The 57,671-nt window shown below is 69.9% G+C and carries 47 protein-coding genes and 1 pseudogene (2 of these 48 cut by a window edge); 34 read left to right on the top strand and 14 right to left on the bottom strand.

The window, feature by feature from the left end; translation table 11 throughout:
- Window positions 1-1,480: the 5' portion of a LuxR C-terminal-related transcriptional regulator gene (locus PYR72_RS04805; RefSeq protein WP_275454051.1), read on the bottom strand. It extends 905 nt beyond the left edge of the window; only the first 1,480 of its 2,385 coding nucleotides appear in the window; the start codon lies at window positions 1,478-1,480; its stop codon lies beyond the left edge, outside the window.
- A gap of 382 nt (window positions 1,481-1,862) precedes the next feature.
- On the opposite strand from PYR72_RS04805, the gene PYR72_RS04800 reads away from it, so the two are divergent.
- Window positions 1,863-5,081, top strand: coding sequence for a cytochrome P450 (locus PYR72_RS04800; protein WP_275454050.1), 3,219 nt, complete (start codon window positions 1,863-1,865; stop codon window positions 5,079-5,081).
- A gap of 199 nt (window positions 5,082-5,280) precedes the next feature.
- Complete coding sequence (locus PYR72_RS04795) at window positions 5,281-6,468, top strand: MFS transporter (protein ID WP_275454049.1); 1,188 nt, start codon at window positions 5,281-5,283, stop codon at window positions 6,466-6,468.
- A gap of 324 nt (window positions 6,469-6,792) precedes the next feature.
- Here PYR72_RS04795 and PYR72_RS04790 read toward each other — a convergent pair whose 3' ends face one another.
- Both PYR72_RS04790 and PYR72_RS04785 read right to left on the bottom strand, forming a co-directional pair.
- A complete protein-coding gene (locus PYR72_RS04790; protein WP_275454048.1) occupies window positions 6,793-7,419 on the bottom strand; it encodes a TetR/AcrR family transcriptional regulator in 627 nt (208 codons plus the stop codon).
- A gap of 847 nt (window positions 7,420-8,266) precedes the next feature.
- Window positions 8,267-9,100, bottom strand: a complete 834-nt coding sequence (locus PYR72_RS04785; RefSeq protein WP_343245512.1) for an alpha/beta hydrolase — start codon at window positions 9,098-9,100, stop codon at window positions 8,267-8,269.
- A gap of 491 nt (window positions 9,101-9,591) precedes the next feature.
- Here PYR72_RS04785 and PYR72_RS04780 point away from each other — a divergent pair.
- Both PYR72_RS04780 and PYR72_RS04775 read left to right on the top strand, forming a co-directional pair.
- Window positions 9,592-9,897: pseudogene (locus tag PYR72_RS04780) on the top strand (NAD(P)/FAD-dependent oxidoreductase); the annotation flags it as partial.
- A gap of 7 nt (window positions 9,898-9,904) precedes the next feature.
- On the top strand, window positions 9,905-10,114 hold the full coding sequence (locus PYR72_RS04775) for a hypothetical protein (protein ID WP_275460678.1): 210 nt from the start codon (window positions 9,905-9,907) through the stop codon (window positions 10,112-10,114).
- 47 nt (window positions 10,115-10,161) lie between these two features.
- Here PYR72_RS04775 and PYR72_RS04770 read toward each other — a convergent pair whose 3' ends face one another.
- The 4 genes from PYR72_RS04770 to PYR72_RS04755 all read right to left on the bottom strand — a co-directional run bounded on the left by PYR72_RS04770 (window position 10,162) and on the right by PYR72_RS04755 (window position 17,809).
- Complete coding sequence (locus tag PYR72_RS04770) at window positions 10,162-10,383, bottom strand: hypothetical protein (RefSeq protein ID WP_275460677.1); 222 nt, start codon at window positions 10,381-10,383, stop codon at window positions 10,162-10,164.
- Between the two features lie 412 nt (window positions 10,384-10,795).
- Window positions 10,796-12,691 (bottom strand): alpha-L-fucosidase, encoded by a 1,896-nt coding sequence (locus tag PYR72_RS04765; RefSeq protein WP_275460329.1) that lies wholly within the window; start codon window positions 12,689-12,691, stop codon window positions 10,796-10,798.
- Between the two features lie 256 nt (window positions 12,692-12,947).
- Window positions 12,948-15,827 carry an RICIN domain-containing protein gene (locus tag PYR72_RS04760; protein WP_275454047.1) on the bottom strand — a complete coding sequence of 960 codons (2,880 nt, stop codon included), beginning with the start codon at window positions 15,825-15,827 and terminating at the stop codon, window positions 12,948-12,950.
- Window positions 15,828-15,877: 50 nt separating this feature from the next.
- A complete protein-coding gene (locus tag PYR72_RS04755; protein WP_275454046.1) occupies window positions 15,878-17,809 on the bottom strand; it encodes an alpha-L-fucosidase in 1,932 nt (643 codons plus the stop codon).
- Window positions 17,810-18,238: 429 nt separating this feature from the next.
- Between PYR72_RS04755 and PYR72_RS04750 the strand changes: the two genes are divergently transcribed.
- Window positions 18,239-19,672, top strand: a complete 1,434-nt coding sequence (locus PYR72_RS04750; protein ID WP_275454045.1) for an RICIN domain-containing protein — start codon at window positions 18,239-18,241, stop codon at window positions 19,670-19,672.
- A 1,238-nt stretch (window positions 19,673-20,910) separates the two neighbouring features.
- Here the strand turns inward: PYR72_RS04750 and PYR72_RS04745 are convergent.
- The gene (locus PYR72_RS04745) at window positions 20,911-22,812 is read right to left on the bottom strand and encodes an RICIN domain-containing protein (RefSeq protein ID WP_275460328.1); all 1,902 of its coding nucleotides are present in this window, start codon (window positions 22,810-22,812) and stop codon (window positions 20,911-20,913) included.
- Between the two features lie 260 nt (window positions 22,813-23,072).
- Between PYR72_RS04745 and PYR72_RS04740 the strand changes: the two genes are divergently transcribed.
- From PYR72_RS04740 to PYR72_RS04670, 15 genes are all read left to right on the top strand, one after another.
- Window positions 23,073-23,300, top strand: coding sequence for a hypothetical protein (locus PYR72_RS04740; RefSeq protein ID WP_275454044.1), 228 nt, complete (start codon window positions 23,073-23,075; stop codon window positions 23,298-23,300).
- A 463-nt stretch (window positions 23,301-23,763) separates the two neighbouring features.
- On the top strand, window positions 23,764-24,084 hold the full coding sequence (locus PYR72_RS04735; RefSeq protein WP_275454043.1) for a hypothetical protein: 321 nt from the start codon (window positions 23,764-23,766) through the stop codon (window positions 24,082-24,084).
- Window positions 24,085-24,373: 289 nt separating this feature from the next.
- Window positions 24,374-25,447, top strand: a complete 1,074-nt coding sequence (locus tag PYR72_RS04730; RefSeq protein WP_275454042.1) for a sugar ABC transporter substrate-binding protein — start codon at window positions 24,374-24,376, stop codon at window positions 25,445-25,447.
- A 45-nt stretch (window positions 25,448-25,492) separates the two neighbouring features.
- Complete coding sequence (locus PYR72_RS04725) at window positions 25,493-27,055, top strand: sugar ABC transporter ATP-binding protein (protein WP_275454041.1); 1,563 nt, start codon at window positions 25,493-25,495, stop codon at window positions 27,053-27,055.
- Window positions 27,048-28,088 (top strand): ABC transporter permease, encoded by a 1,041-nt coding sequence (locus PYR72_RS04720; RefSeq protein ID WP_275454040.1) that lies wholly within the window; start codon window positions 27,048-27,050, stop codon window positions 28,086-28,088. The genes PYR72_RS04725 and PYR72_RS04720 overlap by 8 nt, the downstream gene beginning before the upstream one ends.
- A 95-nt stretch (window positions 28,089-28,183) precedes the next feature.
- Entirely contained in the window at window positions 28,184-29,509 is a 1,326-nt protein-coding gene (locus PYR72_RS04715) for an L-fuconate dehydratase (protein WP_275454039.1), read from the top strand.
- Window positions 29,502-30,392 (top strand): amidohydrolase family protein, encoded by an 891-nt coding sequence (locus PYR72_RS04710; protein WP_275454038.1) that lies wholly within the window; start codon window positions 29,502-29,504, stop codon window positions 30,390-30,392. The genes PYR72_RS04715 and PYR72_RS04710 overlap by 8 nt, the downstream gene beginning before the upstream one ends.
- Window positions 30,393-30,410: 18 nt before the next feature.
- Complete coding sequence (locus PYR72_RS04705; RefSeq protein ID WP_275454037.1) at window positions 30,411-30,848, top strand: RbsD/FucU domain-containing protein; 438 nt, start codon at window positions 30,411-30,413, stop codon at window positions 30,846-30,848.
- Entirely contained in the window at window positions 30,845-31,888 is a 1,044-nt protein-coding gene (locus PYR72_RS04700; RefSeq protein WP_275454036.1) for an alcohol dehydrogenase catalytic domain-containing protein, read from the top strand. The genes PYR72_RS04705 and PYR72_RS04700 overlap by 4 nt, the downstream gene beginning before the upstream one ends.
- On the top strand, window positions 31,885-32,646 hold the full coding sequence (locus tag PYR72_RS04695; RefSeq protein WP_275454035.1) for an SDR family oxidoreductase: 762 nt from the start codon (window positions 31,885-31,887) through the stop codon (window positions 32,644-32,646). The genes PYR72_RS04700 and PYR72_RS04695 overlap by 4 nt, the downstream gene beginning before the upstream one ends.
- Window positions 32,643-33,272, top strand: a complete 630-nt coding sequence (eda, locus tag PYR72_RS04690; protein WP_275454034.1) for a bifunctional 4-hydroxy-2-oxoglutarate aldolase/2-dehydro-3-deoxy-phosphogluconate aldolase — start codon at window positions 32,643-32,645, stop codon at window positions 33,270-33,272. Before PYR72_RS04695 ends, eda begins: the two co-directional genes overlap by 4 nt.
- Window positions 33,269-34,306, top strand: coding sequence for a sugar kinase (locus PYR72_RS04685; RefSeq protein ID WP_275454033.1), 1,038 nt, complete (start codon window positions 33,269-33,271; stop codon window positions 34,304-34,306). The genes eda and PYR72_RS04685 overlap by 4 nt, the downstream gene beginning before the upstream one ends.
- Window positions 34,307-34,343: 37 nt before the next feature.
- Window positions 34,344-35,324: an aldo/keto reductase gene (locus PYR72_RS04680; protein WP_275454032.1), complete on the top strand. Its 981-nt coding sequence runs from the start codon at window positions 34,344-34,346 to the stop codon at window positions 35,322-35,324.
- Window positions 35,325-35,348: 24 nt separating this feature from the next.
- On the top strand, window positions 35,349-36,095 hold the full coding sequence (locus PYR72_RS04675) for a FadR/GntR family transcriptional regulator (protein ID WP_275454031.1): 747 nt from the start codon (window positions 35,349-35,351) through the stop codon (window positions 36,093-36,095).
- A 1,398-nt stretch (window positions 36,096-37,493) separates the two neighbouring features.
- Entirely contained in the window at window positions 37,494-38,642 is a 1,149-nt protein-coding gene (locus PYR72_RS04670) for a hypothetical protein (protein ID WP_275454030.1), read from the top strand.
- Window positions 38,643-38,974: 332 nt separating this feature from the next.
- On the opposite strand, the gene PYR72_RS04665 is transcribed toward PYR72_RS04670, so the two are convergent.
- From PYR72_RS04665 to PYR72_RS04655, 4 genes are all read right to left on the bottom strand, one after another.
- Window positions 38,975-39,445, bottom strand: a complete 471-nt coding sequence (locus tag PYR72_RS04665) for a hypothetical protein (protein WP_275454029.1) — start codon at window positions 39,443-39,445, stop codon at window positions 38,975-38,977.
- Window positions 39,446-39,797: 352 nt separating this feature from the next.
- A complete protein-coding gene (locus PYR72_RS42920) occupies window positions 39,798-40,016 on the bottom strand; it encodes a hypothetical protein (RefSeq protein ID WP_343245511.1) in 219 nt (72 codons plus the stop codon).
- Window positions 40,013-40,186 carry a hypothetical protein gene (locus PYR72_RS42915; RefSeq protein ID WP_343245510.1) on the bottom strand — a complete coding sequence of 58 codons (174 nt, stop codon included), beginning with the start codon at window positions 40,184-40,186 and terminating at the stop codon, window positions 40,013-40,015. The genes PYR72_RS42920 and PYR72_RS42915 overlap by 4 nt, the downstream gene beginning before the upstream one ends.
- A 440-nt stretch (window positions 40,187-40,626) precedes the next feature.
- The gene (locus tag PYR72_RS04655) at window positions 40,627-41,091 is read right to left on the bottom strand and encodes a MarR family transcriptional regulator (RefSeq protein WP_275454028.1); all 465 of its coding nucleotides are present in this window, start codon (window positions 41,089-41,091) and stop codon (window positions 40,627-40,629) included.
- A gap of 299 nt (window positions 41,092-41,390) precedes the next feature.
- Between PYR72_RS04655 and PYR72_RS04650 the strand changes: the two genes are divergently transcribed.
- Complete coding sequence (locus PYR72_RS04650) at window positions 41,391-42,350, top strand: hypothetical protein (RefSeq protein WP_275454027.1); 960 nt, start codon at window positions 41,391-41,393, stop codon at window positions 42,348-42,350.
- Window positions 42,351-42,840: 490 nt separating this feature from the next.
- Window positions 42,841-43,674, top strand: coding sequence for a hypothetical protein (locus PYR72_RS04645; protein WP_275454026.1), 834 nt, complete (start codon window positions 42,841-42,843; stop codon window positions 43,672-43,674).
- Window positions 43,675-44,547: 873 nt separating this feature from the next.
- On the opposite strand, the gene PYR72_RS04640 is transcribed toward PYR72_RS04645, so the two are convergent.
- Window positions 44,548-45,039, bottom strand: coding sequence for a MarR family transcriptional regulator (locus PYR72_RS04640; protein WP_275454025.1), 492 nt, complete (start codon window positions 45,037-45,039; stop codon window positions 44,548-44,550).
- A gap of 544 nt (window positions 45,040-45,583) precedes the next feature.
- On the opposite strand from PYR72_RS04640, the gene PYR72_RS04635 reads away from it, so the two are divergent.
- The 12 genes from PYR72_RS04635 to PYR72_RS04580 all read left to right on the top strand — a co-directional run bounded on the left by PYR72_RS04635 (window position 45,584) and on the right by PYR72_RS04580 (window position 56,821).
- Window positions 45,584-46,480: an SMP-30/gluconolactonase/LRE family protein gene (locus PYR72_RS04635; RefSeq protein WP_275454024.1), complete on the top strand. Its 897-nt coding sequence runs from the start codon at window positions 45,584-45,586 to the stop codon at window positions 46,478-46,480.
- 231 nt (window positions 46,481-46,711) lie between these two features.
- Window positions 46,712-47,608 (top strand): SDR family NAD(P)-dependent oxidoreductase, encoded by an 897-nt coding sequence (locus tag PYR72_RS04630; RefSeq protein WP_275454023.1) that lies wholly within the window; start codon window positions 46,712-46,714, stop codon window positions 47,606-47,608.
- A 92-nt stretch (window positions 47,609-47,700) separates the two neighbouring features.
- On the top strand, window positions 47,701-47,919 hold the full coding sequence (locus PYR72_RS04625; protein ID WP_275454022.1) for a ferredoxin: 219 nt from the start codon (window positions 47,701-47,703) through the stop codon (window positions 47,917-47,919).
- 73 nt (window positions 47,920-47,992) lie between these two features.
- On the top strand, window positions 47,993-49,207 hold the full coding sequence (locus PYR72_RS04620) for a cytochrome P450 (protein ID WP_275454021.1): 1,215 nt from the start codon (window positions 47,993-47,995) through the stop codon (window positions 49,205-49,207).
- A complete protein-coding gene (locus PYR72_RS04615) occupies window positions 49,204-50,592 on the top strand; it encodes an FAD-dependent oxidoreductase (RefSeq protein WP_275454020.1) in 1,389 nt (462 codons plus the stop codon). The genes PYR72_RS04620 and PYR72_RS04615 overlap by 4 nt, the downstream gene beginning before the upstream one ends.
- A complete protein-coding gene (gene fdxA, locus PYR72_RS04610; RefSeq protein WP_275454019.1) occupies window positions 50,580-50,939 on the top strand; it encodes a ferredoxin in 360 nt (119 codons plus the stop codon). The genes PYR72_RS04615 and fdxA overlap by 13 nt, the downstream gene beginning before the upstream one ends.
- A 231-nt stretch (window positions 50,940-51,170) precedes the next feature.
- Window positions 51,171-51,998, top strand: coding sequence for a fumarylacetoacetate hydrolase family protein (locus PYR72_RS04605; protein ID WP_275454018.1), 828 nt, complete (start codon window positions 51,171-51,173; stop codon window positions 51,996-51,998).
- 7 nt (window positions 51,999-52,005) lie between these two features.
- Window positions 52,006-52,956: an acetaldehyde dehydrogenase (acetylating) gene (locus PYR72_RS04600; RefSeq protein WP_275454017.1), complete on the top strand. Its 951-nt coding sequence runs from the start codon at window positions 52,006-52,008 to the stop codon at window positions 52,954-52,956.
- Window positions 52,957-53,002: 46 nt separating this feature from the next.
- Window positions 53,003-54,034, top strand: coding sequence for a 4-hydroxy-2-oxovalerate aldolase (dmpG, locus tag PYR72_RS04595; protein ID WP_275454016.1), 1,032 nt, complete (start codon window positions 53,003-53,005; stop codon window positions 54,032-54,034).
- Window positions 54,035-54,216: 182 nt separating this feature from the next.
- A complete protein-coding gene (locus PYR72_RS04590; RefSeq protein WP_275454015.1) occupies window positions 54,217-55,101 on the top strand; it encodes an IclR family transcriptional regulator in 885 nt (294 codons plus the stop codon).
- Between the two features lie 113 nt (window positions 55,102-55,214).
- A complete protein-coding gene (locus PYR72_RS04585) occupies window positions 55,215-56,099 on the top strand; it encodes an alpha/beta fold hydrolase (protein ID WP_275454014.1) in 885 nt (294 codons plus the stop codon).
- Window positions 56,100-56,191: 92 nt separating this feature from the next.
- Window positions 56,192-56,821 carry a TetR family transcriptional regulator gene (locus PYR72_RS04580; protein WP_275454013.1) on the top strand — a complete coding sequence of 210 codons (630 nt, stop codon included), beginning with the start codon at window positions 56,192-56,194 and terminating at the stop codon, window positions 56,819-56,821.
- 28 nt (window positions 56,822-56,849) lie between these two features.
- Here PYR72_RS04580 and PYR72_RS04575 read toward each other — a convergent pair whose 3' ends face one another.
- Window positions 56,850-57,671, bottom strand: partial view of an FAD-binding protein gene (locus tag PYR72_RS04575; protein ID WP_275454012.1) — the end only. Its footprint extends 915 nt past the window's final position; 822 of the gene's 1,737 nt are visible here — the last part of the coding sequence; its start codon lies beyond the right edge, outside the window; its stop codon occupies window positions 56,850-56,852.

The raw sequence follows: 57,671 nt of genomic DNA, 5'->3' as shown, positions 1-57,671 counted from the left end.
GGTCGGCCGTCGCGAGAGCGCCTTGCAGCAGTGCCACCCAGGCGGCCGCCCACAGCGCCCTCGCCCGGACAGGAGTCGGCTCGGGTGTCGCCGCCAGCAGCCGCTCGAACTGACGGCGCCCCTCGCGGAGGAAGCCGTCGGCACACCAGTGGAAGCGGAGCGCCGTGGCCAGGCGGAGTGTGGTCTGACCGTCTGCCTGGTCCTGGTCCTGATCCTGATCCACCTCCTCCACCTCCTCCACCTCCTCCGCATCCTCCGGTCCCTCCGGTCCGGAAAGTTCCAGCCGGGCCCGGGGGTGCTCCTGAGCTTCCGCGACCGCCGTCCTGCGGAGGTCCAGTGCCACCAGGAGGTTGCAGTGCTCGGCGCGCAGCCGGGTCAGGGTCTCCTCCTGGCCCGGGCCGAACCACGCGGCTGCGGTCCGTTCGGCGAGGGCCAGGAAGAAGTCCCGGTGCCGCCGCAGCACTCGTTGCTCTCCTCCCGACTCGGTGAGCCGAGCTCTTCCGTACTCCCTGATGGTCTCCAGCAGGCGGTAGCGGTGCAGCCCTTCGGCTTCGGTCGCCAGTACGACGGACTGGGCCACCAGCCGGTCGAGCAGGTCCAGAACCTCGTGTTCCGCGATGCCCTCACCCGCGCAGACCTCCTCGGCGGCGTCCAAGCCGAAGCCGCCGACGAAGACCGACAGCCGGTTCCACAGCAGTCGTTCGGCCGGCGTGCACAGGTCGTAGCTCCACTCGATCATGCCGTGCAACGTGCGCTGGCGTGGGGACTTGGTCCGGCAGCCGCCGTTGAGCAGGGCGAACCTGTTTCGCAGACGGTCCGTCAGCTGGTCGACGGGGAGTGTGCGCAGGCGGGAGGCGGCCAGTTCGATGGCCAGGGGCAGCCCGTCCAGCTCAGTGCACAGCTGGATGGCCTGAGCGCGGTTCGAGTCGGTGATGCGGAAGTCCGGCCGGACGGCGATGGCCCGTTCCTGCAGCAGTTCGATCGCCTCGTCCGGTATCGAAAGGGGGGGAACGGGGAGGACGTGCTCGCCCGTGACCCCCAGCGTCTGACGGCTCGTGGTCAGGAGGCGCAGCCCCGGGCAGGCCAGGAGCAGTTTCTTCGCCAGCTCGGCGGACGCGTCGACCAGGTGCTCGCAGTTGTCCAGGACGATCAGTGCCCGGTTGTGCGTGAGGTGATCCGTGATCTGGTCGAGGGCGGGTCTGGTGCCGAGATCTGGTAGCCGGAGGGTGCTCGCGATGGTGGGCGCCACCATCGCGGGGTCCGGGACCGGGGCCAGGTCGATCAACCACAAGCCGTCGGGAAACGACTTGCTCATCCCCGTGGCTGCTTCCAGGGCCAGCCGGGTCTTGCCCACCCCGCCGGCTCCCGTGAGTGTCAGGAGGCGCACTTCGCCGAGCAGACGCTGGATCTCGGCGACCTCGCGGCGCCTGCCCGTGAAGCTGGTGAGGGGCGCGGGCAGATTGCCCGCGGTTGTGATCATGCTGGTCACGCTGCACCTCGCGATGTGTCGTGCAAAGAGGGTCAGATGCTAATAGATGTCAGTTGCTGACCTTGCAGGCGGTAAGGGGTGATTTCGGGATCTGTTCAAGGTCTGCGGTGGTCGCCGTCGGCCGGGCCCCGCTTGCTGTCTCTCGCGACGCCGGTCGAGGGCTCGGTGGGTGGTGGCGGTCCCGTGCCGCGAGGGCGCCCGTCCGGCGGCCGGGAGTGTGTGGGTGCGCGAGGCCGGTTCGCAAGGTGGTGTGCCGCGTCCCTGCGATTCCGGCATCGACTGTGTCGATCAATAAAATCGTACGACATTGTCAACTGACAATGTCGCCTGTATGGTCGGTCACGACAGCCTGCGCGGAACGAAAGGCCAGCTCATGACTCATGCGAACGTGCGCGGAACGGAACCGATCCCCCAGCGTCCCGCCCTGCCTCTGGTGGGCCACGCCTTCGACATTCCTGGTGGCGCCGACGGTCTCCTCTACGTGATGAAGGAGGCCAAGGAACTCGGCCCCCTGTTCAAACTCCGCGTCTTCGGCAATGAGATCAACTTCGCCTCCGGCCTCGACCTGGTCACCGAGCTGGCGGACGAGACGAGGTTCCGCAAGAACGTGCATCCGGACCTCGTGATCCTCCGGGAGATCGGTGGCGACGGGCTGTTCACGGCCTTCAACGACGAGCCCAACTGGCGCAAGGCGCACGACGTTCTCATGCCGGCGTTCTCCCTCGGCGCGATGCGCGGCTATCACGCGACGATGCTCAAGGTGGCCCGTGAGCTGATCGGGAAGTGGGACCGGGCGGCCGGGACGGAGCCCGTGGACGTCGCCGAGGACATGACGCGGTTGACCTTCGACACGATCGGGCTGTGCGGCTTCGGCTTCGACTTCGAGTCGTTCGGCCGGGAGGAGGCGCACCCCTTCGTCTCCGCGCTGACGCGCGCGCTCGGCTTCGCCCAGGCGAAGGGGGAGTCCATCCCCGGTATGGACCTGTTCAAGTGGCGGCAGGCCGAGCGGTTCCGCGCCGACGTCGCGGTGATGCGGGACCTCGTGGACGAGGTGATCCGGCAGCGCAGGGCCTCCGGTGACACCGCCACCGACGACCTGCTCGGCCGCATGCTGCACACCCGTGACGCGGTGACGGGCGAACCCCTGGACGACGTCAACATCCGCCACCAGGCGATCACGTTCCTCATCGCCGGCCACGAGACCACCAGCGGCGCCCTGTCGTTCGCCCTGTACTACCTGACCAAGCACCCCGAGGTCCTCGCCCGCGCCCAGGCGGAGGTCGACGCGCTGTGGGGTGACACCGACGATCCCGAGCCCGACTACGGCGACATCGGGAAGCTGACGTACATCCGTCAGGTGCTCAACGAGGGCCTGCGGCTGTGGCCGACGGCTCCCGCCTACGCGGTGGAGCCGTTGGAGGACACGGTCGTCGGCGGGAAGTACGCGATGAGCAAGGGCGAGTCGATCCAGGTGCTCATCCCCCGACTGCACCGGGATCCGGCCTGGGGCGAGAACGTCGAGTTGTTCGACCCCGACCGCTTCCTGCCCGAGCGGGAGGCGGAGCGGCCGGTGCACCTGTTCAAGCCGTTCGGCAGCGGTGAACGCGCCTGCATCGGCCGTCAGTTCGCGCTGCACGAGGCGACACTGGTCCTCGCGTTGGTGATCCACCGCTACCGGCTGATCGACCACACCGACTACCAGCTGAAGATCAAGCAGTCGCTGACCCTCAAGCCCGACGAGTTCACGCTGGCCCTTGCCCGGCGTACGAGCGGCGAGCGACGCCTGCCCACCGCCGCTGCCGCCGCCGGCGCTCCCGCGGCCGGCGACCGGACCACGACACGGCGTGCCACAGGAACCGCGCTGACCCTGCTGCACGGCTCCAACCTGGGCACCTGTGCGGGCATCGCGCACGACCTGGCGGCGGACAGCGGCGAACGAGGCTTCTCCCCGACCGTGACCTCGCTCAACGACGCCGCGGGCAAGCTGCCGGCCACCGGTGGACCCGTGGTGATCGTGGCGGCCTCCTACAACGGCAGGCCCACCGATGACGCCGCCGAGTTCATGGAGTGGCTGGAGGGGCTTGAGCCCGGCTCGCTCGACGGCCTCCACTACGCCCTTCTCGGTGTGGGCGACCGCAACTGGGCCGCCACCTACCAGCGCGTCCCGGCCCTCATCGACGAGCGGCTCGCCGCGGCCGGTGCGACGTCACTGCTGGAGCGTGGTGCCGCGGACGCCTCCGGAGACTTCGCCGGAACGGTGGACCGCTGGACCGACGATCTGTGGACCGCACTGCTGGAGCGGTACGGCGCCACCGGGGAGGCGGCCACGACGGAGCCGGACACCACCGGAGCGGAGACGGGGCTCTACGAGCTGGAGGACACGACGGACTCCGTCATCGGTGGACTGGCGGCACGGCACGGCGTCCAGCCGATGGAAGTACTCGAAGCCCGCGAACTGGCCGACATGGAGCACGAACTGGGGCGTTCGAAGCGCTTCCTGCGGTTGCGGCTGCCCGAGGGCGTCACCTATCGCACCGGTGACCACCTGGCGGTCCTCCCCAGCAACCCCGACTCCCTGGTCCGGCGGGTCGCGGACCGCTTCGGACTCGACCTGGACCGCACCGTCCGGCTGCGGGCCCGCCGGCGCAGCCGGGGCGCCCTGCCCGTGGACCGCCCGCTCACCCTGCGCCGCCTGCTCACCGACTTCGTCGAACTGCAGGACCCCGCCTCGCCGGAACAGGTCGCCGTCCTCGCCGAGCACACCGCCTGCCCGCCCGAGAAGCGTCCCCTGGCCGAACTCGCCGCGATGGACCCCGAGGGCTTCCGCGAGCAGGTGACGGCCACCGGGCGCAGCCTCCTGGACCTGCTGGAGCGTTACCGGGCCTGCGAGTTGCCGTTCGAGATCTTCCTTGAGCTGTTGCCGGTGCTGCGTCCGCGCCACTACTCGATCTCCTCGTCCGCCGTGGCGGCACCCGGCGAGATCGACCTGATGGTCTCGCTGCTCGCCGCACCCCACCGGGCCGGCGAGGGCACGTTCCACGGCATCGCCTCGCACCACGTGCAGACCGTCCGGGCCGGTGACACCGTCCAGGCCAGGGTCCTGCCCTGCAACGAGGACTTCCGCCTGCCGGGGGACCCGTCCGTACCCGTGATCCTGGTCAGCGCGGGGACCGGGCTCGCGCCGTTCCGCGGGGCCGTGCTCGACCGCCACCACACGCGGTCCACCGGAACCCTGCTGTGCTACTTCGGCTGCGACCACCCGGACGTCGACTACCTGCACCGCGAGGAGTTCGAGGCGGCGGAGGCGGCCGGGGCCGTCAGCATGCGGCCCACCTTCTCCCACGCCCCTGAGGACGGCGCCCGTTTCGTCCAGGACCGCATCGCGAGGGAGAGCGACGAGGTCTGGGCGGCCCTGGAGGCCGACGGGCGGGTGTACGTCTGCGGTGACGGCCGCCGCATGGCCCCCGCCGTGCGGGAGGCGTTCATGGCCACCTACCGCAAGCACACCGGCGCCGACGACCAGGAGGCCATCGCCTGGCTGAGCGCCATGATCGAGTCCGGCCGCTACGTCGAGGACGTCTGGGCCGGCTGACGCCCCGGGCGCGACGGCCACGGTCCTCGCGCCCGCCTCGCCGCCGCAGGGGCCACGGACGTGCGGCACGTCCGTGGCCCCCCTTTCCCGCCACATGTCCCGCTCCTTCTCGAACTCGTGAGGTTCCCATGCCTGTTGCACGTTCGGCACCACGCCGAGGATTCCCGGCCGTCGCCCGCTCCTCGCAGGCGAGCGCCCGGTGAGCGCCCGCGGCGGAACCGTCCTGACCTTCGGCGTCGCGGTGGCCCTCGTCACCGGAGTGACCCTGGGCAACGGCGGAGCGAACGTGATGCCCGTCTTCGTCGACGACTTCGCCTCGCGCTTCACACTGTCGGACTCCGGCGCCGGGCTTGTTGCGGCGACCCAGCTCATGGCCACCGCGGTCGTCACCCTGCTGCTGGCCCGGCGGGCCGCCCGCCCCGGGCGCGTACGAATGACCCGTCTGGGCCTGGCGCTGTCGGGAGCGGGCTTCCTGTGGGCGGCGTTGGCCACCGACCCGGTGACCCTGATCCTGGCCAACCTGGTCCTCGGCGCGGGGCTCGGCGCGGTCTACGCGGCGGCCACCGCGGCACTCGCCGCCACCGACGACGCCGACAAGGCGTCCGCGGTCACCGTCTGCGGCGTGGTCGCTGCGACCGCTCTGCTGATCATGGGTGTTCCGGTGGCCAACAACGACCTGGCGGAGGGTGCCGGGTTCCTGCTCATGGCACTGTGCTGCCTGCTCGCCTGGCCCCTGGTCCGCCGGCTCCCCGACGGCCCTCCGGCACCGGGCCCGGAGTCCTCCGGCACGGCCGAGGCGGCCTCGGGCAGGCCCTCGGTGGTACTGCTCGTCGGTACCGCGTTGCTGTGGGCGGTCACGCAGGGCGCGTGGTCGTACGCCTCGGTCCTGGGCCGCCAGCACACCGGGATGTCGCACTCCGCCGTCGCGGCCGTCCTCGCCGGCTCCAGCGTCGTGGGGCTGGCCGGCGCCGTCGTGGGGCCCATCGCCGCCCGGCACTTCGGGCGGATGCGGTCCATGGCCGGCTTCGTCACGGCCCAGGCTCTCGCGATGGCGCTCCTGACCTTCACCCACGATCCCGTGTTGTTCGTCGTCGCGGCTGTTCTCTGGCAGGCGTGTCAGCTGGCAGTCCTGGTGCAGATGCTCGCCGCCGCGGCGCTCATCGATCAGACCGGACGCCTGGTGGCCTCCCTGAGCGGGGCGGGTGCCCTGGGCACCGGCATCGGACCGCTGATGGTCGGAGGAATCCTCGACGGCGCCGGAGCCGGCGTACTGAGCCTCGTCCTGGCCTGCGGAACCATGGTGGCCTCCATCCCTCTGATGAGGATGACGGTGGCGAGCGCGAAGGCCGCGCAGGACCGACGGTCGGTGGCCTCGCCCGTGCGGTGACCGGCGCCGTCCATGTCGGCCGGTCCCGGAGAGGGGCCGTCCGCGGAGGGACCGAGGCCGGGGCGGTCGGGTCGCGTCACGCGCGGTCCGACCGCCCCGGCTTTCGGAGCGCGTACGCCAAAGTCTCGTATGCCAGGGCCACCCCGTACCGCCATGTGGGGTGCGGGGCGGCCCTGCTGTGTCGTGCGTGGGCCGTCAGGCGACGCGCCGCGCAGCCCTGCGAACCGTTCGATGCTGACTGCGTGCGCCTCGCCGTGCCGCTCGGGTGGTCTGGGGCGGATGGACAGCAGGCCGCAGGGTCCCGGTGGGCCGTGGTGAGATCCGTCAGGGGCCGTCCGGCAGTGCCACCAGCTCCAGGCGGCCTCCGGCCAGGGCCACGGCCGCCGACACCAGCGCTTGGAGGCAGTCGAGTTCGGCTTCCTCGTCGCGCAGCGAGAGATGCTGCACCGACAGACCGTCGAAGCCCGCCAGGAAGAGCCGTGCGATGGTCTCGGCGGACCGGGCGAGCTGGTGCCCGGTGCGTTCGGCGGCCTCGGCCACGAGCTTCGTCGTCACGCCCATGACCTCGCGGTAGTGGCCTTCCAGGGCCTCCCGCAGACGGGGCGTACGCAGTGCGAACATGGACAGCTCGGTGAGGAGTTGATGACTGGTCGGCTGCTCCCGCAGGGTCCGCCAGAGCGCCGAGGCCAGCGCGGCCACCGTCTCCTCGAAACCGGCGCCGTCCGGTACGGCGCCTTCCACCTGCTCGATCAGATCGTGGGTCAACTGCTCCATGACGGCCCGGTACAGATCCTCCTTGGTACCGAAGGTGTAGTGCACCGTCGCCTGGGCCACGCCCAGCTCGGCGGCGATGGCGCGGGTGCTTCCGGCGGCCACTCCCTCCCTGGTCATGAGGTCGATGGCCGCGTTGATCAGCTGGGGGCGGCGCTCCGCCGCAGACACATGAGCCATGCATCCACTATAGCGACTTGGTCTTCTGATTTAGTCGATCGATCAAGTTGAGGTGAAATGTGGGGTGTGAGGCGCCGGAGGGAGGGCGTCGGCCGAGCGGATCTGCCGTACACGCGCATCGAACGGCACACCGGCCCCGGCGGGCTCTGGGGCATCGACGATCCCGGCGGCCCGATGTGCGAGCCGGCCCGCTCCATCTCCGGCAGGGCGCTCTCCGGTTTCGGCGGTCACCCCATGCCGGACCACTTCGCGGACCACCCGCCACATCGGCAGGTCCTGTCCTACCTGCGTCGTTCGCGAGTCGGCGCCGGAGACACCGACCTTGGCGCGCAGAGACGTCTCGCGCAGATCGAGCCGCGCCGCCTCGGTGAGTTCGGCGGGCGTGTCGGTGAGGCCCTTGGGGGTCGTGTCCCAGGACGTGTCAGGGCATGCTGCAGGGGATCAAGCGCTCGGCGTTCCGGTTCCAGGCCCATGGCGATCTCTCTGGAGCCTGCATGCCGCGAAGCGTCCGGCTGAGGTGTGTCAAGGCCCGATCCGGCGGAGGCACCACCTCCGACATGCGGATTCCGGCCTTGATCCCCGACAGCACTTGGCGGGGCGCCGCCCCTTCGGGCGTGGAGCGCCCCCACTCGCTCCTCTCTCGCTCGAAGACCTCCCGGATCTCGCCCCGGTCGCGCCGGCCTCCATGGATCCCTTGCCGGCGGGGCTCGACGACTGCCCGGTCTCTCTCGGCGGTTGTGCGGTGGTACGCCCACCGCCTGCTGGGTACAGCCCGCACCTGCGCCCGGTCCGGCTCTCGGACCGGGCGCCGTGGGAAACGGTCGGCAGGGCGTGCGACGCGCCCCTGTCAGCCGTGCGCCCGCAGATGTTCGAGGAGGAGGCTGTTCAGCGTCTCGGGCGCCTCCTCGGGGATCCAGTGGCTGACGCCCTCAAGGGTCTCGAAGCGGTACGGCCCGCCGACCCACCGGCCGGTGTTCCGCGCCGCCACCGGGCCGAACACGGCGTCGTCCGTGCTCCAGACGTAGAGCGTGGGGACGCTGATGACGCCGACCTCGCCGTCGGAGCGGCCGGCCCGGTACCAGTTCAGTGCCGCGGTGAGGGCACCCGGCCGGGACAGGTGCCGGGCGTGGGCGTCGGCACTTGCCTGGGGGATCCTGCCCGCGTAGGCGGCGCGCAGCTCCGCGGCGTCGTCGGCGAGCATGCGGTTCTCGGTCGCCGGTGTCTCGCGCCAGTCGATCATGTACTGGGAACGCTTGCGCTGGTCCTCGTCGGTGCCCAGGGCCTCGGCCAGGGCGCCGGGGTGCGGTGTCGAGACGACGGTCAAAGTACGCACGCGGCCGGGGTGGGCACCGGCGACCCACCACGCGACCGCGCCTCCCCAGTCATGGCCGACGAGGTCGAACGCCGCCCAGCCCAGTTCCTCCGTGATCGCGACGACGTCGTCGGCCAGAATGTCGAGCCGGTAGTCCTCGGGCCGCTCGGGGCGCACACCGGGGGAGTAGCCGCGCTGGTCCGGTGCGACGACGCGGTGGCCCTGTGCGGCAAGGGCCTCGATCTGCCGCTCCCACGCACGTCCCGTCTGCGGGAAACCGTGCAGCAGCAGGACCGGGCGGCCCTCGGGCGGCCCGGCCACGAGGGCGTCGAACGTGCCCGCAGCGGTGGAGATGCTCAGCTCGGTCACGAGTGAATCCTTCCTGTGGATCAATCGGTCGTTCTTCGGTGACGGACCGGGGACGCGCGGCCGAGGACGCAGGTCCGCCGCACGCCGGCGCTCGCCCTTCGCGTGGGAATCCCCGGCGATCCGACCCGGCGTGGTGCGTCCATCGCCTCCATCGCGATGGTCGCGGCTGACTTGCTCGCCCTGCTTCGGCTGTCCCGTTCTCGCCGTCCCGGTGTCGATCGGAGCCTAGATCATCGATCCCCGTCCTCCGCGCCGGCCACCGGAACCTGACCCGGATCTCTCCTTCTTCACCGCAGTCGTCCGTCTCGACAGGGGTGCCGGACAGGGGAGTGCCGGACAGGAGCGGGCAGGGCACACCGCCGGTCGTTGGGGTCCCCTCCGTGGCCGCGTGGGTCGGTTCCCGTCGGTCCGGACCTGCGGAGGTTCCGTGCAACACCCGGGACATCGCTGCAAGGAGGCGGGCTGGTGAGCGAGATCCCGTACGAACGTGTGTGATAGGAGCGGGGCTCGCGGTAACCAGGGCGCTGGCCGAGCGGATCTGCCGTACACGCGCATCGAACGGCACACCGGCCCCGGCGGGCTCTGGGGCATACGATCCCGGCGGCCCGATGTGCGAGCCGGCCCGCTCCATCTCCGGCAGGGCGCTCACCGGTTTCGGCGGTCACCCCATGCCGGACCACTTCGCGGACCACCCGCCACATCGGCAGGTCCTGTCCTACCTGACGTCGTTCGCCGAGGCGTACGGACTGAGGGGCCGTATGGGGTTCGGCAGGGAAGTCCGCGACGTGACGAAGAACGTCGAGCGTGCCTACGCACCTGCTCGACGAAGGACGGCACAGCGGGGAGGCTCTGCGCGATCGAGACCTCCAGCACTTCCAGCAGTTCCTGCTCATCGTGGCGGGCCGTGGTCTCCTGCTCCAGGAGTTCCATCGCCGAGGCGTAGGCGACCCGGCCGCGGCCCGGCATCGGCCGGCGGATCCGCACCGCGGGGAGCACCAGACGGTTCTCCGCTGAGGCGAACCGCACCGGACAGCGGAAAGACGTCGGTGAACGGCCGCGTGTCACCCGGTGCGGGGCAGGCGAACCCGACGCTTCTCGGGGCGAAGTCGCCCCCCGCTGAGCCGGGTGAGTGTGACGACACTGACGAACGCCTCCTCGGCGAGGAAGACCGCGACCGGCGGATCGAGGGCCGGGTCGGGCAGCCCGGCCCGCAGCGCGAGACCGGCCTCCTCCGGCCGGGCCGTCCAGACCACCGTGGCCCCGGACAGGTTCTGGAAGCGCACGCCCGTGTCGACGGGAGGCGGGGTCCTGCAGGGTGTCGGCGCCGGCAGCGCGAGGCCGAGCTTCCCCAGGCGGTCAGATGGTGCGCCGCCCCACCCGCAGGCCCGGATGCGGATCGCCGGTGGGTGCGACCGCACGCCGGATGGCGGCGCTGCCCGGGCGGTAGGAGACGCGCAGCGCAGCGGAGCCCAACACGGTCCCGTCCAGTCCCCCGCCCGCCAGTGAGGGCCGCAGGTGGCGGTGGGAACTCGCACCATGGGCGCGGTCGGTCCGGGTGACCGATGGTGTACCTGTCCCGCTCGCGCCCGGCGTGCGCACCCGGCAGCCTCCGGCCTTGTCACTTCCATGGCCGCTCATCGTGTCGCGTACACGGTCCGGCGGAGGCTCCCACCACCGGACGGCGTACCGGTCCGCTCAGAGCTTGGTGATCTTCCATTGCTGCTGTGGAGCGGCCTGGTAGCCCCACTGGTTGACGGTGGCGTCGTCGTCGGTGGAAGCCGCGTCGACGTTGAGGGCGAGTCCGCTGAAGCGGTTGGTGAGCAGGTAATGGCCGTCGCCGGTGGGTGTGACGGCCCAGTGCTGCTGGGGCACGTCGGCGTCGGTCCATATGTCGGTGGGACCGCCGTCGGCGCGGGAGAGACCCGCAGTTTCGAGAAGTGTGCGGGTCGCGGCGTTGCGGATCTTGAAGTAGCCGTCACCTGTGGGGATCAGGGTCCACTTCTGGGTCCTCTCCTTGTCCCAGGTGGTCTGTGTGAGCGGGCTGCCGTTGGCGGCGCCGGCGATGGTGAGGGTCTTGCCGCTGTGGCGGGCGGTGATGCGATAGATGGTGTAGTCGGCGGGGAAGGCGGAGCGCTGGAGCTTGGGCATGGTGGTGCGTCCGCCGACGCGGAGGTTGCCGATGTTGGCGTAGTCGCCGGTGGCGGCGTTGACCTTGATGCGGAGGTATCCGACGTCACGGGCGGACCATTCGACGGTCTTGAGGTTGCGGTCGCCGGTCCAGGTGGGGGTGGCGACCTGGGTGAAGGTGGTGCCGTCGGTGCTGGTGGAGATGGTGCAGGAGGTGATGTCGCCGTCGGTGGAGTTGTTGCGGTTCCACTGCTTGGGCAGGTACTCGAGGGTGGTGATGTTGTTCCAGACGCCGCCGAGGTCGATGGTGATGGTCTGGGGCAGGGCCAGGCTCCAGGTCGACCAGCAGGTCTCGAAGCCCTTGTCGCTGAGTCCGTCGATGGCGTTGAGGGGACCTTCGCCGGTGTGGAAGCCGGTGGCGTAGGCGTTGACGGGGGTGACGGGATGTTCGGCGCGCAGGGGCTGCGCGGGCAGGGGGGCTCTGGAGGTGTCGGGGTTCCAGGCGGCGCCGACCTCGGCGAGGCGGTTGACGATGTTGGTGTCGAGGCGGCCGTCGCGGTTCGGCGGGCAGTTGAGGATGAAGGAGGTGTACTTGGGTTCCAGGTCGGCGAGGTGGGAGAGGATCGAGGCCTTGCTCATGGGGTCCTTGGTCGGCGTCGAGGGGTGCCAGAACCAGCCGTCGCTGATCGTCTGCCCCTGCATCCCGGCGAAGGTGTTCCCGGCAGGCGCGCTGATACCCAGCGGCTCCTCGAAGAAGATCGCGTCACTGAGGAAAGGCACCGACAGGCCGCCGATGTCGACCATGACGCAGTTCGGCTGGAGTGACTGCACCAGGGTGCGGATGCGTTGGTAGGAGACGGCCTGCTGGCCCATCTGCCACGCGTATCCGTCCGTCATGAATATGTCGATCTTGCCGTAGTCGGTGAGGAGTTCGGTGATCTGGCCGAGGATGAAGGTGAGGTCTGCGGGCTGGACGGCTTCCTTGCTGCCGACGCCGTGGCGGGTGTCGTAGGCCTCGACGGTGTGGGTGCGGTCCCAGACGGAGAAGTAGAGGCCGACCTTGAGTCCCTTGGCGCGGAAGGCCTTGACGTACTGGTCGACGATGTCGTGCCGGTACATGCTGCGGGCGACGCTCTGGTCGCTGTGGGCGGTGGGCCACAGGGAGAAGCCGTCGTGGTGCTTGGTGGTCAGGACGCCGTAGCTCATCTTCGCCGCGGCGGCGGCGGCGGCCCACTGGGCGCAGTCCACGGCGGTCGGGGCGAACAGGGCCGGGTCCTGGTGGGGGGCCGCCCACTCCTCGTCGGTGAAGGTGCCGAGGCTGAAGTGGTTGAACATGCCGAAGCGCAGGTCGACCAGCTTGCTCAGCTTCTCCTGCGGGGTGGCGGTGGCCGCCTGGGCCAGGGATCCCAGGCCGGGGACGACGGGCAGGGCGGAGGCGGCCAGTGCGGCGCCCGTGACACCCATGAGCCGGCGGCGGGACAGACTTCCGGACACGTTTCACTCCCGGTGTTTCGGAGGGGGGAGGGGCTGATGTGACCTATGAATCTCATCAGTGTGTCAGACAGGTCAACCCCAATGCAGGGATGAATGTCCTTGAGTTTAGGGGCTATTAGCGTCAAAGCATGGGAATCTGGGCTATCGCAGTGGGTATACATCGCATGTATGAAGGGCCGTGCTCCCGGGGAATCGCCCCGGGAGCACGGCCCTTCGGCTGCGGTCCCTACGAGACGGGCCGCAGCCGCCACTGCTGCCCGTTGCCGCCGGTGGAGGACCGGGCGACGACGGCGGCCCCCTGGCCGACGGCGTCCCCGACGTCGGTCAGATAGCCTGTGGCCCGGTTCGTCAGACTGAAGTAGCCGCCGGAGGCGTACACGAAGCGCCACTGCTGCGTGGTCGCACCGGTGTACGTGGCCTGGTCGAGCTGGGTGCCACTGTTGCTGTCCGGAGACTCCAGGACCTTTCCGCTGGTGACGTTCACGAGTTTCACGTAGCCCGAGCCGACCGACTCCACGCGCCACTGCTGGTTGGTCGCGGCCGTACAGACCCAGGTGCAGGTCCTGCCCTTGTACGGCCACTGGATGACCTTGGCCCCGTCTGCCGTCGAGCCGCCGCTGACGTCCATGGCCATGCCGCTGGTGCGGTTGGTCAGTGCGTAGGTGGCGCCGTCCACGGGCACCGGCACCAGGCTCCAGTCCTGGTTGTCCCCGCCGTTGGCGGTCCACTGGACGACGGGTGCCCCGTCGGCGGTGGAGCCGCCGGACACATCGGCGACCAGACCGGACTTGCGGCCGAGGATCTGGTACGTTCCGTCACCGTTGGCCCGCAGCTGCCACTGCTGGTGGGTGCCGCCGTTGGCGCTCCATTGCTCCAGCTGGACGCCCCGGCCGGTGGCGGCGTCGGGCACGTCGAGCACTTTGCCCGACCCGATGTTGGTGAGCGTGAGCCAGCCGGTCCGGCTCCCGGTCAGCTCCCACTGCTGCGCGCCGGAGGAGGCGTAGGCGGACTGGGTGGTGTACCCGGAGGAGTTCACCGTCAGCGCCTTCCCGCTCTTCCTGTTGAGTACGGCGTAGGCGCCTGCCGGAGTCGGGTCGCCGATCGGGGTGACCGACAGGTTGTCGAACGCCTGGGTCTGGTATCCGGCCGTGCCCAGCCCGGCCTCACCCGCGGTGAAGGATGTGTCGGTGACGCTGCCGACGGTGCTGCCGTCGATCTTCGCGGTGATGGTCGACCCCTCGAAGGAGACGGCCAGCCTGTGCCAACTGCCGGTGCCCAGTGCGCCGGTGGTGCCCGACCTGAGTGTGGTCAGGGCGCCGTCGGTGTCGTTCCTGACGAGGGACCAGGCGCCGCTGTCGTCCACCTGCAGGTAGTACTTGGCCATCTTCGCGGTCTCGCCGGAAGGTTCGGCGCCCGCCCGGCCGATCACCTGCACCGCGCCGGCCTGCGCCAGGTAGGCGTCGACGCTCACGGTGTAGTCGGTCCAGTTCGGGTTGCCCACGATGGTGTAGGGCGTGCCGGTGTGGTTCCACTTGATGGGGGCGGTAGGGGCCATCTGGCGTACGCACCGCCCGGACCGGCCGCCGGGGCAGGAGACGGTCTCGAAGGCGCCCTGCTGCTGGGCCGTGTACTGCGGTTCGTGGCCGGGGGTGTCGGACTCGAAGCCGTTGTCGTACGGCAGTGCCAGCGGCGCCCGGGGAGGGCTCGCGGCGGTGCCCTTACCCGTGGTGGACAGGGTGGTGAACGAGTACGCGTAGCCGGGCTTCAGGGTGGCTGTGAACGAGCCGCCGCCCGGGGAGATGTCGGACTGTTCGACCCAGTAGCCGGACAGATCACCGGAGTTGAAGTCGCTCGCCCACACGTGCACCTTCGCCGAGGCCGGCAGCCCGCCGGTCACGGTGAAGGTGACATCACGGGAGGCGGTCGCGTCCAGGGTCTCCGCCACGACGCTGTAGTCGCCGTGGTCGGCCGACTGGTAGCTGACGTACGAGCCGTTTGCGCGGTTGCCGCCGAAGTACCCGGAGGCCGAGTCGATGTACTTCCAGCCCGGCGAGGTGACCTGGGTGGTGTGCGCGATCCCCCACATCGCCTTGCCCGGGTCGTAGTACCCGGACCAGGGCTGGTTGGCATAGATCAGCCCGGCGGTGGGCCAGGGCACGTTGTCGTGGATCGACCCGATGATCGGCCAGTTGACGTAGCCGCTCATCCTGCCGTCGAGGTATCCGCGGTTGATCGCACGGACGGTCGGGGCACCCCCCACGTTGTAGTCCTGCGAGCCGTTCTCGCTGGCCCAGAGCGGCTTGCCGGTGGCCACCGCGTTCGACGAACTCGGGCAGTTGCTCATGGCGTTGAGGTAGCCGCAGGGGTAGTGGGCGCCGATGACGTCCACACTCGACGAGAAGGCCGAGTCCTTGAGCATGTCGTCGGCGATCGACCAGCCGACCTGGTCGTTGCCAACGATCTGCGTGGCGTAGCCCGCCTCGTGGATCGCGTCGTGCAGGTTCCCGTAGAAGGTCTTGTCGTAGGCCTTCTCGTTCTGGCTGCCGCCGAGGTAGTCGATGGTCAGATGGTGCCGGGACGCGCAACCCAGCCAGTCCGTCAGGTAGTCGACGGTGGCGGTGGAGGTGAAGCTGCCCAGGTGGCCCGGTGCGCCCCAGGCCAGCGCCGCCAGCTTGATCTTCGGGTTGCGGGCCTTGGCCTGCTCCATCAGCCACCACTCGTAACCGCGGTCGCAGTCGAGGTCGCCGACGGCGTGCGAGTGGCTGGACTCGGAGCCGGAGGTGGAGTTGGTGTCCCCGCCTATCTCGACCTTGAGGATCTGCAGCGAGGCGCCGTATCCGGGCTTGAACAGGTAGTCGAGGATCTGGCCGCGGAAGGGCTCCGGGTAGTCGATCAGCAGCCGGCTGTTGCCGCCGCCGCCGCTGATCGCGCCGACTCCGTCGAAGGTGCGGCCGGCTTCGGCGCCGTCGATCGTGACGGTGTCGGACGCGGCGTGCGCAGGGAGCTGACCGACGGTCACGGCGCCCAGCGTCGAGGCCGCGACCAGGGTCAGAACGCTGAACAGGGACCGCCAGGATCTGCGTGGGCGGGTTCTGCGAGGGGACATGTCTCTGTCCTTCTTGTCGTGCGGGGAGGGGGGTGAGCACGTCGGCCGCGTCAGGCGCCGGCCGTCTGTGACGTGGTGAACGGCCGGTCGTAGACCTCCAGACTCCGAACCGACGCCCAGACGCCCGAGGGCAGTCCGGTCGCCGTCACCCGTATGTACCGGGCCTGCGCGGTGAACGACGAGGTCTGTACCTGGCTGGTGGCGGTGGTCGCGGTGAGGTCGGCCAGGGTGGTCCAGTGTGAGCCGTCAGCGGAGCCCTCGACGCGGTAGCGGTAGTTCGTCGCGTCGAACTCCCAAGCGATGCGCGCTCCCGTCACGGGCCGGACGGAGCCCAGGTCGACCCGCAGCCAGTGACCCGTGCCGCCGTTGTTCGCGCACCAGCGGGTGGCGGTCGAACCGTCCACCGCCTTCGCCGCGGTGTTCCCCTTGGACGTCTCCTCGCTGCTCGCGGTGACCGTGCGGCCGGCCGCGATGTCGACCGGTTGTACGAGCCGGTCCAGCTCGACCCCGAAGACGCTGTCCTCCGGGCTGCCGACGCGGTCGATGCCGGTGACCGTCACCTTGCCGTCCGCGCCGGTGGTGTACGCCAGGTCGTTGCCGGTGGCGACGTCGAAGACCCGGCTGACCTGGGCGTCGCCGATCGAAGGAGTGGTGAACGAGGTGCCGCTGTAACCCGGCAGCAGATGGACGTAGAAGGTGTTGTCCTTGTACGTGAAGCCGTACTTGCCGTCGAGCGGGTTCCAGGGGCCGCCACGGGTGCCGTACACCGACTGGCCGTAGGCGCCGAGAAAGGTGCCGACGCGGCGCACAAGGCTCGCCTGGTCGGACGGGACCACGCCGGTGCGGTCCGGGCCGACGTTGACCAGGCAGGTCATGTTCCGCACCCAGGAGTTGACCAGGAGGTTCATCAGCGTGCCGTAGCTCATCACGCCGCTGCCTGCCTTGTATCCCCAGGCGCCGCCGACGGTGAAGCACTTCTCCGCGAGCCCTCCGGCGCGGATCGCGCCGGAGGGCACGGAGGGGCCCTCCTCGCTGGTGAAGTCGCCGATCCAGCCCGCGCGCAGGGTGGTCACGATGTCCGGCTGGTGCTTGCGCACCAGGCCGGTCAGACCGAGGGGGCGCCCGGTGGCGGAGTCGTTCTCGCTGTGGGCTGCGTCCACCGGCCACTGGTTGGACGGGTCACGGAACCTGCCCGGCTCCCAGAAGAACGCGGCGTCCGCGTCGCTTCCCTGCTGGCCCAGCCAGCCACCGTCCCACCACAGGTCGTCGATCTTCCCGTACTGCGTGACGAGTTCCCTGACCTGCTGGTACACCTCGTTCTTCATGATCCGCGCGTTCTCCTTGTGCGCCGGATCGGTTGTGTAACCCCATGTGTTGGACAGGCAGTTGGTGCCCGTGACGTCGTAGTAGCCGGGATAACGCCAGCTCAGCGGCGAGTAGTAGAGACCCACCCGGAGTCCGGCGTCACGGACGGCGCTGACGTACTGGGCGATGAAGTCCTTCTTCAGGGGCGCCTGTCCGGCGGTCCAGGCGTTGGCATGGCTGGACGGCCACAGCGCGAAGCCGTCGTGGTGACGGGCCGTCAGGACGGTGTACTTCGCGCCCATGTCCTTGGCCAACTCGGCCCAGGAGGCCGGGTCGTAGGCGCTCGCCGTGAACTGTTCGCCGGTGGCTTCGGTGACGTACTTGCGGTAGTTCTCCGGCGTGACGGCGGCGTTCTCCATGTACCACTCGCCCTTGGCGGGGCCGGAGTAGACGCCCCAGTGGATGAACATGCCCAGCTTGGCGTCCCGTAGCCACTGGATCCTGTCGTCAGGCTGCTGCTCGATGTCCTTGTCCACCTTGGGGATTCGCAGCGGGGGGATCGGGAGGGGCTGGGTCGCAGCGTACGACGGGGTCGCGAGAAGGGGAGCGGTGGCGCCTGCGACTGTCATGGCCGCCATGCCGGTGAGCACGCGTCGGCGGCTGATGGATTCTGTCAAGGTTCTCTCTCCTGACTGCCCGTAGGCAGTGGGGGGCGGAGGTCCGGGCCGAGTCTGCAAACGGGGAACAGGACGGGTCGTCACCGCGGAGCAACACGAGCGGGGCCGCACACGGCGCGTCGGACACGGTGACGACACGGGATGGATTAAGCGTCATAGATCGGGTCGTTGTCCAGAGGGAAGGCGAAGTTCTGTTGATAATGCCCCTGTTGGGCGCGGATCGATGTGGCCTTGCCATGATTGACATGGGATGTATGGCGGAGTGGAGCGGAGGGGGTGAAGCCGACGCGGGGCTGGTTCGGGCATCTCGGCTCGATGGCGCCTGTTACCCGTCGTAACCATTGACGCGGACACGGTAAGTGCTTAACGTCACGCACGGAGCCGCACATATTCAAACAATTAGCGAACCGCGTCATCGAAGGAACCCACATGCTTCGACGCACCCTCGCCTGCCTGCTCGCCGCCGTCCTGGCCGTGCTCGCACTGGCGCTCACCGGATCCCCCGCCCAGGCCGCCCCCGCCACCGTGACCAACGCGACCCAGTTCACGGACACCACCGGAGCCGTCGTCCACGCGCATGGCGGCGGAGTGATCAAAGTCGGTACCTACTACTACTGGTTCGGCGAGAACCGCAACGCCGACAACACCTTCAAGTCGGTCTCCGCCTACCGCTCCACCGACCTCAAGACCTGGGAGTTCCGGCACGACGTCCTCACCCAGGGCAGTGACCCCGAGCTGGCCCTCGCCAACATCGAGCGCCCGAAGGTGATCTACAACAGCACCACGGGCAAGTTCGTGATGTGGATGCACAAGGAGAACGGCAAGGACTACAACGAGGCCCGTGCCGCGGTCGCGGTCTCCGACACCGTCGACGGGGACTACACCTGGAAGGGCAGCTTCCGGCCGCTGGACCAGATGTCCCGTGACATCACCCTGTTCAAGGACGACGACGGCACCGGCTACATGATCTCGGCGTCGAACAACAACGCCGACCTGCATGTCTACCGTCTCACCGCCGACTACCTCGGCATCGACAGCATGGTCCGGAACCTCTGGCAGGGCTCCTACCGCGAGGCGCCGGCGATGTTCAAGCGCAACGGCGTGTACTTCCTGCTCACCTCCGGCGCGACCGGCTGGAGCCCGAACCAGCAGAAGTACGGCACCGCCACCAGCGTCACCGGAACCTGGAGCGCCCTGCACGACGTCGGAGACCCCACCACCTACGGCTCCCAGACCGCCTACGTCCTGCCGGTCCAGGGCACTTCGGCCACCTCGTACCTCTACATGGGCGACCGCTGGGGCAACTCCTTCGGACAGAACGTCAACGCCTCGCAGTACGTCTGGCTGCCGCTGCGCTTCCCCACCGACACCAGCATGACGATGGACTGGTACCCGCAGATCAGCGTCGACACCGAGGCCGGGAAGGTCGAGGGTGTCGGCGGCCCCTGGGGCCCACTGACCGCGCGCCACAGCGGCAAGTGCGTCGACGTGCCCGGGAAGTCGGTCACCGACGGTCTTCACATCGCCCAGTACACCTGCAACGGCGGCCTGAACCAGGCCTTCTGGTTCAAGGCCGCGGGTGGCGGATACGTACAGCTCGTCGCCCGGCACAGCGGGAAATGCCTGGACGTGGCCGACAACTCCACGGCCGACGGCAATCCCGTCGTCCAGTGGCCCTGCGGCGGTGGAGCCAACCAGCAGTGGCAGGTCAAGGACACGTCGGACGGCTACGTCCAGCTCGTCTCGCGACGCAGCGGCAAGTGTCTGGACGTGGTCGGCGCCTCCACCGCCGACGGTGCCGAACTGGTCCAGTGGCCCTGCGGCTCCGGCGCGAATCAGCAGTTCCGGCACGACGCTTCCTGACGGGCCCGTCTGCCGCCACTGGAGGGTCCGGGCGCCTCCGGAAGCCCAACAGCAGTGTCCGGCAGTCGAGTTCGCAGGCCGGCGCGACATCACGGCGATGCCTTCCCACGCCCGCCGAGCGCCCACTCGGCGTTCGCCATCCGTAAGGGGCCCTCAGCGGGACACCCTCGCATGGACCGCAGACGGTTCATCACGCCTGTCGCCCTGACCGCGGGAGCCGCGGCCCTGCCTCCGCCTGGACGGACGGTTTCCTCACCGGCCACGGCGAGTACGGTGCCGCGCTGTACGGCGCGTCCACGCAGGAGGAGGCGGTCTTCAAGCACCACCACCTGGTGCTGCCCAACGGCACAGGCGCCCTGACCCGCCCGTGGTCTCCGGCGGCCTGGTCGGTGTTCGCGGCAGGGCGCCGGCCGGCGAACTCACCGGTGCCGACAGCGACCGCGCCGCCGGCTGGAACCTGCGCAGTTCGCAGACCTACCACCTGTCTGCGAACTGCGTAACGCCACGGTGTCGACGAACAACCGGCCCTGCTCATGGTGGAGTTACGGTAACCGCAGTGTCACCACGGTCGGCGCGGGCCGACGGGGAACCGGGGGAGCAGCCGAGAGCGTATTCTTGCTGCCGCGTTGGAGGTCTTCCCGGAGAAAGGGCCCCTGAGACGACGGTCTCCGACGTCACCGAGCGTGCCGGAGTCTCACATGGTCTGCTGAACCACCACTTCCCGGACAAGCGGAATCCGGTCGACGAACTCCCCTACCGTTACCTGGACGGCGTGGCGGCTCTGGTCGACGGCTCAGACAGCACGGACGAGCGTCTCGCCGCGATCGGCGGCGGGGTCCTGCGCACCGAGGCGACCACCGCGGATGCCCAGCGCATGACCCTCTCCCTGGTGATCCGCCCCGCGACCCGCCCGCTGTTCGCCGCTCGGGGTGCCGGGGATCCGGCACCGGAGAACGTGCTGCTGCGCACTGTTCTGGAAGGCGTGGGGCTTCAGGGACGCCGTCTCCGTCCACACCGACCGGTATCCGGTCGACCGTGTCCGGCGTCGGCTGTGGGAGGTGTACGGCCTGCCCGCGCCCGTCACGCCTCGCTTCCGGGCCGATCCGCCTCCGGTGGTCCGCCTGCGTACCGGTTCCCCCGCAGGAGCGGTAGCGCGGCACGGCCGCGCCAACACTCGTGCGGGGTCCAAGACGGGGTCGGCGGCGCATGCGGCCGAAGGCCTGGATGTACGGGCCGGGTCAGAGGGCGGCGATCTGCCACTGCTGGCGTGTGGCGCCGGTGTAGGTGCGCTGGTCGAGCTTGGCTCCGTCGGTGGTGGAGCCGTCCGTGATGTCGAGGGTGAGTCCGCTGAAGCGGTTGGTGAGGAGGTAGTAGCCGTCACCGGTGGGGGTGATGGCCCAGTGTTGCTGGGGCGCGTCGGCGTCGGTCCAGATGTCGGCGGTGGCGGCCTCGGCGCGGGAGAGGCCGCCGATCTCCAGGAGCTTGCCGCTGCCGACGCCGCGGATCTTGTAGTAGCCGTCGCCCGTACTGATGAAGGTCCACTTCTGGTTGGCGGTGTTCTTCCAAGACCATTGCAGGACGGCGGTGTTGTTGGCGGTGCCGGCGCCGGAGACGTCGGCGACCTTCCCGCTGTGACGGGCGGTGAGGCGGTAGACGGTGCTGTCGCCGGGCAGCACGCGGGACCGCAGCGCGGGAGTGGTCGTACGACCGCCGATTCTCAGGCCTCCGATGTTGGCGTAGTCGCCGGTGGCGGCGTCGACCTTGATACGGAGGTATCCGACGTCGCGGGCGGACCACTCGGCGAACTTCAGGGTGCGGTCGCCGGTCCAGGTGGGGGTGGCGACCTGGGTGAAGGTGGTGCCGTCGGTGCTGGTGGAGATGGTGCAGGAGGTGATGTCGCCGTCGGTGGAGTTGTTGCGGTTCCACTGCTTGGGCAGGTACTCCAGACACGAGACACCGCTCCAGACCCCGCCGAGGTCGATGGTGATGGTCTGGGGCAGGGCCAGGCTCCAGGTCGACCAGCAGGTCTCGAAGCCCCTGTCGCTGAGTCCGTCGATGGCGTTGAAAGGGCCCTCGCCGGTGTGGAAGCCGGTGGCGTAGGCGTTGACGGCGTTGACAGGGTGTTCGACGCGCAGGGGTTGCGCGGGCAGCGGGGCTCTGGAGGTGTCGGGGTTCCAGGCGGCGCCGACCTCGGCGAGGCGGTTGACGATGTTGGTGTCGAGGCGGCCGTCGCGGTTCGGCGGGCAGTTGAGGATGAAGGAGGTGTACTTGGGTTCCAGGTCGGCGAGGTGAGAGAGGATCGAGGCCCTGCTCATGGGGTCGGTCGTGGGTGTGCTGGGGTGCCAGAACCAGCCGTTGCTGATCGTCTGCCCCTGCAGCGAGGCGTAGGTGTTCCCGGTCGGCGAGGTGATCCCCAGCGGCTCCTCGAAGTAGATCGCGTCGCCGAGGAAGGGGACCGACAGCGCTCCGTGGTCGACGATGACGGTGTCGGGTTGCAGGGACAGTACGTGTTCGCGGATGCGTTGGTAGGAGACGGCCTGCTGCCCCATCTGCCAGGCGTAGCCGTCGGTGACGAACATGTCGATGGTGCCGTAGTTGGTGAGGAGTTCGGTGATCTGGCCGAGCATGTGGGTGAGGTCGGAGGGCTGGACGGCTTCGGCGCTGCCGACGCCGTGGCGGGTGTCGTAGGCCTCGACACTGTGGGTGCGGTCCCAGATGGAGAAGTAGAAGCCGACCTTGAGTCCCTTGGCGCGGAAGGCCTTGACGTACTGGTCGACGATGTCGTGCTGGTAGCCGCTCTGGGTGACGTTCTGGTCGCCGTAGGCGGTGGGCCACAGGGCGAAGCCGTCGTGGTGCTTGGTGGTCAGGACGCCGTAGCTCATCTTCGCCGCGGCGGCGGCGGCGGCCCACTGGGCGCAGTCCACGGCGGTCGGGGCGAACAGGGCCGGGTCCTGGTGGGGGGCCGCCCACTCCTCGTCGGTGAAGGTACCGAGGCTGAAGTGGTTGAACATGCCGAAGCGCAGATCGGCCAGCTTGCTCAGCTTCTCCTGTGGGGTGGCAGCGGCAGCGCGGCTCAGTGAATCGAGACCCGGGACGACGGGCAGGGCGGAGGCGGCCAGTGCGGCGCCCGTGACACCCATGAGCCGGCGGCGGGACAGACTTCCAGACACGTTTCACTCCCGGAGCTTCGAAGGGGGAGGGGCTGATGTGACCTATGAATCTCATCCGTGTGTCAGACAGGTCAACCCTCGTGCAGGGATGAATCGGCTTGATTAAGTTGGGAGTTGAGATACTTTCTTCTGGTAAATGCCTTCATATTTAGCACCAGACATCACATGTATAGCGCCCGTTTCGCCCGTGTTGTGCTTGTCGCCGGGATCTCAGCGGTAACGCTGTCGACGTGGGGCCGGCGGAGCCGGCCGCCCAGCAGGTCATCGCGGCGCCGTGCGGCAACGACGGGGTCGCGCCCGGTGAGAGCGCCGCCACCGGATGCGTCCGCTCACGCCGACGCCACGCGTTCCCTGGGAAGGGGGCCGTGTCCAGCATCCGTCAACAGCTGGAACAGCGGCTGTGGGTCCTGTCCGGCTCCGCGTCCGGCTACGTCCTCCACCTCGAAAACCACGGCTGACTGCGCGGCCTGTACCGGGGCCGCCGACGGCTCGCCCTCGTGCGGGCGGCGTCCTCTGGGCCGCCCCGGCCGACGCTCCTTCGAGGACCCCGGGGACGGGGACCATGGACCTCGGCACCGTCGGCGCCATGTACCTGTACACAGTCATCGACCGGCTGCGCGTCAATCACCCGGGGCCGCGCATCGAATCCTGCGCCGGCAGGGGCCGAGTGCACCGCGGTATCCTCGCCCGCACCGACCAGGTGTGGACCTTCCGACACCATCGACGCGGCCGACGGCGTGGAGATCCAGCACTTCTCGCGGCCGTCATGGCTGCCGAGGCCGAGGACGGGCCCAACCCGTACACCGGGGCGGCGGCTGCCGGTGGACTTCCGTCCCCAGGCCGCCATGGCCGGCGTCCCGGGCGTCGGCGGCGACCTCGACCGCCGACGGGACGAGGCCCAACTGGCCCGAGTCGCGGAGCATGTGGCCGCCTACCGGGGCGAAGGGCAACCTGGTGCGGCTGGACGAGCAGTACCGGCTGTGGCCCGCAGGCGACGGCGAGCCGATCGCCGTGCGGTACCTCGCGCCGGACACTCGTGTGACCGTGGTGATCGTCCTCGGCCGGGCGCGGCGCTTCGGCCAACACGACCGCCCGCTGCGGCTGCGTTCGCTCGATCCGGCCGCCCGCTACCGGGATGTCGCAACGGGGCCGTCCAGCACGGGGCTGTCCTGCTCAGCCAGGGGCTACCGCGGGATCTGGCCGTGGACGACTATGCTCCGTACTCGTCCGTCTGGTGCGTGAGCAGGGCTGAATCCGCCCCTCCGTGTCGACTGTCGGCCATGGGCGGGGCTGTCGTGATCCGTGGCCCGGCCGCCTTGGGTTCTCGGGTCTCTGCCTCTGTGCCTCCGCCTCAGGTATTGATGGGATTGATTAGAGGGGCACGGGGGTTCGCGCCTCCCCGATTCCTCTTCGTTACCAGCAGATTTCAGGTTTTTCGGCCCGGGCTCTGGACAGCGTGGTCGCCTCCTGCCTATAAAGACATCCCATCTCTTGGGGTCACCCGTCGCCCACCGGATCAGTGCGAGGAACAATGACGAGACTCAGAACTGCTCTCTTCACCGCGGTCTCAGCCTGCTCGGCTCTGGCGCTGCTCGCCGCCTGCAGCTCCAGCTCCAGCTCCGACTCCGCGTCCACGGAGGGCGATGCGCCGCTGGTCGGCGTCGACTATCCGCGTTCCGACACCGACTTCTGGAACTCGTACATCAAGTACACGCCGGAGTACGCCAAGGAACTCGGTCTCTCGCTCAAGACCACGAACTCGCAGAACGACGTCGCCAAGCTCGCGGCGAACGCGCAGACGTTCATCAGCCAGGGTGTGAAGGGGCTGGCGATGGCCCCGCAGGACACGGCCGCCATCGCGCCGACGCTGGAACAGCTGGCGGCGAAGAAGATACCGGTCGTCACGGTCGACACCCGCCCCGACAGCGGCAAGGTCTACATGGTCGTGCGCGCCGACAACCGGGCCTACGGCGAGAAGGCGTGCCAGTACCTGGGCACCAAGCTCGGCGGCAAGGGCAAGGTCGTGATGCTCCAGGGCGGCCTGGACTCCATCAACGGCCGTGACCGCACCGAGGCGTTCAACGAGTGCATGAAGAAGAACTATCCGGACATCAAGGTGTTCGGTGAGGCCACCAACTGGGACGGTGCCGTCGCCGCGCAGAAGCTGCAGACGGACCTGACCGCCCACCCGGACATCAAGGGCATCTACATGCAGTCCAGTTTCGCCCTGTCCGGCACCCTCCAGGTCCTCAAGCAGAAGGGCTTGCTGGTCGGCCCCGAGGACAAGAAGCACGTGTTCGTCGTCTCGAACGACGGCATCCCCGAGGAGCTCAAGTCCATCGCGGAGGGGAAGATCGACGCCACCGTCTCCCAGCCGGCGGACCTGTACGCCAAGTACGCCTTGTACTACCTGAAGGCTGCGATCGACGGGAAGACGTTCAAGCCCGGCAAGACGGACCACGACAGCACCATCGTCAAGGTCCGTGAGGGACTGCTGGAGGACCAGCTCTCCGCCCCGCTCGTCACCGCTGACGGTGGCACCTACGGCGGCGTGCCCAGCGTGAAGAGCGACGACAAGTCGCTGTGGGGCAACAACCTCGACTGACGGTCGTCGGAAAAGTCAACGGTATACGAGTGCAAGGCGGTTGAGATGAGCGACGGGGAGCGAACAGTCACCCCCGCGCCCGCCCCGACGGACGACGGACGGGCTCCGGCGGGCCCGCCCGTCGTCGAGGCGACGGGCATAGTCAAACGATTCGGCCCGACGGTTGCTCTGCGTGACGCCCGGATCACCGTTCGGCCGGGTGAGACGCACGCCCTGGTCGGGCGGAACGGGGCCGGGAAATCGACCCTGGTGTCCGTCCTCACCGGTCTGCAGGCACCGGACGAGGGCGTGGTGGCCTTCGGTGGCGCCCCGGCGCCCCGGCTCGTCGACCGGGACGCCTGGCGGCAGCGCGTGGCCTGCGTCTACCAGAAGTCGACGATCATTCCCACGCTGACCGTCGCCGAGAACCTCTTCCTCAACCGCCACCATCGCGGCCGCAACCGTCTGATCAGCTGGCAGGGTATGCGCCGCCAGGCGACGGAGCTGCTGTCGACCTGGTCGGTGGATGTCTCACCGCAGACCATGGCCGGCGACCTGAACGTGGAGCAGCGGCAGTTCGTGGAGATCGCCCGTGCGCTGTCCTTCGGCGCCCGGTTCATCATCCTCGACGAGCCGACCGCCCAGCTCGACGGTGCCGCGATCAACCGGCTCTTCGAGCGGATCCGCGACCTGCAACGCCAGGGCGTGACCTTCCTGTTCATCAGTCACCATCTCCAGGAGGTCTACGAGATCTGCGACATGGTGACGGTGTTCCGGGACGCCGGGCACATCCTGACCGCACCGGTCACCGAACTGCCGCGCACCGAACTGGTCGCTGCCATGACCGGCGAGGCAGCGGCCGACCGGCACCAGGAGCGGACCGGTTCCCTGGACACGGACGCGGCTGCGGCGCTGAGCGTCAGCGACCTGTGCGGCGACGCCTACGGCGGCATCACGTTCCAGGTGGGCGCCGGCGAGATCGTCGGGCTCGCCGGGGCTGCCGGCAGCGGTCGCACCGAGGTCGCCGAGACGGTCGTAGGGCTGCGGGCGGCCAGGACCGGGGAGCTGGAAATAGCCGGCAACCGGCCCCGGCCGGGCAGTGTCCCCGCGGCGCTCGCCGCGGGCGCCGGCTTCGTGCCGCAGGACCGGCACCACCAGGGTTTCGTCCCCGACATGTCGATAGCGGACAACGCCACTCTGTCGGTGCCCGGCCGTATCGGGCAGCGCGGGCTGCTGAGCCGGGCCCGCCGGGACCGGCTCGCCGAGGAGATGATCGAGAACCTGGCGATCAAGACGCCGGGTCCCGAACTGCCCGTCTCGGCACTGTCCGGCGGCAACCAGCAGAAGGTCGTGATGGCCCGTGCCCTGGCCGACGACCCCCGGCTGCTGGTGCTGATCAACCCCACGGCGGGCGTGGACGTGCGCTCCAAGGAGTTCCTTCTCGGCAAGGTCGAGGAGACCGCGGACACCGGCACCGGAGTGCTCATCGCCTCCGACGAACTCGACGACCTGCGCATGTGCGACCGGGTCCTGGTGATGTTCCAGGGCCGGATGACGACAGAGATCGCCCGCGGCTGGCACGACCACGACCTCGTCGCCGCGATGGAAGGAGTGGACCTCGATGCCTGAAACCGTCCTCGCGGAGACCCTCGCGCCCGAGACGGGGAAGAAGCCTGAGCGGCGTGGACTGCTGGGCGGGCGGATACCCCTCGCCCGGCTGCGCGACCTCGCACTGGTCCCCGCGATCGTCGTCATCGCGATCGTCGGGCAGATCGTCAACCCGATCTTCCTGCAGACCGACAACCTGATCAATGTTCTGCAGACCATGTCTGAGATCGCCCTGTTGGTCCTCGCCCAGACGATGATCCTGATCGTGAAGAAGATGGACCTGTCGCTGGAGTCCACCATGGGCCTCGCGCCCGGCGTCGCGGCCTGGCTGGTCGTACCGACCGGCGCGGGACACGGCCTCGGACTCCTCCCCGGCGCCTGGGCGATCCCGGTCACCCTCGCCGTGGGCGCGCTCATCGGCGTGGTCAACGCCCTGCTGATCATCCGCTTCGGCCTCAACGGCTTCATCGTCACCCTCGGCATGCTGATCGTGCTGCGCGGTGTCCTGACCGGCATCTCCGGCGGCCAGACCTTCTTCCAGCTGCCGGAATCGATGCTCTACCTGGGCACGGCCCAATGGTTCGGGATGCCGGCCTCGATCTGGTTGTGCCTGGTGCTCTTCGCCATCGCGATCGTGGTCCTCGGCTGGACCAGCTTCGGCCGCTCGCTCTACGCCATCGGCGGCAACATCGACGCCGCGAAGGCGGCCGGCATCCGCACCGACCGGGTGCTCGCCATCGTCATCATCTCCGGAAGCCTGCTCGCCGCCCTCGCCGGGCTGCTGCTCTCCGGGCGGCTCGCCTCCGTCGCCTCGGCACAGGGCAACGGCTACATCTTCACCGTCTTCGCCGCCGCCGTGATCGGCGGGATCAGCCTCAACGGCGGCAAGGGCACCATGTTCGGCGCCTTCACCGGCATCCTGCTGCTCTTCATGATCCAGAACGTGCTCACCCTGGCCGGCGTCCCCGCCCAGTGGATCGGCGCCCTCAACGGCCTGATCATCCTCGTCGCGCTGATGATCTCGCGCATCACCGGAGGCAAGGTCCAGGACTGAACGGACCGGCGACGATGCCGGAACGCCGACCGCAGTCCCGAACAACCCGTCACAGAGGGCCGCGTGCCCGATCGACCCTCACAGGGAGTCCCGTCATGACGTCTGCCGTGCCCGCATCCGCCCGCATCACCGCCCTGGACGTCCTCGACGTACGGTTCCCGACGTCCGAGCACCTGGACGGGTCGGACGCGATGAACCCCGAACCCGACTACTCGGCCGCCTATGTCGTCCTGCGCACCGACGCCGGTGACGGCCTGGAGGGCCACGCCCTGGCCTTCACCACCGGCCGTGGCAACGACGCGCAGGCCGCCGCCATCTCCACCCTCGCCCCGCATGTCGTGGGCCGGTCGGTCGCCGAGGTCTGTGGCGACCTCGGCGGCTTCGCCCGCTCCCTGGTCCACGACCCCCAACTGCGCTGGCTGGGGCCGGAGAAGGGCGCCATCCACATGGCGACCGGCGCGGTCGTCAACGCCGCCTGGGACCTCGCGGCCAAGCGCGCGGGCAAGCCCGTCTGGCGTTTCCTGGCCGAGATGTCGCCGGAGGATCTGGTCGCCCAGGTGGACTTCCGCTGGCTGAGCGACGCCCTCACCCCCGAGGACGCGCTGGAGATCCTGCGGCGCGCCGAGCCCGGCCGCGAGGAGCGCATCAGCCGCCTGCTGGAACGCGGTTACCCCGCTTACACCACCACCCCCGGCTGGCTCGGCTACTCCGACGAGAAGCTGTCCCGTCTCGCCCGCGAGGCCGTCGCCGACGGCTTCACCCAGATCAAACTGAAGGTCGGCGCCGACCTCCAGGACGACATCCGCCGGATGCGTACTGCCCGCGAGACCGTCGGCCCGGACATCCGCATAGCCGTGGACGCCAACCAGCGGTGGGACGTCCGGCCCGCCATCGACTGGATGAGTGAACTGGCCTCCTACGACCCGTACTGGATCGAGGAGCCCACATCCCCGGACGACATCCTCGGCCACGCGGAGGTCCGCAAGGCCGTTGCTCCCATCAAGGTCGCCACCGGCGAGCACATCGCCAACCGGGTCGTCTTCAAGCAGCTCCTCCAGGCCGGCGCGGTGGACATCGTCCAGATCGACTCCGCACGGGTCGGCGGCGTCAACGAGAACATCGCCATCCTGCTGCTCGCCGCCAAGTTCGGCGTCCCGGTCTGCCCGCACGCCGGCGGAGTGGGCCTGTGCGAGATGGTCCAGCACCTTTCCATGTTCGACTACGTCGCCGTCACCGGCACGACCGAAGACCGTGTCATCGAGTACGTCGACCACCTGCACGAGCACTTCGTCGACCCGGTACGCATCGCCGACGGGAACTACCTCGCACCCGAACTCCCCGGCCTGAGCGCCCAGATGCACCCGGCCTCCCTCAAGGAGTACACCTACCCCGACGGACCGGTCTGGTCCGCCCGTGTCTGAGCCCCGCGCCCTGGTCGACGCCCACCACCACGTCTGGGACCTCGACCACCGTCCCCAGCCCTGGCTCGACGAGCCCGGTCACGAGCCGATCCGCCGCTCGTACGGACCCGCCGACCTGCGCTCGGCAGCCACCCGCCCGCTCGCCGGGCGTCGGCTGACGAGCACGGTGGTCGTCCAGTGCGTGACATCGTTGCCCGAGACCCGCGAACTCCTCGCCCTGGCAGACGAGGACCCCTTGGTCGGCGCGGTCGTCGGCTGGGCGGACCTGACCTCGCCCGAGGTCGGAGACGTGCTCGACGCGCTGCGGGAGGGCCCTGGCGGCGGGTACCTGCGAGCCCTACGACACATCGTGCAGGGCGAGCCGGATCCCGCGTGGCTGCAGCGGCCCTCCGTGGAGCGGGGGCTGCGCGCGGTCCAGGAACGCGGCCTCGGCTACGACGTGCTGATCCGCAGCCACCAGTTCCCGCAGGCGATCCGGCTGGCCGAGCGCTTCCCGGGGTTGCCGCTCGTCCTCGACCACGCGGGTAAACCGCCCGTCGCCTCGGGTGAACTGGGGCTCTGGGAGCAGGACCTGCGGCGGCTGGCCGCCCATCCCCAGGTGTGCTGCAAGGTCTCGGGTCTGGTGACGGAGGCCGACCACCGGAACTGGGCGGTCGAGGACATGCGCCCGGTGTGGGACGTCCTGCTCTCCGCCTTCGGATCCGACCGGCTGATGTTCGGCTCGGACTGGCCTGTCTGTGTCCTCGCAGGCGGTTGGAACCAGTGGGCCGCCACCGTCGAGGAGTTGCAGGGCGACTGCTCCGCCGCCGAGACCGAGGCGATCCTCGCCGGCACCGCCACCCACTTCTACGGACTGAACTCCCTTGAACCGACCGCCTCTTGAGAGGAAGGAGGGAACACCATGCTCCTGACCGACCTGCTGCACCCCGGGATCCTGGAAGCGCTGGCCGGGGCCGGTCACGGCGCCCGTGTGCTGCTCGCCGACGGCCACTACCCGGCGAGCACCTCCATCGGTGAACGCGCCCGAACCGTCCACCTCAACCTGACCCCCGGGGTATTGGACGTCACCACCGTGCTCGACGTCCTGCTGACCGCCGTCCCCGTCGAGTCGGCCCAGGTGATGGTGCCGCCCGAGGGCGAACCGGAACCGCCGGCCATCGCCGAGTACCGCGCCCGACTGGCACCCGCCCCGGTCGGCACGCTCGACCGCTTCGAGTTCTACGACGCCGCGTGCTCCCCCGACCTGGCGCTGGCCATCGTCACCGCCGACACCCGTACCTACGCCAACCTGCTGCTGACCATCGGCGTCCGCGCTGAAGGGACCCTGAACACACGATGACGCTCGCCGTCCGCTACACGGCCGCCCGCACCCTGGACACCGCCCCCGCCGAAACGCGTTCCCCCGGCCCCGGCGAGGTCGAACTGGCACCCGCCTACGTCGGCATCTGCGGCACCGACCTGCACATCTTCCACGGCGACATGGACGCCCGGGTCCACACACCCGCCGTCCTCGGCCACGAGATGTCCGGCCGTGTCGTACGCGTCGGCCCGGACGTGGCGGGCTGGGCACCCGGCGACGCCGTGACCGTCATGCCGCTGCGCTGGGACGACAGCTGCCCCGCATGCCGCTCCGGGCACCGGCACGTCTGCCAGAACCTCGACTTCATCGGTATCGACTCCCCGGGCGCGATGCAGCAGCGCTGGACCGTGCCCGCCGGCACCCTGGTCCGGCTGCCCGACACGCTCGCCCTGGACCGGGCGGCACTCGTCGAACCCACGGCCGTCGCCGTGCACGACGTGGGCCGGGCCGCGGTGCAGGGGGGCGAGCGGGTCGTCGTGGTCGGCGGAGGGCCCGTGGGCGTCCTGATCGCGCTGGTCGCGCGGGCCGCCGGAGCCGACGTACGGATCGCCGAACTCAGCGCCCACCGGCGCGCGCTCGCCGAGGAATCAGGGCTGACCACCTGGGACCCGGCCGCGGACAACGTGCCCGAGCTGGTGGGGGAGTGGACGGGCGACGCGGGTGCGGACGTGGCGTTCGAGGTGTCGGGTGCGGCGGCCGGGGTGGACACGGCGGTGGACGTGCTCGGGGTGCGGGGCCGGTTGTGCCTGGTCGCCATCCATCCACGGCCGCGTGAGGTGAATCTGCATCGGTTCTTCTGGCGTGAGCTGACGCTGGTCGGGGCCCGGCTGTACGACCGGTCCGACTTCGAGCGGGCGGTGGAGCTGGTGGCGGACGGGACGATCCCGGCGGACCGGCTGATCAGCAAGGTGGTTCCGCTCACCGAGGCGCCGGCCGCCTTCGAGGCGCTGGAGGCGGGCGGGGACGTGATGAAGATCCTGGTGGACTGCGGCAACGAGTCGGCGGGAGCGGACGCATGAGCCTGTTCGATCTGACCGGGAAGCTGGCCGTCGTCACCGGTGCCCGGCGGGGTATCGGCCGGGCGATGGCCCGCGCGCTCGCCGAGGCCGGCGCGGATGTCATCGGTGTGAGCGCGCAGTTGGAGGAGTCGGGCAGCGCGGTGGAGAAGGACGTGCTGGCCGCGGGTCGCACCTTCGAGGCGGTGCGGACCGACTTCGCCGACCCCGACGCGGTCCGGGCGCTCGGCGCGGACCTCGCCGCACGCGAACGCCCGGTCGACATCCTGGTCAACAACGCGGGCACCATCCGCCGCGCCCCGGCCTCCGAACACACCGACGCAGACTGGGAGTTGGTACTCCAGGTCAACCTCAACGCGCAGTTCGCGCTGACCCGCGCGGTCGGCGCGTCGATGGTGGCCCGCGGCCAAGGGAAGATCATCTTCACCGCGTCGCTGCTCAGCTACCAGGGCGGCATCACCGTCCCCGGCTACACCGCCGCCAAGCACGGCGTCACGGGGCTGACGAAGGCACTGGCCAACGAGTGGGCGCCGCACGGGGTGAACGTCAACGCGATCGCGCCGGGCTACATCGCCACCGACAACACCCAGGCCCTGCGCGAGGACCCGGCCCGCAGCAAGGCGATCCTCGACCGCATCCCCGCCGGCCGTTGGGGCGACGCGGGCGACCTCGCCGGCGCCACCGTCTTCCTCGCCTCCGACGCAGCCGCCTACGTCCACGGCACCACCCTCCCCGTCGACGGCGGATGGCTCGGCCGATGACCACCGATCTCACGTCCGCGTTGGCCGGCGCCAGGATCCTGCCGGTGCTGACCGTGCCCTCCGAGGAGATGGCCGCTCCGCTGGCCGCCGCGCTCGTGGCGGGCGGGGCCCGGTGTGCCGAGGTCACCTTCCGCACCGCTGCCGCCGAGCAGGTGGTGAAGGCGATGGCAGCGCACGGCGGCCTCGTCGTCGGCGCCGGCACCGTCCTTACCGCCGAGCAGGCGAAACGCGCTGTCGCCGCCGGTGCCCGGTTCGTCGTATCGCCCGGCTTCGACGACGAAGTCGTGGCGAAGTGCCTTGAGTTGGGAGTGCCCGTCGTGCCGGGCGTCGCGACGGCCACCGAGCTGATGCGGGCCCTGCGGGCCGGGCTGGACACGGTGAAGCTGTTCCCCGCGGAGTCGTTGGGCGGCGTGGACACCCTCCGAGCCCTCGCCGCGCCGTTTCCGCAGGCACGTTTCGTGCCGACCGGCGGCATCGGTCCCGATCGTCTGAGCGGGTATCTTGCCGAGCCCTCGGTGCTTGCCGTGGGCGGCAGTTGGATGGCTCCCGGCGCCCTCCTGGAGCGCGGCGACCACGCGGAGATCCGGCGACTGACCGCGCAGGCGGTGGAGAGGAGCACGCGATGACCGACGTGGTGGCCCTCGGCGAGGTGATGCTCCGCTTCGATCCGGGGGAGGGCCGGATCCGCACCGCGCGCTCCTTCCAGGTCTGGGAGGGAGGCGGCGAGTACAACGTGGTCCGCAGTCTGCGCCGCTGCTTCGGCTGGCGGACGGCCGTCGTGACCGCCCTGGCCGACAACGCGGTGGGCAGGCTCGCCGAGGATCTGATCCTCCAGGGCGGCGTCGACACCTCGCTGATCCGCTGGGTTCCCTCGGACGGTATCGGCCGCACCGCCCGCAACGGCCTCAACTTCGTCGAACGCGGCTACGGCATCCGCGGCGCGCTCGGCGTGAGCGACCGCGCGCACACGGCTGTCTCCCAGCTCCGGAAGGGCCACGTCGACTGGGACGCCGTCTTCTCCTCCGGCGTGCGCTGGTTCCACACCGGGGGTATCTTCGCCGGGCTGTCGGACACCACCGTGGACGTCTCGGACGAGGCGATGGCAGCGGCTCGACGCCACGGCGCGACGGTCTCCTACGACCCCAACTACCGACCCAGCCTCTGGGAAGGCCGCGGTGGCGCCGCCGCGGCCCGCGAGGTGGACCTGCGACTGGCCCGGCACGCCGATGTGGTGGTGGGCGCCCTGGGGCTGGCCGGAAGCCACCCGGGTGCGGTACGTGTCGGTGCCGACGAACTTCCGGACGCCCTCGCCGAGGTCGCCGCACTCCTGCCAGGGGCAAGTGTGTTGGCGACGACTCTGCGTGAAGTGCCCTCGGCGGGGGTCAACGACTGGTCCTCGGCGGCGTGGTCGTCCGAGACCGGTTTCCTCACCGGTCCCTGGATGCCCGGCCTGCACGTGCTGGACCGCATCGGCTCCGGCGACGGCTTCGCCGCGGGCCTGATCCACGGCCTGCTGTCTGGCGAGAGCCTTGGGCGGGCCCTCGCCTACGGCACGGCCCACGGAGCCCTCACCATGACCACGCCCGGCGACGTCTCGATGGCCTCACTCGCCGAGGTGGAGGCACTGCTGGCCGGAGGCTCCGCCGCCGTCCGTCGCTGAAGCCCGGCACCGAACCGTCCGCTCCTGGAGGACCCCCTTGCAGCGCAGGAAGATCACGAACACCACGGTCAAGCTCAGCGAGCTCGGCTTCGGCGCCTCCGTCATCGGCAACCTGTTCCGGGTGACCCCCGCCGAGGACGCGGCCGGCGCGGTGGACGCGGCCTGGGAGGCCGGCATCCGCTACTTCGACACCGCGCCCCACTACGGCCTGGGGCTGTCGGAGCGACGACTGGGCGCGGCCCTGCGGGACCGGCCGCGAGCAGAATACGTCGTCTCCTCGAAGGTCGGCCGTCTGCTGGTGCCCAACGAGGCCCCGCGAGGCGTCGACAGCGAGGGGTTCGTCGTCCGCGACGACCTGCGCCGGCAGTGGGACTTCAGCCGGGACGGCGTCCTCCGGTCCGTCGAGGCCACGCTGGAGCGCACCGGCCTCGACCGCCTGGACGTCGTGTATCTCCACGACCCCGACGACCACTGGCCCCAGGCAGCCGATGAGGCCATGCCCGCCCTCGCCGACCTGCGTGGCCAGGGCGTGATCGGCGCGATCGGAGCCGGCATGAACCAGTCGGCCATGCTTGCCCGCTTCCTGCGGGAGACGGCGGCCGACCTGGTGATGCTCGCCGGCCGCTACACCCTCCTTGACCAGTCCGGCCTCGACGACGTCCTGCCCGCCGCGCAGGAGCACGGCAAGAGCGTCGTGGCGGTAGGCGTCTTCAACTCAGGACTCCTCGCCCGTGACCGTCCCACCGAGGGCATGAAATACGACTACCAGGACGCCCCCGCCCACCTTGTCACCCGTGCGCAACGCATCGCGGAGATCTGCGAGCAGCACGGGACGAGCCTCCCCGCAGCCGCGCTGGCCTTCCCGTTCACCCATCCCACTGTCATCAATGTCACCCTCGGCATGCGGAATCCTGATCAGGTCGTGCGAAACGTCGAGCTTCGCGGACGACACGTCTCCACCGGTCTCTGGGATGATCTTCGGGACCAGGAACTGATCAGCCCGGATGTCCCCGCTTGAGCAGGCTCAGGGAAGGAGTTCGCGTTGTCTCTCACGGACAAGGCAATCGAGCAGATCCGGGAACTGATCCGGAGCGGAGCGCTACCGCCGGGCTCCAAGCTGCCACCCGAGCAGGAGCTGTCGGCCCAACTCGGACTGTCCCGCAACCTCGCCAGGGAAGCGGTGAAGGCGCTCGCGGTCGCGAGAGTGCTGGAGGTCAAACGGGGCGACGGCACTTATGTCACCAGCCTTCAGCCGAGCCTGCTGCTGGAAGGGCTCGGGGGAGCGGTCGAGCTGATGCAGAGCGACAAGGGGGCCCTGCTCGACCTGATGGAGGTACGGCGACTGCTGGAGCCCCTCGCCACGGCCCTCGCCGCCCCCCGGATCACCGATGACGGCCTGGCCGAGGTCAAACGCCACCTGGACGCCATGCGGGAGGCCCGTGAGGATGTCGAGCTGCTGAACTTGCACGACGCGGCGTTCCACCGCGCCGTCGTCACCGCGACGGGCAACGAGTCACTGCTCACGCTCTTGGAAGGGATCTCCGGACGTACGCTGCGGGCCCGTATCTGGCGCGGGCTCGTCGACGACCAGGCCGCGGGGCGAACCCTCGCGGAGCACGAGGCGATCTACGCGGCGCTCTCGGCGCGGGACTTCGCCCTCAGCCAGGCCGCGGCGCTCCTGCATGTCAGCAACACCGAGGAGTGGTTGCGCGAGCACCTCCGTTCGTCGGCGTCGTTCGGGGAGGTCTCCCGGGAGACGTCCTTCGGATCCGACCGCAAGGCATCCTGACGGTACGGACCCCGCGGCTCGGCCGACAGCATGTGCGCTTTGTGGCCGCAGGGCGTAGAGCCGTCGGGGAGTACGTGATCCGATGTGCCCCGGGACGCCATGAAAACCAAGTGTAATTTGGTTTTGGAAGGAGCGCCACCGAGGGCGCTCCTTCCCTACGCGTCCCTCCGGTTCGCGGCTGCACCGACGGAACGACCTGGTTCGGCCCTGAGTCGAGGAAAGACGTGAACACACCTCCCCCACGCCCCGAGGTCGCCCACGAAGCTACGCATCGCTTGACCGTGTGAGGGCGGTCGACGAGCGCCATGCGCTGGCCCTGCGGGCGGATCCACCGTCGGAGGCGACGATTCGGCCATCCGGTCTGCGCCCCGGGACGAGTCGTTGACAGACAGTGTTCAAGACCTGTGGATCGGGCTCGGATTGTGTGCGAAGGGAGTACCTTCCCGGGTGATCGATTGGTGGTCACCGAGTGCACCGAGGTTCCACCCGTCGGCTGGGAAGGCGCCCATGCCCAGCGCGGCCAACGGGGACGGCACAACGGAGTCCGGTTCCATGATCCACGGCATCGTCCGTGCGCGCGAGGATCGTGACCGCGGCGGCCGGACCCGGCGAGGTCATCGCGCCGTGGGCGATGACCTCGACCGTGGCGGCCTGCGGGTACCGGGGTCGCGGCTCCGCGACCTTCTACGGCAGCTCGTGGTACCTTGCCGCCCGGTTCACGCCGTGTGTCTCGCATGTTGTTTCCTGCGCGTATCCACCCGGCGCCCGGCCTCCGCGATGTTGACGAGGGACTCCCTGGAATCCAGTGCGACCCCTGCCCGGCGGACCTGGTCCTCGGCCATCCTGTGGGGCCGGCCCGGCCTGCGTCCGGTCCTTGCGGCCACCGAGCGGACAGGGGGCGTCGCGCTCTCGGACGAAGACGCGTTCCGTCCGGGCGAAGGGCGCGACCATGAGGACGGCGATCGCGCCGCGCCGCTGGTGTCGCGGGTGTCGATCCGGATCAGGGCGACCAGAGTGCGTGCGCCGATCCCCTGTACACGCAGGTCGTGACTGAGGTTGAGCCTGGGGTGTCGCCGGGGCGGGCACGGTCGAGCAGTCAGTCCAGGGTGTCGCGGTGGACGATGGCGCCGCGCCTGCCTCGTCGTATGTCCGCTGATGCTGCTGTGCAAGCGGTCATGCGCCGAAAACCTTGTGCCGCTAGGTTTTTTCCTCTAGGTTTCGCCATGTTTCTGAACCGTTTCAATCGCTGATGCGGCCATGAGCTGGGCGTCGGGTGCGATGATCGCCAGCAGTCTTCGACGACGTTCCGCGTGCGGGACGGTCCTGGGCGGGGCCGACATCGGACCGCCAGGATTTTATGCCGGGCCGACAGCGGCGCTTCCTCAAGGAGGACTGTCCATGACCTACTACCTGGATGCTGACGGGCGCAGACCCGCGAGGGTCGGGGCGCTTCGACACTGGCGCAGGCTTGCGTCGGGCGCGGTCGCCCTCGCGGTGTTGACGGTGCCGGTGGTCGCCGGCGCGGCCTCTGCGGCGCCCACGGGCAGGCCGGGGACCCCGGCGTGCAAGAAGGCCTGTTTCGCGCACATCACCGGAGATGAAACGTTCCGTCAGCTCGCCGAGCATCCCGCTTTCGCCGGCTTCGGCCGGTACATCGGTCCGTGGGAAGCCGGACCGACGTGGGAGGCTGTCAAGGACCTGCCCATCACCCAGGTGGCGCCGTACTTGTCGGCGTACGGCTGGGACGTGCCGACGATGGTGGACGGCGTCAACTTCCTCATCGACCAGCGGAACAAGGGCAACCGGCTGTTCCACCAGATATACTCCGACGCCGCTGTCGCGGCCGACCCCGCGAAGGGAACGGCCGGAGTGTTCTTCATTCCCGGGAAGCCCAACGCACCGCTCGCGGTCGTCCTCGCGGGCGGAGGGTTCACCTCGGTGGCCTCGATCCAGGAGGCGTTCCCCCACGCCAAGCGGCTCCACGAGGCCGGGTACAACGTCGCCGTCTTGAAGTACCGTGTCAGTCCCGACGGCCGCCTGCCGGGTCGCGAAGGGGAGTTGAAGGCGATGGCGGACGGAACGGACGACCTGGCGCAGGCGTTGAGATTCACCCGGTCGAAGCTGCTCCACAAGAACTACCGCATGGACGACTATGCGCTCTGGGGCAGTTCGGCCGGTGCCTCCATCGTCGGCGCCTGGGGCGTCGACAACCAGTACGGTGCGCAGGCTCATGGCTTCCGCGACCCGGCGGCCATCATCAGCGCCTACATGACCCCGCGGTACAGCGACTTCGTCGGGCCGTCCTTTCCCGACTCCTTCGTCATCCACGCCGCCGACGACGACATTGCGCCGATCGCGGGGGTGGACGCGCTGGTCGACAAGCTCCGGGGCCTCGGCGTGACCGTGGACTACCGGCGATACGACACCGGTGGCCACGGCTTCGGGCTCGGCATCGGCACACCGGCCAACGGCTGGTTCGACCAGGCACTCGCCTTCTGGGCCGCCCGTACCGGACCGGGCAACCATCCTCCGAAGAACCCCCGCTGACACCGCTATGACGTACATGCCGCGCCCCAATGCCTCTCTGCCAAACTTACCCGGAGCCGTCCCCATCCCCAACCTCGCACCGGGAAGCAACCCACGAACAGTCGAGATCCCTGAAGGTAACGAAGCGCTGCCAGGGCTTGGTGTCCTGGCCGTCCGGAACTGATCGGTGTCCCGGGCGCCGGATGCAGGCGCTGTGAGTACCTGGATGAGGCCCACGTCCCCGTGGCCGACAACTGCCGTCGGCCACGGGGCATCCGTCGAAGAGGCGGCCGAGGTGCGGGATCTGACGGACGCCGTGCCGGAGCCGCACATTTCGAGTGTCCGGAGTACGGTCAGTTCGTCGCGCGCTCACCGGAGTCGACGGAGTTCGTCCCGTCGGTGCCGTACGCGGGGGACCTGGTCACGGGTTTGGTGTCGTGGTCGCGCCAGGCCACGAGGAGCAGGACGAGGCCGACGGTGAGGCTGACGCCGGAGTTGACCAACAGGTCCGAGGTGGCCATGCCGATGGCGCGGCCCCAGTAGGCGAGCTGCGATCCGGCGTCCCAGATGATGTACATCAGCGCGTTGACGACGATGAGCTTGCGGCGGTCGGAGGCGCGCCCGAGGCTCATCGCGACGATGGTGACGGCGATGATCAGCATGTGGTAGCCGGCGACGGCGTACCACTGGAAATGCCGGGTGGGTGTCATCTCGCCGCCGAGATAGGCGCGGTCGATCACACCGGGTGTGAAGATGAGCACGAGGGTCTGGACCAGGTTGAAGACGATGTAGATCCAGAGGATCACGCGCAGCGGGAGTCTCATGTCGTCATGATGTCAGGCAGGCCGGCGAACGACCGGGAGGGGTATTGGGCCGGACCCGGCCGACGCGCACCGCCGCTCCACGGGTGCATGTGCCGCGACGCACCGCCGTGACGGCTCGCGTCCACATCGGCAGCCATGCCCCGAGAACCGTAATCGGGTCCTGCGGGCAGGGCCACATGCTGTCCTCGGGCCGGCCGGACCGTCTCGTCGCCCGCGAGATGCCCGGCGCCCAACCCGTCCGGTTCAGGATCGCGGCTGCGGTTTCGGCCGATCCACCCGTGGCGCCGTGGCCGGGTCCCAGCGGCCCGGCATCGCGGAGGCCAGAGACGTCGACGAGGTCCCCGGGTGCTGTTCAGATGGTGGTGCCGGCGAACAGGTAACGGTGGTGAACGTTGACCGTGGACCGGGTGGTGGACTTCAGGATGCCGGTGTCGCTGGTCCTGACAGTCTTGAGGGCGGTGAAGGTGCTGCCGCCCTTTTTGCGGAACTGCAGCTTCGCGGCCTGGGACGCGTAGCCGACGTACTTGCCGGTCGATGGGTCCGTGCGGGCGAGCTTGCCCGTACCCGTCATCGTCTTGCCGTTCTTGACCGGCGCGGGGTCGCATCTGTCGTCAGCATGGAGAGCTTCCTGACCGCGACGGTGGCGACGTCGTCGTAGTCGGCATTCGTGTACAGGTCCCACGCGCTCAGGTACAGCCTCCAGGTCCCGGCCATGCCGTTCTGGTTCGTGGCGGTGTACATGACGGTGACGGCCCCGGTACCTGTGGTGCCGAAGACGGTGTCCTTGCCGCCGTTGACAACTGCGCTCGAGAACCTGGTGTTGCCCAGCGAAGTCGTTCGGCTGGATGGTCCTCCAGGCGAAGGAACCGGGCTCAGGTGGCACACTCGCGTGCTCCGAAGCCCGCGCGGCAACCGGAAGAGTGAGCGTGGACAGGAAGGTGGTCCCCGGAATCACGGTGCCGCGACGCCTATCGCATGAACCCCCCACGGGAACTTGAATGGCCCGCCCAAGTCCCCCTCTGGTCGGGCTTGTCGAGATGGGAAGCATATGAACTCAGGCCCTGCGGCAAGGGAGATCCGTCGAACAAGAGGTGTGTCGGATCAGTGGAGACACCTGACGGTCCTTTGGGGTGCAGTATCCGCGACGACAGCGGCCCCGGTGGCCGAACGCTGGGTGCCGCCTACATCCTGGTGTCGACGATCCGGCGCAGGATCTCCGCGAAGCCTGCGGCCAAGGTGTCCAGTTGCTCCGCAGTGAGGGCGTCGATGACCAGCTCGCGGACCAGCCTGATGTGACCGGGCGCCGCCCGGTCCATCAACTCCCTGCCGCGCGGAGTGAGGGTGGCGACCACTCCGCGGTCGTCCGTGCGGCAGGCCCCGCGAACGACCAAGCCGCCCTTCTCCAGTTGCGCGATCTGATAGGTCAGACCGCTCTTGGTGACCTTCAACGCTTCGGTGAGCGCCACCATGCGCATCGACCCGCCGGGGGAGTGGCCGAGGTGGGCCAGGATGGCGTACTGCACATGGGACAACCCGGCATCGGTGCGCAACTGCTGATCGAGCACCCGGTCGAGCAGTGTGGTGGCGGTGACCAGTGTGTGCCAGGCCCGCTCTTCGCGTTGATTCAGCGGCCGCGAGTGGTTCATGTGTGCTTACCTTACCAGAACTTGTTCAAATTAGAACTTCGGGCTAACGTCTGAGTCGTTCAAGTTGGAATATCTTGCCCTGTCCGGCGTGTCTTCCGCCCGCCAGGAGCGGACGCCGGTCGAGTCGCCGGACCGGGAGCGGACCCGCGACGCGTCCTGGTGTCATCTGGTGCGACCCATGCCCGATTTTCCGCGCAGCCTCAGCTGCGCCGTTTCAGAAAAGCGCGATGAACCGTATGGAAATCTCCACAGCAGTACCCGTGGCAACCCTCCTGAAAAGGCGGTCCGGACCCGCGGCGGTGATCGCTGCGGCAACCCTCCTGGTCTCGGCGCCGTACGCGTCGGCGGCGCCGCGGAAGGAGTCCCCGCGGCCGGTCGTCACCGGCGTGAGGACCCTCGCCGCACTCGACTTCGCCGCCGGCGAATCCCCCGAGAACATCACCCTCAACCCCGACAACTCGCTGACCGTCTCCACGCTGGGCGGGAGCAGCGCGGCGGGCGAGCGTCCGGCACTGCTGCGGATCGACCCGTCCGGGCGGACCAGGGTGATCGTGGAGGGGCAGCCGGGCGACGGGTTCACCGGTCTCGCGCGAGGGCGCGACGGCACCGTCTACTACAACGTGTACTCCTCCGACACCTCCCGGGCCGGCGTCTGGAAGCTGTCCCCGGGCGGCACCCCCGGCCGTATCGCCGCCCTGCCCGCCGACGGACTCCCCAACGGCCTGGCCCTCGACCCCACCGGGCGCACCCTGTACGTGGCCGACAGCAGCAAGGGCGCCGTCTGGGCCGTCCCGGCCTCCGGCGGAAGGGCGACCGCCTGGCTGACCGACCCCGCCCTCGCGGCCGACCCCTCCAACCCGTTCGGCGTCAACGGGCTCCGCTTCCACCGGGGGGCGGTCTGGGTCTCCAACGCCGCGCGGGGCACCCTGCTGCGGATCCCGGTCACCGTCGCAGGTACTCCCGGCCGTATCGGCACCGTGGCCGGCGGCCTCACCGGCGTCGACGACTTCACCTTCCTCAACGACCGCTCCGACGTGGTGTTCGCCGCGCTGAACCGCCTCGGCCAGGTCGTGGTCGTCCGCCCCGGCGGGGCCACCGAGACCGTCCTGACCGCCTCGGACGGCCTCGCTTCTCCCACCTCCGTCGCGGTACGCGGAAACCGGATCTACGTCACCAACGCCGGCTTCCCCGTGCCCCACGACGCGAAGGTGCAGCGGGGGACGGTCGACCCGGCCGCACTGAACTGCGGTCCGCGCTGAGGAGCCCTCGCGTACCCGGCGCGAACGGATCCCTTCGCCGCCGACCGCGCGGGGGCGGGGTGGGACGGCTGACCTGCCGTCAGCGTCATGCACGGCCCCGGACCGCGCCGGCACCGCCATGACCCGCAGGCCGGACGGGCGGGTCGGACATCCCCGGCGCGCGGCCGACTCCTCTGCCGCCAACCGCCTCTGGACAGTGGAAGCGCTGTTCAGGGGCGGTTCTCTGGTGGGTCGGAGGCCTGGCCGGGCCTGAGGCGTCTGTGCCGGCTCCTCGCTGAGCGGGGAACGTCCGTGTCCGCCGGGGGCGGGCGACCCGGTGATCGTCCGTACGCGAGAGGCCCCTGGTGAACGAGTGATGAAGTGTCAGCACAGCGCCGCTGATGTATCGCCATGACATCGAACCCTGTGATTCGCCCTTGGATGTCACTCTTTTCCCGGTCCGGCAGTGACCACGTCGGACAAGAATTTCAGGAACCGGAGTGCATTCACCATGCGTCAACCGCTTTCCCGGACAGCCCTCAAGCGTGCGGTCATAGCCGGCGCCGTCAGCCTCACCGCGACCCTGGGGCTCGTCGCCCCGGCACACGCCGACAACGGGGTCGTCAACATCCGCGGCAAGGAGTCCTTCAACACGGACACACTGCTGAACTCCCTGTGCAACGGTGACACCGGCACCACGTACTGGTTCATCAACGTGCAGACCGGTCAGCTCACCGCCGACTCGGGCCACGGCCTGCCGCCGAAGGACCTGCCGCCTCCGATCGAGATGTTCCAGGGCCACTGCTCCTACCCCAAGTCGTCCAGCTGGACCTGGACGGGCTCGGAGTCGCGGGTGAGCAACACCCTTGTCAACTGCAGCTCCGGCAGCCAGCTCAGCCAGCAACTGCAGATGAACGGTTCCACCACCAGCACCACGACCAGCAGTGTGAAGGTCGGCGGCGGCATCAAGTGGTCCGCTCTGGAGAAGGTCCTCGAGTTCAACGCGGGGGCCGAGTACACGAAGAGCTGGTCGTACGCGAAGGCCTCGGGCTGGTCCACCACCACCGGCATCACGGTGCCCCCGAAGCGGGTCGGCTGGCTGGCCCTGCGGCCCGAGATGCGGACGGTCCGCAGCAACCCGTTCTTCCACATCGACAGCTACAGCTGGGGCGACGGTCACGGGCACGTGACCCGGTCCAACTCGTGGCGCGGCCGTGGTTACTCCAACATCAACTCGCAGGGTGCCTACTACGACGCCGTCGGCAACGTGCTCGACGGCCAGGGCAAGCCTGCGGGCCAGTACGTGGCGCGTGACCGCGCGGTCACCTCGTCCGACCGCTGCTGAGACGGCCACAGGCTGACATGTCCCCACACCCGCCCGGCGACGAATGCCGCCGGGCGGGCACGTGTGCAGGCATGGGGGAGTCCGGTTCCGTCCCGGGAAGGAGCGCAATCGCCCCGGGCCCGGACGGCTGCCGGACCATTCGTGAGCGTCGGCCCCGCCGTAGCGGGCCCTCCCGCCCCCTTGTCATCCCAGCTCGGTGATCGGAGACTCCGGGTGAGTCGGAACGGAGGCTGTCCGGGCCTCCGCCGACGAGCGCCCCAGGCGGCGCGGAGGGAGTGTCCGTCGGGGGCGCTCGGGCCCGGTCACCGGGTGCCCGGGGGAGAGCGGACGTCTGTGACCCAGGTGGGCGAGGACCATGATCCCGCCTCGGGAGTCGGTTGTGTCCCCTGCTGCCGAGGGCAATCACTCTGTGACCCGGGTGCGATGGTTCGGTGGGGGACGGGACACCGGTGCGACGCCGAGCTGCGCCGTCGCGTCACTTCCCAGGGCGTCGCCCGTCGCGGGCGCGCACGTACGGCACGTCCTGAACCCGGGAGCGCCACTCGGCGGGGTGAGGATCGCTCCGTGGGCGCGGGCTGCGCAACTCACGCAGATCGCCGAGTCGCCGGACCGGACCGGAGGCCGGGTCCACGGGTCTCTCGGGTCGACCTGTGAGGGGAATACCTGCTTACACCAGCGGATGCGAGCGTCAAAGCCCTGAACAGGGGCAAAGCCATGCCGGAGAACGGCACTCTCGGTCCGTGCGGGCGTAGGGGACGGGATGGAGACGGTCCTCTCCGTGACGGTTCCCGACGTGACGGTCGGGTGGCGGGAACACCGCTCGCCGCTCGTGGGCGGCGCATCGAGATCGTCCGCTGTGGCGGCGTCCTGTCCTCAGCCGAAGACGGTGTTCTGGAGAGCTGTGGCGTAGCGGTCGAGCAGTGCGCCGAACAGGGTGATGTCGTCCTGCGACCAGTCGTGCAGCAACTCGCCGAGCATGGCGATCGACGTGTCCACGACGGCCTGGTGGGTGCGACGGCCGGCCACGGTCACGGTGATGCTCACGGCACGCTGGTCGTTCTCGTCGGTCGCTCGTTCGACGAGCCCTCGGGTCTCCATGCGGGCAAGCACCTTGCTCACGTTGGAGGCGCCGGTTCCGGTCTGCTGCGCCACGTGCGAGGGCCGGGCCGAACCGCCCGCGCGCATCAGGACGTTGAGCACCGTCATCGATGCCGGATCGATGCCCGCCCCCGCGCGCTCGATGATGATCTCCTGCATTCCGGCCGCGGCCCAGCGGCTCAGGATGTTGGCGAAGGAGTCGTGAAGCACGGTCAGTCCGGCCACCTCCGATGTGGTCGCGGCGTCGCTCGGTGTCGCTCGCGCCATGTGTACTTGTCCTTTCTGCCGATCCGGGTGCCCTTCCGTGCATCCGGACAGCCGTCGCCGTCATGATCTCATCGCGGCGTGCGGTGGTACAGCGGCCCTGCCCCCGCCGTGCTCCGTGCGGACCGATCCGGAACGAACCCTTGCCCTCGGTGCGGGGCGGGTTTACTGTCCACGGGACAGTAAATGGCGGCATGTCCCGGGCCGCGATCGGGGCGAGCCGTGACCGCCCGCACATCGCCGAACCGTTCCTTCGTCGCGCCGTCGGGCCAGCACCGGCACGCACCTGGTATGCGGATTGTGCTCGATCCCCCCGGACGAGGGAGCGTTCGTGGGGCATGACCCCAGACCCGGGCCAGTGGCCGCCGAGGCGGAAGCCCGGTATCCGCTCCTGGAGCGCTACACCGAGAGAGCCGTACGTCCTTCCCGGCGGCCGCCCGACTTCCGTCGCTCAGGCGCCCCGCCGTCCATCCGCTGCAGTCCCCCGCACCCTCGACGGCGACGCAACTGTCCGGGAGCGAGCCCAACGAACCTCACGGAGGTACGTATGACCGAGATCTACGAAGCCCGGCAGCTGACCACCGGCTACAGCTGGACAGAGTGTCCGCGCTGGCACGACGGGCGCCTCTACTTCTCCGACATGTACAACCACCGCGTCGTCACCGTGACCGAGGACGGTGAGGCCGACGTCTACCTCGACCTGAGCGACCGCAAGAGCCTCGTCGACGAGGAAGTCGTGTGCGTCGGTACCGGATTCCTCCCGGACGGCCGCCTCCTCGTCAACTCCATGTGGGAGCAGGTCGTCCTGGTGTACGACGGCAGCACCACGGAGGTCTACGCGGACCTGCGCGGCCTGGCGGCCAGCCCGATCAACGACATGGTGGTGGACGCCCACGGCCGGGCCTACATCAGCCAGCTCGGCTACAACCTCTTCGTCGGCGAGAGCCCGGCCAAGGCCCCCCTGCTGGTCGTGGAGCCGGACGGTACCCCGCGCGTCGCCGAGGAGGGCGGCCTCTTCGACGGCGCCAACGGAATGGGCATCACCGCGGACGGCCGCACGCTGATCACCGCCGAGATCGACGGACTGCGGCTGACCGCCGTGGAGATCGAGGACGACGGCTCGTTCGGAGCCCGCCGCACGTTCTTCGACGGCGGGCTCATGATCGACGGGTTGTGCGTCGACGAGAAGGGCGCGGTCTGGGGGGCCTCTCCGATCAGCGGTGTGCAGCGGATCCCGGAAGGCGGTCCGGCCGTGGCCTCCGTCGGCCTTCCGACCGAGCAGGCGGGCATGAGTGTGTCGTGCACACTCGGGGGCGCCGACCGCAGAACCCTGTTCATCACCTGCGGCAAGGAGGTCTTCGACCGACAGAAGTCCCGTAAGGAGGGCCAGGGTTCGATCTGGGCCGCCCGGGTCCACGTGCCGGGCGGGACCACCCGCCCCTGACGCGCGAACGGATCGGCTCCGGGGCCACCGGCCCTCCGGTGCCTTCGATCCGCCCGTCCCACGGCGGTCGGTGAAGCCGCCCCGGGGCACCGACCACTTCCCGGATCCTCAGGACCACGCCCTCGCGCCACCTGTGCGGGTCCCCTCCGCAGCCACGCTGCTCACGTCTCCCCTCTCCGGCCAACGCCGTCGACCACACCGGCTCAATGACGAGAACGACGAGGTACTGACATGGCATCACTCGACTTCACCGGACGCGCGGTCGTCGTCACCGGCGCCGGCCGCGGTATCGGCCGCGCCCACGCCAGGCTGCTCGCCGCCCGCGGCGCGTCCGTGGTCGTCTGCGACCCCGGTGGCGACACGGACGGCGCGAACCCCTCCGCCGCACCCGCCGAGGAGGTCGTCAAGGAGATCGTCGCGGCCGGCGGTACCGCTGTGGCCTCGACGGCGTCCGTCGCCACCGAGGAGGGTGCCGCGGCGATCGTGCAGGCCGCGCTCGACTCCTTCGGCCGCCTCGACGCCGTGATCAACAACGCCGGCATCTTCCGGCCGGAACCCTTCGCCGAGGTCGCCCCGGAGACGTACCAGAAGTACCTGGACGTGCACTACCTCGGCAGCCTCCTGGTGTCCCGCGCCGCCTGGCCGCATCTCGCGGCCTCGGGAGACGGACGCATCGTCAACACCGTCTCGGCCTCCCTGCTCGGCGTACCCGACATGGTCCACTACGGCTCCGCCAAGGGGGCCGTCTACGGCCTGACCCGCAACCTCGCCGTCGCGGGCCACACGGCCGGGATCAAGGTGAACGCGGTGGCCCCCGGCGCGGGCACCCGCATGGTCGAGCTCACCGGCGACACCCTGCCGGAGGGGATGCTGGAGTACATGATGACCAGCATGCCGCCCGAGCTGGTGTCACCGGTCGCGGCCTACCTGGCGCACGAGAGCTGTGCCGTCAACGGCGAGGTCTTCAACGTCGCGGGTGGCCTGGTCAACCGCATGGTCATGGTCAACACCACGGGCATCGTCGACCCGGACCTCACCCCGGAGACGGTCGCCGAGCGCATCGAGGAGATCCTCGGCACCGACGGCGCGCAGCCCGTCGCCATGATGCTGCCCCAGGCTCAGCCCTGACGTCGAGTCGACTCCGGCCGGGGTACCAAGCCCCATGGCCCACCACCCCGCTCCCACCCATCATCAGGACCCGTATGTCTAGGAGGGAACCCATGGCGGACGAGACATGGACCGTGGAGGTGGACAGGGAAGCATGCATCGGCTCGGGCGTCTGCGCCTCCGTCGCACCCCTCCACTTCTCCGTCGAGGACGGAAGATCCCAGCCCCGTGCCGAACGCGTGGCACCCGTCGAGGAGTTGCGCGACGTGGTCGTCCTGTGCCCCGGTGCGGCCGTCATCGTCCGCGACGGAGTCGGCGAACCCGTCGAATGACCCGGTTCCCTCCTCTTCCCACCGTTCCACCCGTTTCCACTTCCGCTTCCGCCTCTGTCGAGGGAGACACGCGATGACCAGTGAGACCGCGCCCTTCCCGTTCCCGCCGATGCCACCGGAGGAGGCCCTGGAGGCCTTCCGCAAGGTGCGCGCGGACCGGCCGATGACCAAGGTGACGATGCCCTACGGCGGTGACGTGTGGGTGATCCACCGGCACGCCGCCGCCAAACGGATGCTTGAGGACCGCCGCTTCGTCCGGCAGCCCTTCCGCGAGCGGGAGGTGCCGTACTTCGTCCAGTTCCCGCCGTTCCTGCTGAGTACCTTCCAGTGGGCCGACCCGCCGGAGCACACCCGCTTGCGCCGGCTGGTCGCCCGCGCCTTCACCGCCCGTCGCGTCGAGCAACTCCGGCTGCGCGCACAGGAGATGGCGGACACCCTCCTCGACCGTATGACCGCCGACGGACGTACGGAGGGGGACTTCGCCAAGGAATTCGCCATCCCCTTCCCCATCCGGGTGCTGTGTGAGCTGATCGGTGTCCCGGAGGAGGACCGGGACAGGTTCATCGGCTGGTCCCACGCCCTGCTCGCGGTCTCCGGGATGACGGAGGAGCAGGTCACGCAGAACAGCATCGAGCTGTACGGCTACCTCGCCGAGCTCATCGCACGGCGGCGCGCCGAGCCTCGGGAGGACCTGCTCAGCTTGCTGGCCGTGGCGGAGCAGAAGGACGACTCGCTCACCGACGACGAGATTCTGCCCATCGCGATGCTCGTCCTGGTCGGCGGATTCGACAACACCGCCAACTTCATCACGCTCGGTGTCACCACGATGATGCACAACCCCGACCATCTGAAGCTGCTCCTGACGGACATCGACACCATCACCCCCACCCTGGTCGAGGAGACACTCCGCCACGGAGGGTTCGTGCAGGGACAACCCGTCGGTGGCGGCGGGGGCCTGCCCCCGCACCTCGCGAGCGAGGACGTGGAGATCGACGGTCAGTTGATCCGCGCGGGCGAATGCGTGCTCGTGGACATCACAGCCGCCAACCACGACGAGAACGCCTTCGAGGCCCCGCACGCCTTCGACATCACCCGCAAGCCCAACCCGCACCTGACGCTCAGTCACGGCCTGCACCACTGCCTGGGCGCGCCCCTGGCGCGGATGGAGATGCAGGTGGCCCTGGCCGCCGTCTTCCGCCGACTGCCCGGACTGCGCCTGACGGGCGAGGCCGTCGAGGTGACGGAGACCCTGACCGGCGGCGTCAGCAGCCTGCCCGTGGCCTGGTGAGCGACCTGTCCCCGCCGCCGGTGGCACGACGTGTGGCGGTCGTCGGCGCCGGCCCCGCCGGCCTCTACGCGGCCGAAGAACTGATCCGCCAGGGTCGGCACGACGTGCGCGTCGACGTGCTGGACCGGTTGCCGGCCCCGTACGGCCTGGTGCGCTACGGCGTCGCCCCCGACCATCCCCGGATCAAGTCGATCACCGGCTCGCTGCGCAAGGTGCTGGACGATCCGCGCGTCGCCTTTCACGGCGGGGTCGAACTGGGGACGGACGTCACACGGAGCGAGCTCCTCGACCACTACGACGCGGTGGTCTACGCGGCCGGTGCGGCGGGCGACCGCCGCCTCGGCATCCCCGGCGAGGACCTTGCCGGGAGTTGCTCCGCAAGGGCGTTCGTGTCCTGGTACAGCGGTCACCCGGACGCGCCCGCGCCGCTACCGCTCGACATGGAGCGACTGGCCGTGGTCGGCGCCGGGAACGTGGCTCTCGACGTGGCGCGGGTCCTCGCCCGACCGGTCGCGGACCTGGAGCGCACGGACATGCCGGAGCCGGTGCTGGCCGCGCTGCGCGCCAGCGCGGTTCGCGAGATCGTGGTGCTCGCCAGGCGCGGGCCCCAGCACGCCCGCTTCACCCCCAAGGAGTTGCGGGAGCTGGGCGGACTCGACGGGGTGGACGTCATCGTCGACCCGCGGCAGCTCGTCCTGCCGGAGGGCGCGGAACCGGACCGTTCGACCAAGGCCAACCTCCGCGCCCTGGCCGAACTCGCGGCCGCCCCGCTCCGTGGCGCACCACGCCGCATCGAACTGCGCTTCCACGCCAGGCCACGCCGGGTGCTGGGGGAGCACCGGGTGGCGGGGCTGATGACGGAGCGCACCCATGACGGGCCCGACGGCGCGTCGGTGGGTACCGGCGAACTCGACACCCTGCGGGTCGGCGCCGTGCTGCGCGCGGTCGGCTATCGAGGTCTCCCGCTGGACACCGTTCCCTTCGACGAAACCCGTGGTGTCGTACCCAACGACCGAGGGCGGGTGCTCGACGCGAAGGGGGCGCTGTGCCCGGGGGAGTATGTCACCGGCTGGCTCAAACGCGGGCCCAGCGGTGTCATCGGCACCAACAAGCTCGATTCCGCCGAGACGGTGGCGCTGCTCGTCGACGACCTGGACCGCTTGCCGGACCGGAGACTCCTCGATCTTGAAGCCATGCTGATCAGGCGCGGAGTCCGCCCCGTCGGCCTGTCCGGCTGGGCCAGGATCGATTCCGCCGAGCGGGAACTCGGTGCGAGCCGTGGCCGGGACCGTACGAAGATCGCCGACTGGCCGACGCTGACGCGGATCGGCCGTTCGCCCCACCTCGTACCAGCGGAACCGGAGGAACTGCCGTGGCCTTCTTGATCGGCGACGCCTGCGTCGATGTCAAGGACCGGACCTGCACGTCCGTGTGCCCCGTCGACTGCATCTACGAGGGCGACCGCAAGCTGTACATCAACCCCGCCGAATGCATCGACTGTGGTGCCTGCGAGCCGCTCTGTCCGGTGGAGGCCATCTACATCGAGGACGACGTGCCCGACGCGCTGCGCTGGGCTGTCGCCGACAACGAGGCCTTCTTCAGCCAGTCGTTGCCGGGACGGGACACCCCGCTCGGACCGGCGCCCGGCGGCGCGCGTGATCTGGGCCCTATCGGGGCGGACACCCCGTACATCGCGGCGCTGCCGAGTGGGTGGCGCGGGACCCGTCCGTGACCGGCAGGGCGCGGGCGGCACGGTCAGGACGCCGTGTCGCGTGTCCCGTGACGCGCCACCGTGCTCGTGGGGCCGGTGGGCCGACCGCCGGCCCCGGGCCGTGATTCGCGCCACGAGTCCACTGAGCGGAACGTGGCGTGGCCCGTCGTCTCGGCCGGTGATTAGTGTCGGCCGCGTGGAGCTGGACGTCCCGCACGGGGGCGGTTCCCGAACTAGTGAGGAAGTACACGGATGGCAGACCGAACCCACGGAGGGACGGCAGTGGACAAGGCCGCCGCAGTGCGCGTGGCGGCTGAGCGGTTGTCCCGCGCCGGGACGGAGCGTAGTCCGTGCGCTCCGGTCCGTGACGTGCTCGGAGCGACGGACATAGCGGCGGCGTACGAGGTGCAGCGGCAGCTGGCACAGCGGAAACTGGACCTCGGCGCGCGCGTGGTGGGCCGCAAGATCGGCCTGACCTCGGCGGCGGTACAGCGCCAGGTGGGCGTCGACCGTCCCGACTTCGGCATCCTCTTCGACGACATGGACGTGTCGGACCGGGCCGCAGCCGTGCCCAGCGAGCGGCTGCTGCAGCCCCGCGTCGAGGCCGAGATCGCGTTCGTCCTCGGCGCCGACCTGGACGTGGAGGATCTGGACCTCAAACGGGTGCGCGAGGCCGTGGACCATGCCCGGGCCGCCCTGGAGATCGTGGACAGCCGGATCGCCGGCTGGGACATCGCGATCGCGGACACCATCGCCGACAACGCCTCCTCCGGCCTGTTCGTCCTGGGTCCCGAGCAGGTGACCCTCGACGGCTTCGAGCCGCGCGAGGCCACCATGACGATGACCCTCGACGGGCTTGAGGCGTCGACGGGCGACGGAGCCGCCTGTCTCGGGGATCCGCTGGAAGCCCTGCTCTGGCTCGCGCACACCGCCCGCGAGTTCGGGGAGCCGCTGCGCGCCGGGCAGGTCGTGCTCTCGGGGGCGCTCGGCCCCCTGGTGCCGGTAGGTCCCGGAGCCGTCGTACACGCCGAGATCTCCGGGCTCGGCTCCGTATCCGCCACGTTCACCGACACGAAGTGAGGTCGAGGTGAAGAAGACCAAGGTCGCCGTCATCGGGTCCGGCAACATCGGCACCGATCTGATGATCAAAGTGATGCGGCTCTCGGACAGCCTGGAGATGGCCGCGCTGGTGGGCATCGACCCGGAGTCGGACGGCCTCGCCCGCGCCGCCCGGCTCAAGGTGCCCACCACCGCGGAGGGTGTGGAAGGCCTGATCGCGATGGAGGGCTTCGAGGACATCGCTGTCATCTTCGACGCCACCTCCGCCAAGGCCCACGTGGAGAACGCGAAGCGGCTCGCCCCGTACGGCAAGATCCTGGTGGATCTCACCCCCGCCGCCATCGGACCCTACGTCGTCCCGCCGGTCAACCTGGACGAGCATGTGGAGACGTCCGCGACGAACCTCAACATGGTGACCTGCGGCGGCCAGGCCACCATCCCGATCGTGCACGCGGTCAGCCGGATCACCCCGGTCGCCTACGCCGAGATCGTCGCGTCGATCGCGTCCCGCTCGGCCGGCCCCGGCACCCGGGCCAACATCGACGAGTTCACGGAGACCACCTCCGCGGCCATCGCCTCCGTCGGCGGTGCCCTGCGCGGCAAGGCGGTCATCGTGCTCAACCCGGCCGAACCGCCGCTGATCATGCGGGACACCGTCTACTGCCTGACCGGTGACGTGGACGAGCGGGCGGTCGCCGACTCGGTCGCCGCGATGGTGGCGGCCGTCGCCGAGTACGTGCCGGGCTACCGGCTCAAGCAGGAGGTCCAGTTCACACCCGTGCCGCCGGACGAGCCGGTGCACACCCTGCTGCCGCCCGGAGCACCCGAGGTGACCACCAAGGTCACCGTCTTCCTGGAGGTCGAGGGCGCCGCCCACTACCTGCCCGCCTACGCCGGCAATCTCGACATCATGACCTCCGCCGCCCTCCGCGTCGCCGAGCGCTTCGCCGAGCGCGTCCTGACCGAGGCGACCCGATGACCACAACGAGCCCCCGACCGGCGCCCGCAGAAAGGACGGTGGACCGGTGACCGGTACCGCCTCGCCCCGCCTCTACGTCCAGGACGTCACTCTGCGGGACGGCATGCACGCCGTCCGGCACCGCATCCAGCCCGCCGACGTCACCCGAATCGTGCGCGCTCTCGACGCCGCCGGAGTGGACGCCATCGAGGTGGCCCACGGCGACGGCCTGGCCGGCGGCAGCCTCAACTACGGGCCCGGCAGCCACAGCGACTGGGAGTGGATCGAGGCAGCGGCCGACGCGATCGACCGGGCCGTCCTCACCTCTCTGTTGCTGCCCGGCATCGGCACCATCGCCGAGCTCAAGCAGGCCTACGCGCTCGGCGTGCGCTCGGTGCGCATCGCCACCCACTGCACGGAGGCCGACGTGTCGGCCCAGCACATCTCCACCGCACGCGAGCTGGGCATGGACGTCGCCGGCTTCCTGATGATGGCGCACATGGCGCCCCCCGCCGAACTGGCCCGCCAGGCCGCCCTCATGGAGTCCTACGGCGCCCACTGCGTCTACGTCACCGACTCCGGCGGACGCCTCACCATGCAGGGCGTCCGCGACCGAGTCCGCGCCTACCGTGACGTCCTGGACGAGGGCACCCAGATCGGCATCCACGCCCATGAGAACCTCTCCCTGTCGGTCGCCAACTCGGTGGTGGCGGTGGAGGAGGGGGCGATCCGGGTCGACGCCTCGCTGGCCGGGCAGGGCGCAGGAGCGGGCAACTGCCCCGTCGAGGCCTTCATCGCCGTGGCCAACCTGAGCGGCTGGAAGCACGACTGTGACCTGTTCGCCCTGCAGGACGCCGCCGACGACCTCGTACGGCCGCTGCAGGACCGGCCCGTCCGCGTGGACCGGGAGACGCTCACCCTCGGGTACGCGGGCGCGTACTCCAGCTTCCTGCGCCATGCCGAGGCCGCTGCCGATCGCTACGGCCTGGACGCCCGGGACATCCTCGTGGAGGTCGGGCGACGAGGGCTGGTCGGCGGCCAGGAGGACATGATCGTGGACATCGCGCTCGACCTCGTCGTGGCCGCGACGAAGGGGTGAGGGCGAGACCCGGAGCAGGCCGGTTTGGGGCGGGAGGGGCCGTGAGTGCCTCCCGCCCCTTGCCGTTTCCGGGTCCGCCCGAAGTTCCGCAAAATACTGTCCGTCGGACATCTTCCCAGTCGTATGTGCCGCTGCTAACGTCAAAATTAGATTTCATTCTAGTTTCGGCGAGAGGTGCTGTCATGAACTCAGCGCTGAGCAGGCTGGCCGGGTCCACACTTCAGCGGGAGGCGCTACCCCCGTCGATGGTCGAGCGGATCACCCTGATCATGGATCTCTTCGACCGTCCGTACGCCCACCTGAGCCTGGAGGACGTCACCTGCCGCACCCGTCTGCCCCGTTCCACGTCGCACCGGATTCTGGACCAACTCGTGGGCGTGGGCTGGCTGGAGCACATGGCGACGGGCTACCGGCTCGGCCCCAGGGCCCTCGGACTCGGCGGCCGGGACACCGGCCACAGCGCGCTGCGCGCCGCCGCCGCTCCCGCGCTCCACCAACTCGCCGTGCGTACCGGGATGGTGGTGCATCTCGCGGTCCTGGAGGACACCGAGATCTACTACTTGGACAAGGTCGGTGGCAGGTCCGCCGTCGACGTGCCCTCCCGGGTCGGCGGACGCGCGCCGGCCCACTGCACGGCGCTCGGCAAGGCCATGCTCGCCTGGCTGACACCCGACCAGATCGAGTACGAGTACGCCGAGGGCGTCCCGGCCCGTACGGCCGGCAGCATCGCCAGCCGGGACCGGCTGCACCAGGAACTCAACCGGGTCCGGGAGCGCCACGGCCTCGCCTACGAGCGGGGCGAGTGTTTCGGTGGTGTCGGCTGCGTCGGCGTCGCCCTGCGGGGTGCGGCCGGCCCCCTGGGCGCGCTCTCCGTCGTCGGCGAGGCGGACGCGCCCCTCGAACGGTTCGCGCCGCTCGTGCTCGCCGCCGCACGCGGAATCGTGGAAGAACTCACCGGCCTGCCGCGGATGCCGCCGCCCGCCGCGCTGCCCGCCCGTCGTGCGCGCAAGGCCCCGCACCCCACCCTCCGGGCCACTACCGAGCGGCCCGTCGCCGAGGTCGGGTAGCCCGCCGGCATCCGGGCCGGTCCCGCTGGACGGGACGCGTGTGCCCCGGCTCGACGCGCCCCCGGTTAGCGTCCGTGAGGACAGTGCTCCCGATCCCGGAGGTGGCGAGGACCATGACCGAGGCGACGCACCGGGCGCCCGGCTACGCCGAGACCCTGCGCGAACTTCCGACGGACGAAGGCATGTTGCGCTACCACGAGGTCGGGGACGGTCCGCCCCTGCTGTTGCTGCACGGTTCCGGCCCCGGGGTGACCGGCTGGCGCAACTACCGGGGCAACCTCGCCACGTTCGCCCGGCACTTCCGCTGCCTCGTCCTGGAGTTCCCGGGGTTCGGGGTGAGCGATCCGACCGACGAGCACCCGATGGTGGCCGCGCCGAAGGCCGTGTCACGCTTCCTGGACGGGCTGGGCCTCGACCGGGTCGACGTGGTGGGCAACTCCATGGGCGGGATCGTCGCGGTGAACCTGGCGATCGCCCGGCCCGGCCTGTTCCGGCGCATCGTGACCGTCGGTGGGATCGGCCGCAGTCTGTTCAGCCCGGCCCCGGGCGAGGGCATCAACCTGCTGGTGGACTTCACCGAGAACCCGACCCGGGAAGCCCTGGTGCGCTGGATGCACGCGATGGTGTACGACCCGGCTGTCGTCACCGACGAGATGGTGGAGGAACGCTGGACGCAGGCCACCGACCCGGACACCCTCGCCGCGGCCCGGCGGATGTACGGACGCAAGGCGATCGCGGCGGGCTTCGCGGCGGCGGAGGCGAGCGACCGGCCGCCGTACTGGGCCATGCTGCACAAGGTCACCGCCCCCACCCTGGTCACCTGGGGCCGCGACGACCGGGTCAGCCCGCTGGACATGTCCCTGGTGCCCATGCGCACCATGCCGAGCGCGGAGCTGCACGTCCTGCCCCGGTGCGGTCACTGGGTGATGATCGAGCAGCAGGCCGCCTGGGAGAGCGCCGTACTCGCCTTCCTCACCAGGCCCGGCGACGAGACCTGAGACCACCGTCCACATCCGGACGCCGGCGCGGCGGCCTCTATCCTGGAACGGCCGAGGGCCCGACCCCGGAGAACCGACAGACAGGGAGACCGGTGCCACGAGTCGCCGAGGTACGCAAAAGCGCGGCTGCACCCTCGTCCGAGCGTCAGAACGAGCGCTGGGACCGCATGCTGGCCGCCGCCGCCGAGCTCGGGGCCCACACCGCCTACGAGCAGGTCCAGATGCAGGAGATCGCGCGCGTCGCCGACGTGGCGCTCGGCACCCTCTACCGCTACTTCCCGTCCAAGGCACGGCTGTTCACCGCGGTGTTCAACGCCCGGATCGCCCGGTTCGTCGCGGAGGAATGGCCGACCGGCGACGGGGGCGGCGTCCAGAGGGTGGGCGAGCGGCTCACGGCCCTCACCCGCCGCCTCGTCGAACAGCCGCTGCTGTGCGGGTCGATGGTCCGGGCGACCACCGTCGACTACTGCGACCCGTCGGAGCCGCACGCGCCGATGGCCGAGGCCCACATCTACCGCGCGACCCTGCGCACGCTCGGCGTGGAGGACCCCGGCCCCGAGCTGGAGACCGCCGTCCGCATGCTGGTGTACGGCTGGTGGGGCGTCCTCGTGTCCTGCCTCAGTGGACGGACGAGCCCGGACGAGGCACGACAGCAGATCGAGCTGGCGGCGCGGCGACTCCTGGCGGGCGAGGCACCGGGGGAGGAGACGCCGGCGCGGTGAACCCCCGCCGGCGCCCGGCCGCCCCCGCTCAGTCCGCCGCCACCGCCTGCCGCGCCCGCCCGGCCGCGTGTTCCACCGCGAGATGCGCGAACACCATGGCGGGGCCGATCGTGGCCCCCGCGCCCGCGTAGTCGTTGCCCATCACCGAGGCGGACACGTTCCCCGAGGCGTACAGCCCCTCCACCGCGCCGCCGTCCTCGCGCAGTACCCGTCCCGCCGGGTCGGTGACGAGACCGCCCTTCGTGCCGAGGTCACCGGCCTCGATCCGGACGGCGTAGTAGGGCCCGGCGTCGATGGTGTCGAGCACCGGGTTGGGCAGGGTCGGGTCGCCGTAGTAGTGGTCGTACGCGCTGTCGCCCCGGCCGAAGTCGCGGTCCTTGCCCTCCCGGGCGAAGGTGTTGAAACGCTCCACGGTCTCCCGCAGCGCGTCCGCGGGCACCCCGATCGCCTCGGCCAGCGCGGACAGGCTCTCCGCCTTGGCGGCCAGACCGGTGCGGTACCACTCCGCCGGGAAGTCCTTGCCGGGCAGCACACCCGCGAACTGGTAACGGCGGCGTGCCTTCGCGTCGAAGATCTCGTACGCCGGGATGTGGCCGCCGTCGAGCTGGGCGTGCACGAAGTTGACGTACGGCGCCGACTCGTTGGCGAACCGGCGGCCCTCGGAGTTCACGATGACCATCGGCGGGATGCAGCGCTCGGAGACCAGCGGGAAGACGCCACCCTCCGGCAGGGCCACGCCCGGCATCCACCACGCGTCGTCCATCAGGTCGGTGGCGGCGCCCACCTGTGCGCCGAGACGATGGCCGTCGCCGGTGTTGCCGGGCGCCCCCATGCTGTGGTCGGGGCGGCC

This window comes from Streptomyces sp. VNUA24, from assembly GCF_029167005.1.
Lineage (GTDB): Bacteria > Actinomycetota > Actinomycetes > Streptomycetales > Streptomycetaceae > Streptomyces > Streptomyces scabiei.
The sequence above is the reverse complement of the archived record's forward strand: the minus strand, read 5'-3'. Positions and strand labels throughout refer to the sequence as shown.

Excerpts from the sequence above, each read along its gene's own strand:
- PYR72_RS04665 (WP_275454029.1), bottom strand. The coding sequence starts at position 39,445 with ATGAGACTCCCGCTGCGCGTGATCCTCTGGATCTACATCGTCTTCAAC.
- PYR72_RS42915 (WP_343245510.1), bottom strand. The coding sequence starts at position 40,186 with ATGTACACCGCCACGAACCAGAACGGCATGGCCGGGACCTGGAGGCTG.
- PYR72_RS04590 (WP_275454015.1), top strand. The coding sequence starts at position 54,217 with ATGAACTCAGCGCTGAGCAGGCTGGCCGGGTCCACACTTCAGCGGGAG.
- PYR72_RS04620 (WP_275454021.1), top strand. The coding sequence starts at position 47,993 with ATGACCAGTGAGACCGCGCCCTTCCCGTTCCCGCCGATGCCACCGGAG.
- PYR72_RS04585 (WP_275454014.1), top strand. The coding sequence starts at position 55,215 with ATGACCGAGGCGACGCACCGGGCGCCCGGCTACGCCGAGACCCTGCGC.
- PYR72_RS04730 (WP_275454042.1), top strand. The coding sequence starts at position 24,374 with ATGACGAGACTCAGAACTGCTCTCTTCACCGCGGTCTCAGCCTGCTCG.
- PYR72_RS04640 (WP_275454025.1), bottom strand. The coding sequence starts at position 45,039 with ATGGCGCGAGCGACACCGAGCGACGCCGCGACCACATCGGAGGTGGCC.
- PYR72_RS04670 (WP_275454030.1), top strand. The coding sequence starts at position 37,494 with ATGACCTACTACCTGGATGCTGACGGGCGCAGACCCGCGAGGGTCGGG.
- PYR72_RS04625 (WP_275454022.1), top strand. The coding sequence starts at position 47,701 with ATGGCGGACGAGACATGGACCGTGGAGGTGGACAGGGAAGCATGCATC.
- PYR72_RS04645 (WP_275454026.1), top strand. The coding sequence starts at position 42,841 with ATGCGTCAACCGCTTTCCCGGACAGCCCTCAAGCGTGCGGTCATAGCC.
- PYR72_RS04765 (WP_275460329.1), bottom strand. The coding sequence starts at position 12,691 with ATGGGTGTCACGGGCGCCGCACTGGCCGCCTCCGCCCTGCCCGTCGTC.
- PYR72_RS04760 (WP_275454047.1), bottom strand. The coding sequence starts at position 15,827 with ATGTCCCCTCGCAGAACCCGCCCACGCAGATCCTGGCGGTCCCTGTTC.
- PYR72_RS04630 (WP_275454023.1), top strand. The coding sequence starts at position 46,712 with ATGGCATCACTCGACTTCACCGGACGCGCGGTCGTCGTCACCGGCGCC.
- PYR72_RS04800 (WP_275454050.1), top strand. The coding sequence starts at position 1,863 with ATGACTCATGCGAACGTGCGCGGAACGGAACCGATCCCCCAGCGTCCC.
- PYR72_RS04720 (WP_275454040.1), top strand. The coding sequence starts at position 27,048 with ATGCCTGAAACCGTCCTCGCGGAGACCCTCGCGCCCGAGACGGGGAAG.
- PYR72_RS04605 (WP_275454018.1), top strand. The coding sequence starts at position 51,171 with ATGGCAGACCGAACCCACGGAGGGACGGCAGTGGACAAGGCCGCCGCA.
- PYR72_RS04715 (WP_275454039.1), top strand. The coding sequence starts at position 28,184 with ATGACGTCTGCCGTGCCCGCATCCGCCCGCATCACCGCCCTGGACGTC.
- PYR72_RS04725 (WP_275454041.1), top strand. The coding sequence starts at position 25,493 with ATGAGCGACGGGGAGCGAACAGTCACCCCCGCGCCCGCCCCGACGGAC.
- PYR72_RS42920 (WP_343245511.1), bottom strand. The coding sequence starts at position 40,016 with ATGACGGGTACGGGCAAGCTCGCCCGCACGGACCCATCGACCGGCAAG.
- PYR72_RS04745 (WP_275460328.1), bottom strand. The coding sequence starts at position 22,812 with ATGGGTGTCACGGGCGCCGCACTGGCCGCCTCCGCCCTGCCCGTCGTC.
- PYR72_RS04635 (WP_275454024.1), top strand. The coding sequence starts at position 45,584 with ATGACCGAGATCTACGAAGCCCGGCAGCTGACCACCGGCTACAGCTGG.
- PYR72_RS04695 (WP_275454035.1), top strand. The coding sequence starts at position 31,885 with ATGAGCCTGTTCGATCTGACCGGGAAGCTGGCCGTCGTCACCGGTGCC.
- eda (WP_275454034.1), top strand. The coding sequence starts at position 32,643 with ATGACCACCGATCTCACGTCCGCGTTGGCCGGCGCCAGGATCCTGCCG.
- PYR72_RS04790 (WP_275454048.1), bottom strand. The coding sequence starts at position 7,419 with ATGGCTCATGTGTCTGCGGCGGAGCGCCGCCCCCAGCTGATCAACGCG.
- PYR72_RS04700 (WP_275454036.1), top strand. The coding sequence starts at position 30,845 with ATGACGCTCGCCGTCCGCTACACGGCCGCCCGCACCCTGGACACCGCC.
- PYR72_RS04750 (WP_275454045.1), top strand. The coding sequence starts at position 18,239 with ATGCTTCGACGCACCCTCGCCTGCCTGCTCGCCGCCGTCCTGGCCGTG.
- PYR72_RS04705 (WP_275454037.1), top strand. The coding sequence starts at position 30,411 with ATGCTCCTGACCGACCTGCTGCACCCCGGGATCCTGGAAGCGCTGGCC.
- PYR72_RS04655 (WP_275454028.1), bottom strand. The coding sequence starts at position 41,091 with ATGAACCACTCGCGGCCGCTGAATCAACGCGAAGAGCGGGCCTGGCAC.
- PYR72_RS04685 (WP_275454033.1), top strand. The coding sequence starts at position 33,269 with ATGACCGACGTGGTGGCCCTCGGCGAGGTGATGCTCCGCTTCGATCCG.
- PYR72_RS04735 (WP_275454043.1), top strand. The coding sequence starts at position 23,764 with ATGTGGCCGCCTACCGGGGCGAAGGGCAACCTGGTGCGGCTGGACGAG.